General features: G+C 59.2%; 57 protein-coding genes and 3 tRNA genes (1 of these 60 cut by a window edge). 21 read left to right on the top strand and 39 right to left on the bottom strand.

The genetic code is table 11. From position 1 onward, the window contains the following. The 4 genes from AC061P_RS00300 to AC061P_RS00285 form a co-directional block, all read right to left on the bottom strand. Positions 1-336 carry the 5' portion of a GH1 family beta-glucosidase gene (locus AC061P_RS00300; protein WP_480391530.1) on the bottom strand. It extends 1,080 nt beyond the left edge of the window, so the window shows 336 of its 1,416 coding nt (coding positions 1-336); the start codon lies at positions 334-336; its stop codon lies off the left edge, out of view. 38 nt (positions 337-374) lie between these two features. Further along, positions 375-1,220, bottom strand: a complete 846-nt coding sequence (locus AC061P_RS00295; RefSeq protein ID WP_341953371.1) for a carbohydrate ABC transporter permease — start codon at positions 1,218-1,220, stop codon at positions 375-377. Continuing rightward, a complete protein-coding gene (locus AC061P_RS00290) occupies positions 1,217-2,191 on the bottom strand; it encodes a carbohydrate ABC transporter permease (RefSeq protein ID WP_449647920.1) in 975 nt (324 codons plus the stop codon). The genes AC061P_RS00295 and AC061P_RS00290 overlap by 4 nt, the downstream gene beginning before the upstream one ends. A gap of 152 nt (positions 2,192-2,343) precedes the next feature. After that, positions 2,344-3,597, bottom strand: a complete 1,254-nt coding sequence (locus tag AC061P_RS00285; RefSeq protein WP_449648214.1) for an ABC transporter substrate-binding protein — start codon at positions 3,595-3,597, stop codon at positions 2,344-2,346. A gap of 250 nt (positions 3,598-3,847) precedes the next feature. Between AC061P_RS00285 and trhO the strand changes: the two genes are divergently transcribed. The 4 genes from trhO to AC061P_RS00265 are packed head-to-tail and all read left to right on the top strand — an operon-like array spanning position 3,848 to position 7,295. Further along, on the top strand, positions 3,848-4,735 hold the full coding sequence (trhO, locus tag AC061P_RS00280; protein ID WP_480391529.1) for an oxygen-dependent tRNA uridine(34) hydroxylase TrhO: 888 nt from the start codon (positions 3,848-3,850) through the stop codon (positions 4,733-4,735). Between the two features lie 53 nt (positions 4,736-4,788). After that, positions 4,789-5,814 (top strand): 6-phosphofructokinase, encoded by a 1,026-nt coding sequence (locus AC061P_RS00275; protein ID WP_449647917.1) that lies wholly within the window; start codon positions 4,789-4,791, stop codon positions 5,812-5,814. Between the two features lie 44 nt (positions 5,815-5,858). Continuing rightward, positions 5,859-6,848, top strand: coding sequence for an MDR family oxidoreductase (locus tag AC061P_RS00270; protein WP_480391528.1), 990 nt, complete (start codon positions 5,859-5,861; stop codon positions 6,846-6,848). 39 nt (positions 6,849-6,887) lie between these two features. Further along, positions 6,888-7,295 carry a DUF1304 domain-containing protein gene (locus AC061P_RS00265; protein WP_480391527.1) on the top strand — a complete coding sequence of 136 codons (408 nt, stop codon included), beginning with the start codon at positions 6,888-6,890 and terminating at the stop codon, positions 7,293-7,295. Positions 7,296-7,335: 40 nt separating this feature from the next. Here AC061P_RS00265 and AC061P_RS00260 read toward each other — a convergent pair whose 3' ends face one another. From AC061P_RS00260 to hemE, 11 genes are all read right to left on the bottom strand, one after another. Further along, a complete protein-coding gene (locus tag AC061P_RS00260; protein ID WP_480391526.1) occupies positions 7,336-8,088 on the bottom strand; it encodes a uroporphyrinogen-III synthase in 753 nt (250 codons plus the stop codon). 43 nt (positions 8,089-8,131) lie between these two features. Next, positions 8,132-8,359: a DUF3618 domain-containing protein gene (locus AC061P_RS00255; RefSeq protein ID WP_449647913.1), complete on the bottom strand. Its 228-nt coding sequence runs from the start codon at positions 8,357-8,359 to the stop codon at positions 8,132-8,134. Next, entirely contained in the window at positions 8,359-8,787 is a 429-nt protein-coding gene (locus AC061P_RS00250) for a phage holin family protein (protein ID WP_480391525.1), read from the bottom strand. The genes AC061P_RS00255 and AC061P_RS00250 overlap by 1 nt, the downstream gene beginning before the upstream one ends. Positions 8,788-8,794: 7 nt before the next feature. After that, entirely contained in the window at positions 8,795-9,163 is a 369-nt protein-coding gene (locus tag AC061P_RS00245) for a YtxH domain-containing protein (RefSeq protein ID WP_480391524.1), read from the bottom strand. Between the two features lie 206 nt (positions 9,164-9,369). Beyond that, a complete protein-coding gene (gene hemL, locus AC061P_RS00240; protein ID WP_480391523.1) occupies positions 9,370-10,779 on the bottom strand; it encodes a glutamate-1-semialdehyde 2,1-aminomutase in 1,410 nt (469 codons plus the stop codon). Next, entirely contained in the window at positions 10,776-11,771 is a 996-nt protein-coding gene (gene hemB / locus AC061P_RS00235) for a porphobilinogen synthase (RefSeq protein WP_480391522.1), read from the bottom strand. The genes hemL and hemB overlap by 4 nt, the downstream gene beginning before the upstream one ends. After that, positions 11,768-12,682 (bottom strand): hydroxymethylbilane synthase, encoded by a 915-nt coding sequence (hemC, locus tag AC061P_RS00230; RefSeq protein WP_449647908.1) that lies wholly within the window; start codon positions 12,680-12,682, stop codon positions 11,768-11,770. The genes hemB and hemC overlap by 4 nt, the downstream gene beginning before the upstream one ends. Continuing rightward, on the bottom strand, positions 12,679-13,848 hold the full coding sequence (locus tag AC061P_RS00225; protein WP_449647907.1) for a ferrochelatase: 1,170 nt from the start codon (positions 13,846-13,848) through the stop codon (positions 12,679-12,681). Before AC061P_RS00225 ends, hemC begins: the two co-directional genes overlap by 4 nt. Continuing rightward, a complete protein-coding gene (gene hemQ / locus AC061P_RS00220; RefSeq protein WP_449647906.1) occupies positions 13,845-14,525 on the bottom strand; it encodes a hydrogen peroxide-dependent heme synthase in 681 nt (226 codons plus the stop codon). Before hemQ ends, AC061P_RS00225 begins: the two co-directional genes overlap by 4 nt. 57 nt (positions 14,526-14,582) lie before the next feature. Next, a complete protein-coding gene (locus AC061P_RS00215) occupies positions 14,583-15,860 on the bottom strand; it encodes a protoporphyrinogen/coproporphyrinogen oxidase (RefSeq protein ID WP_449647905.1) in 1,278 nt (425 codons plus the stop codon). Positions 15,861-15,864: 4 nt separating this feature from the next. Then, the gene (gene hemE, locus AC061P_RS00210; protein WP_480391521.1) at positions 15,865-16,917 is read right to left on the bottom strand and encodes a uroporphyrinogen decarboxylase; all 1,053 of its coding nucleotides are present in this window, start codon (positions 16,915-16,917) and stop codon (positions 15,865-15,867) included. A gap of 23 nt (positions 16,918-16,940) precedes the next feature. Between hemE and AC061P_RS00205 the strand changes: the two genes are divergently transcribed. Then, a complete protein-coding gene (locus AC061P_RS00205; protein WP_449647903.1) occupies positions 16,941-18,173 on the top strand; it encodes a glutamyl-tRNA reductase in 1,233 nt (410 codons plus the stop codon). 36 nt (positions 18,174-18,209) lie between these two features. Further along, positions 18,210-18,854 carry a GNAT family N-acetyltransferase gene (locus AC061P_RS00200; RefSeq protein WP_480391520.1) on the top strand — a complete coding sequence of 215 codons (645 nt, stop codon included), beginning with the start codon at positions 18,210-18,212 and terminating at the stop codon, positions 18,852-18,854. Here the strand turns inward: AC061P_RS00200 and AC061P_RS00195 are convergent. Then, positions 18,851-19,765 carry a serine hydrolase gene (locus AC061P_RS00195; RefSeq protein WP_449648213.1) on the bottom strand — a complete coding sequence of 305 codons (915 nt, stop codon included), beginning with the start codon at positions 19,763-19,765 and terminating at the stop codon, positions 18,851-18,853. The two genes, AC061P_RS00200 and AC061P_RS00195, sit on opposite strands and share 4 nt — an antisense overlap. Then, positions 19,759-21,726: a M13 family metallopeptidase gene (locus AC061P_RS00190; RefSeq protein WP_480391519.1), complete on the bottom strand. Its 1,968-nt coding sequence runs from the start codon at positions 21,724-21,726 to the stop codon at positions 19,759-19,761. Before AC061P_RS00190 ends, AC061P_RS00195 begins: the two co-directional genes overlap by 7 nt. A 75-nt stretch (positions 21,727-21,801) precedes the next feature. Between AC061P_RS00190 and AC061P_RS00185 the strand changes: the two genes are divergently transcribed. The 3 genes from AC061P_RS00185 to AC061P_RS00175 are packed head-to-tail and all read left to right on the top strand — an operon-like array spanning position 21,802 to position 24,619. After that, entirely contained in the window at positions 21,802-23,220 is a 1,419-nt protein-coding gene (locus tag AC061P_RS00185) for an MFS transporter (protein WP_449647900.1), read from the top strand. Positions 23,221-23,229: 9 nt separating this feature from the next. Further along, a complete protein-coding gene (gene nucS, locus AC061P_RS00180; protein WP_449647899.1) occupies positions 23,230-23,925 on the top strand; it encodes an endonuclease NucS in 696 nt (231 codons plus the stop codon). A gap of 31 nt (positions 23,926-23,956) precedes the next feature. Then, positions 23,957-24,619 (top strand): HAD hydrolase-like protein, encoded by a 663-nt coding sequence (locus AC061P_RS00175; protein ID WP_449647898.1) that lies wholly within the window; start codon positions 23,957-23,959, stop codon positions 24,617-24,619. On the opposite strand, the gene AC061P_RS00170 is transcribed toward AC061P_RS00175, so the two are convergent. The 6 genes from AC061P_RS00170 to AC061P_RS00145 form a co-directional block, all read right to left on the bottom strand. Continuing rightward, on the bottom strand, positions 24,616-25,725 hold the full coding sequence (locus AC061P_RS00170) for an NAD(P)/FAD-dependent oxidoreductase (protein WP_480391518.1): 1,110 nt from the start codon (positions 25,723-25,725) through the stop codon (positions 24,616-24,618). The genes AC061P_RS00175 and AC061P_RS00170 overlap by 4 nt on opposite strands. After that, the gene (locus AC061P_RS00165; protein ID WP_480391517.1) at positions 25,722-26,252 is read right to left on the bottom strand and encodes an isoprenylcysteine carboxyl methyltransferase family protein; all 531 of its coding nucleotides are present in this window, start codon (positions 26,250-26,252) and stop codon (positions 25,722-25,724) included. Before AC061P_RS00165 ends, AC061P_RS00170 begins: the two co-directional genes overlap by 4 nt. Positions 26,253-26,319: 67 nt before the next feature. Further along, complete coding sequence (locus AC061P_RS00160) at positions 26,320-27,378, bottom strand: type III polyketide synthase (protein WP_480391516.1); 1,059 nt, start codon at positions 27,376-27,378, stop codon at positions 26,320-26,322. Positions 27,379-27,407: 29 nt separating this feature from the next. Continuing rightward, the gene (locus AC061P_RS00155) at positions 27,408-28,778 is read right to left on the bottom strand and encodes a type II toxin-antitoxin system HipA family toxin (protein ID WP_480391515.1); all 1,371 of its coding nucleotides are present in this window, start codon (positions 28,776-28,778) and stop codon (positions 27,408-27,410) included. Beyond that, positions 28,778-29,101: a helix-turn-helix domain-containing protein gene (locus tag AC061P_RS00150; RefSeq protein ID WP_480391514.1), complete on the bottom strand. Its 324-nt coding sequence runs from the start codon at positions 29,099-29,101 to the stop codon at positions 28,778-28,780. The genes AC061P_RS00155 and AC061P_RS00150 overlap by 1 nt, the downstream gene beginning before the upstream one ends. A gap of 77 nt (positions 29,102-29,178) precedes the next feature. Next, complete coding sequence (locus tag AC061P_RS00145) at positions 29,179-29,676, bottom strand: DoxX family protein (protein WP_449647892.1); 498 nt, start codon at positions 29,674-29,676, stop codon at positions 29,179-29,181. 96 nt (positions 29,677-29,772) lie between these two features. On the opposite strand from AC061P_RS00145, the gene AC061P_RS00140 reads away from it, so the two are divergent. Next, a complete protein-coding gene (locus tag AC061P_RS00140; protein WP_480391513.1) occupies positions 29,773-30,207 on the top strand; it encodes a DUF2834 domain-containing protein in 435 nt (144 codons plus the stop codon). 59 nt (positions 30,208-30,266) lie between these two features. Further along, positions 30,267-31,118 (top strand): pyridoxal kinase PdxY, encoded by an 852-nt coding sequence (gene pdxY / locus AC061P_RS00135; protein WP_480391512.1) that lies wholly within the window; start codon positions 30,267-30,269, stop codon positions 31,116-31,118. Positions 31,119-31,195: 77 nt separating this feature from the next. Here the strand turns inward: pdxY and AC061P_RS00130 are convergent. Further along, positions 31,196-31,279, bottom strand: a tRNA-Leu gene (locus AC061P_RS00130). Between the two features lie 209 nt (positions 31,280-31,488). Between AC061P_RS00130 and AC061P_RS00125 the strand changes: the two genes are divergently transcribed. From AC061P_RS00125 to pknB, 8 genes are all read left to right on the top strand, one after another. After that, complete coding sequence (locus tag AC061P_RS00125; RefSeq protein WP_480391511.1) at positions 31,489-32,205, top strand: M23 family metallopeptidase; 717 nt, start codon at positions 31,489-31,491, stop codon at positions 32,203-32,205. Between the two features lie 79 nt (positions 32,206-32,284). Beyond that, positions 32,285-33,001, top strand: coding sequence for an FhaA domain-containing protein (locus AC061P_RS00120; protein ID WP_480391510.1), 717 nt, complete (start codon positions 32,285-32,287; stop codon positions 32,999-33,001). Then, positions 32,998-33,528 (top strand): FHA domain-containing protein FhaB/FipA, encoded by a 531-nt coding sequence (locus AC061P_RS00115; RefSeq protein WP_449647886.1) that lies wholly within the window; start codon positions 32,998-33,000, stop codon positions 33,526-33,528. The genes AC061P_RS00120 and AC061P_RS00115 overlap by 4 nt, the downstream gene beginning before the upstream one ends. 4 nt (positions 33,529-33,532) lie before the next feature. Beyond that, a complete protein-coding gene (locus AC061P_RS00110; RefSeq protein ID WP_449647885.1) occupies positions 33,533-34,777 on the top strand; it encodes a Stp1/IreP family PP2C-type Ser/Thr phosphatase in 1,245 nt (414 codons plus the stop codon). Then, on the top strand, positions 34,761-36,206 hold the full coding sequence (locus AC061P_RS00105; RefSeq protein ID WP_449647884.1) for an FtsW/RodA/SpoVE family cell cycle protein: 1,446 nt from the start codon (positions 34,761-34,763) through the stop codon (positions 36,204-36,206). Before AC061P_RS00110 ends, AC061P_RS00105 begins: the two co-directional genes overlap by 17 nt. After that, positions 36,203-37,657: a peptidoglycan D,D-transpeptidase FtsI family protein gene (locus AC061P_RS00100; protein WP_449647883.1), complete on the top strand. Its 1,455-nt coding sequence runs from the start codon at positions 36,203-36,205 to the stop codon at positions 37,655-37,657. The genes AC061P_RS00105 and AC061P_RS00100 overlap by 4 nt, the downstream gene beginning before the upstream one ends. Beyond that, positions 37,654-39,321, top strand: a complete 1,668-nt coding sequence (locus AC061P_RS00095) for a protein kinase domain-containing protein (protein WP_480391509.1) — start codon at positions 37,654-37,656, stop codon at positions 39,319-39,321. The genes AC061P_RS00100 and AC061P_RS00095 overlap by 4 nt, the downstream gene beginning before the upstream one ends. Before the next feature lie 69 nt (positions 39,322-39,390). After that, entirely contained in the window at positions 39,391-41,115 is a 1,725-nt protein-coding gene (gene pknB, locus AC061P_RS00090; protein ID WP_449647881.1) for a Stk1 family PASTA domain-containing Ser/Thr kinase, read from the top strand. Positions 41,116-41,155: 40 nt separating this feature from the next. On the opposite strand, the gene AC061P_RS00085 is transcribed toward pknB, so the two are convergent. The 3 genes from AC061P_RS00085 to AC061P_RS00075 are packed head-to-tail and all read right to left on the bottom strand — an operon-like array spanning position 41,156 to position 42,719. After that, positions 41,156-41,791 carry an anthranilate synthase component II gene (locus tag AC061P_RS00085; protein WP_449647880.1) on the bottom strand — a complete coding sequence of 212 codons (636 nt, stop codon included), beginning with the start codon at positions 41,789-41,791 and terminating at the stop codon, positions 41,156-41,158. Further along, positions 41,788-41,946 (bottom strand): hypothetical protein, encoded by a 159-nt coding sequence (locus tag AC061P_RS00080; protein WP_449647879.1) that lies wholly within the window; start codon positions 41,944-41,946, stop codon positions 41,788-41,790. The genes AC061P_RS00085 and AC061P_RS00080 overlap by 4 nt, the downstream gene beginning before the upstream one ends. Then, positions 41,946-42,719 carry a class E sortase gene (locus AC061P_RS00075; protein WP_449647878.1) on the bottom strand — a complete coding sequence of 258 codons (774 nt, stop codon included), beginning with the start codon at positions 42,717-42,719 and terminating at the stop codon, positions 41,946-41,948. Before AC061P_RS00075 ends, AC061P_RS00080 begins: the two co-directional genes overlap by 1 nt. Positions 42,720-42,800: 81 nt before the next feature. Between AC061P_RS00075 and AC061P_RS00070 the strand changes: the two genes are divergently transcribed. Further along, a complete protein-coding gene (locus tag AC061P_RS00070) occupies positions 42,801-43,031 on the top strand; it encodes a cell division protein CrgA (protein ID WP_449625563.1) in 231 nt (76 codons plus the stop codon). Positions 43,032-43,090: 59 nt separating this feature from the next. Here AC061P_RS00070 and AC061P_RS00065 read toward each other — a convergent pair whose 3' ends face one another. Then, entirely contained in the window at positions 43,091-43,804 is a 714-nt protein-coding gene (locus tag AC061P_RS00065) for a rhomboid family intramembrane serine protease (protein WP_480391508.1), read from the bottom strand. A 125-nt stretch (positions 43,805-43,929) separates the two neighbouring features. Next, positions 43,930-44,469, bottom strand: coding sequence for a peptidylprolyl isomerase (locus AC061P_RS00060; protein ID WP_449647876.1), 540 nt, complete (start codon positions 44,467-44,469; stop codon positions 43,930-43,932). 133 nt (positions 44,470-44,602) lie between these two features. Here AC061P_RS00060 and AC061P_RS00055 point away from each other — a divergent pair, with 133 nt between their 5' ends. Further along, positions 44,603-45,148: a hypothetical protein gene (locus tag AC061P_RS00055; protein ID WP_449647875.1), complete on the top strand. Its 546-nt coding sequence runs from the start codon at positions 44,603-44,605 to the stop codon at positions 45,146-45,148. 246 nt (positions 45,149-45,394) lie between these two features. Here the strand turns inward: AC061P_RS00055 and AC061P_RS00050 are convergent. The 10 genes from AC061P_RS00050 to dnaA form a co-directional block, all read right to left on the bottom strand. After that, positions 45,395-45,467, bottom strand: a tRNA-Ala gene (locus tag AC061P_RS00050). Between the two features lie 29 nt (positions 45,468-45,496). Beyond that, positions 45,497-45,570 (bottom strand) — tRNA-Ile (locus tag AC061P_RS00045). A gap of 48 nt (positions 45,571-45,618) precedes the next feature. Then, a complete protein-coding gene (locus AC061P_RS00040) occupies positions 45,619-46,026 on the bottom strand; it encodes a DUF3566 domain-containing protein (RefSeq protein ID WP_449647874.1) in 408 nt (135 codons plus the stop codon). Further along, on the bottom strand, positions 46,019-48,595 hold the full coding sequence (gene gyrA / locus AC061P_RS00035; RefSeq protein WP_449647873.1) for a DNA gyrase subunit A: 2,577 nt from the start codon (positions 48,593-48,595) through the stop codon (positions 46,019-46,021). Before gyrA ends, AC061P_RS00040 begins: the two co-directional genes overlap by 8 nt. 59 nt (positions 48,596-48,654) lie before the next feature. Then, positions 48,655-50,652, bottom strand: coding sequence for a DNA topoisomerase (ATP-hydrolyzing) subunit B (gyrB, locus tag AC061P_RS00030; RefSeq protein ID WP_449647872.1), 1,998 nt, complete (start codon positions 50,650-50,652; stop codon positions 48,655-48,657). A 165-nt stretch (positions 50,653-50,817) separates the two neighbouring features. After that, positions 50,818-51,318 (bottom strand): DciA family protein, encoded by a 501-nt coding sequence (locus tag AC061P_RS00025; protein ID WP_449647871.1) that lies wholly within the window; start codon positions 51,316-51,318, stop codon positions 50,818-50,820. Beyond that, positions 51,311-52,474, bottom strand: coding sequence for a DNA replication/repair protein RecF (gene recF, locus AC061P_RS00020; protein WP_449647870.1), 1,164 nt, complete (start codon positions 52,472-52,474; stop codon positions 51,311-51,313). The genes AC061P_RS00025 and recF overlap by 8 nt, the downstream gene beginning before the upstream one ends. Positions 52,475-52,486: 12 nt before the next feature. Continuing rightward, entirely contained in the window at positions 52,487-53,383 is an 897-nt protein-coding gene (gnd, locus tag AC061P_RS00015) for a phosphogluconate dehydrogenase (NAD(+)-dependent, decarboxylating) (protein WP_449647869.1), read from the bottom strand. Positions 53,384-53,386: 3 nt separating this feature from the next. Beyond that, positions 53,387-54,532, bottom strand: coding sequence for a DNA polymerase III subunit beta (dnaN, locus tag AC061P_RS00010; RefSeq protein ID WP_449647868.1), 1,146 nt, complete (start codon positions 54,530-54,532; stop codon positions 53,387-53,389). A 326-nt stretch (positions 54,533-54,858) separates the two neighbouring features. Beyond that, entirely contained in the window at positions 54,859-56,274 is a 1,416-nt protein-coding gene (gene dnaA, locus AC061P_RS00005; protein WP_449647867.1) for a chromosomal replication initiator protein DnaA, read from the bottom strand. Positions 56,275-56,491 lie beyond the last annotated feature (217 nt).

Below are 56,491 nucleotides of genomic sequence, written 5' to 3'. Positions count from 1 at the left end.
AGAAAGCAACTCATCGACGAGACGCGAATAGAAATCAATCCCCTTCGGATTGACCGGACCGCCGTCAGGTTGCACTCGCGACCACGACGTTGAGAAGCGATAGGTCTGCAGCCCCAAGTCCTTCATCAGAGCCACATCGTCGCGATAGCGGTGGTAGTGATCGCACGCGATCTCGCCACTTTCCCCATTGATCACGGCCCCGGGAACGCGACTGAAAGTATCCCAGATCGAATCTGTTCGACCATCCTCATGGGTCGCGCCCTCAATTTGGTAGGCAGCAGTCGCCGCACCAAAGAGGAATCCTGCGGGGAAGGCGCGGGGGTCTGAAATAGTCATGTCCTCATTCTTTGTCACTGTTGAAAACTCCTGCACGGTCATCCCTTGACCGCGCCCTGCATGATTCCGGCAACCAGTTGCTTGCCAAGGAAGATGAAGACGAGGACCAGCGGGATGATCGAGAGCACGACGCCGGAAAGTACAAGCGAGTAGTCGACGTAGTAGGCAGCCTGCAGCTGCTGCAGCGCGACCGGCAACGTCGGGTTGCCAGGGTCGAGAACGATGAACGGCCAAAAGAAGTTCGTCCACGTTGCAATGAAGGTGAACAGCGCCAGCATTGCAGCGGCCGGGCGTGCGGCAGGGAGGCCGACGTACCAGAAGCTACCGATCATGGATGCCCCATCCATGCGCACCGCCTCAATGAGCTCGTCGGGCAGCGCATCGCGCAAGTACTGGGTCATCCAGAACACGCCGAATGCCGTAACCATCGCAGGAGCGATGACAGCCCAGAGGCTTCCCGTCCAACCCAGGCGGGACATGACGATGAACAGGGGAACGATGCCCAGTTGCGTCGGCACGGCCATCGTCGCGATGACGAAGATCAGCAGACCCTCTCTCCCGCGAAACTTCAGCTTCGCGAAGGCATAGCCTGCGAGGGTCGAGAACACCACGACACTGAGCGCGACGCTGGAAGAGACAATGATGCTGTTCATGAGCGCTGTCCAGAACGGGACAGTGTCGATCACCTTGGCGGCGTTGGCGAGGAAGTTGCCGCCCGGAATCCAGTTGATGCCGTTCTTGTTGATAGCGGCAGCATCTTGACTGCCGATCAAGAACGACCACCAGATCGGAAAAGCGGAGCCGAAGAGCACAGCAATCAGGATTCCGTAGACCCAGAACCCGGGGCGCCGATCGTGGCCGCCTGCCTGTTGCTTCTTTTTCATCGCTTGCCCTTCGTCCGGATACGTCGTTCAGTGGAGCCGGCAATTCTGCGGGTGATCACGAAGTTCAGAATGGCGATCACAATAATCACGAGAAAGAGCAGCCAGGCTACGGCCGAAGCACGGCCGAAGTTGCGCTGGCCCCACCCGAGCTCATAAATGTAGAGAGTGAGCGTCTGCCACTGTCGGTTGGCTCCACCTTGGCCCGCTTGGTCAAACATCCGAGGCTCGTCGAAGATCTGCAGTCCGCCGATGGTGGAGGTGATGATGACGAAGATGATCACGGGGCGCAGTAGCGGAACAGTGATCGACCAGAAAGTGCGCAGTCGATTGGCACCATCGATGATCGCGGCCTCATAGTAGTCGCGGGGAATCGCCTGCATAGCGGCAAGGAAGATGAGAGTGGTGTAGCCGGTCCAACGAAAGTTGACCATGGTGGCGATCGCAAGGTGGCTCGGGATGACATCGACATGCCACCGGATTGCGTCGATGCCAATGCCACCGAGGAGTTCGTTGATCAGTCCGAATCGATCCCCAAAAAGGTTACTGAAGATGAGGGCGACCGCGACAGGGGCGACGACGTAGGGCAGGAGCACGCCCATGCGCCACAGAGTCTTCGCACGCAAGTTGTAGTCGAGGAAGGCGGCGATGCCCATCGCGATAAGTACCTGCGGAACGCTGGAGAAGAGGAAGATGCTGAAGGTGTTGCGCAGCGAGGTCCAGAAGTACGGCTGGCTGAGTACGGTGACGTAATTGTCAATGCCGACAAAGTCGCCTTGACCGCCGATCAGGTTCCAGTCGTGCACCGAGACCCAAGCCGTGTACAGCAGGGGGAAAAGACCGACCAGCGCAAACAGAATGAAGAAGGGCGAAATGTAGAGGTACGGGGAGAAGCGCACATCCCACCGGCTGAGACGGTGATTGCGGGCAATGCGGCGGAGGCTCCGGGCATCCACGTCGATCGCGGCGGTCATCGGTTGTCCTTACGTTTCGCGGTGGTGGGGCGCAGTAGTGGCCAGGTGCCGACGGCACGGAAGTTGAGCAGTGGTGGTTTGGCACGCTGTTCGAGAAGCGGTGGTCGAGCCATCGAGACTTGCCCGAGGCCCGACCACCGAGTTGTTTCTCGTTAGCCGAGCGACTTTACGTCGGTCTCGAACTGAGCCCACGACTCATCAGCCGACATCAGGCCATCTTCAACCCGAGTGATCGCCTGTTGCATGGCGTCGTTGATGGCGAAGTACTTCGCGCCCTTGAACGGTGTTACAGAGACGGCTGCGGCCCGGTTGGCGAGGATCTCACCAGTCGGCGCGTCGTTGAAGAACTCGTTGGTCGCTCCGAGGAGTTCGTCGCTCGCAAGAGCGTCGATCTGGCTCGGGAAGGTTCCCTTCGAAGCAAACGCACTGAGCTGCTGCTCAGGGGCAGTGAGCCACGCTGCAAGCTTCTGCGCTTCTTCTTGGTTCTTCGACTGAGTCGGAACGGTCAAGTACGAGCCGCCCCAGTTGCCGCCGCCACCGGGGAAGGTGTCTGCGATGTCCCATCCAGCGACGCCGTCGGCGTTTCCGGAGATTACGCCAAGCATCCAACCCGGGCAGAGCATGGTCGCGAAGCCGTCATTCTGGAAGCTTGCGGTCCAGTCGTCGCTCCACTGTGAGAGGTGCGCGGATAGGGTGCCGCTTGCGTTGAGAACATCGTCGTAGGCTTGGCGCACTTCGGGGTTCTCGGTGGCAATGACGGTACCGTCATTTTCTTCGTAGGCGTTTTCGAGCTGGTTGACGACACCCTGCCAGGTTGCTCCGGCCGAGTCGAACCACGGGACGTTCGTACCAGCTGATGCGAACTTCTCGCCGGCAGCGTAGTAGCTGTCCCAGCTTGTGCCGAGCAAGTCGGCAACTTCAGCGCGATCGGTCGGCAGTCCAGCTGCTTCGAAGAGGTCGGAACGGTAGCAGACGGCCTCAGGTCCGATGTCGGTGCCATAGCCGATGAGGCGGCCGTCGGCATCCGTTGCAGCCTTTTCTTTCCAGTCCAGCCAGCGACCGTCGACGTCTGCCGAAGCCAAGTCGATGAACTGGTCCGAGTACTGCAAGAGTTCGGGCAGCCAGTCGACTTCGATGGCTTCGACGTCACTGAGCCCACTACCTGCTGCGAGGCGGGTAGTGAGGTTGTCGCGCGCCTCGTTCGAGGTTGCGGCTTTCTTGTGCTTGATGGTCACGTTCGGGTTGGCTTCTTCGTACTTTGCGAAGAGGTCGTCGTACCCGAATTCGTTGAACGTGGCGACGGTCAGTGTGACGTCACCGCCGGCCGACGAACCTGAGTCGGTGCCTGCCGAACAGCCTGTGGTGATGAGGGCGATGGATGCTGCGCCGGCTACGACTGCAGCCATTTTGGTGCGCGGGAAACGCTTCACGGTCACTCCTTTGTGTGTACGTGCGGGTGGTGCCTAGATGGGATGTGGTGATCCTCGTATCGCTCTGCTGAAATTCTGTGAGAGCGCTCTCACGAGTGTGAGAGTTACCCTAGGCGACTGTCAGTGTTGTTGTCAAGAGAGCGCTCTCACGCACTTTCAATCCGCGCCGGTTCAAGCGCAGTGCGCTACGCGAGCCACACCCAGCGAACAGCCGTAAACTTGCCCCGTGGCTGTTCCTAAGATCCTTCTCTTCTACGTGTTCACGCCGCTGGCCGATCCGGAGGCTGTGCGGCTGTGGCAGCGCGACCTCTGTGAGTCCCTCGGGCTCGGCGGTCGCATCATCCTCTCCAAAGACGGCATGAATGGCACCGTCGGCGGCGAGCTGAAAGATGTGAAGCGCTACATTCGCAAAACGCGTGACTACCCCGCGTTCAAGAACATTGACTTCAAATGGAGCGAAGGCATCGGTGGCGACTTTCCGAAGCTCAGCGTGAAGGTGCGCGACGAGATCGTCAGCTTTGGTGCTCCCGGTGAGCTGCAGGTCGACGAAAACGGCGTTGTCGGCGGCGGCACGAAGCTCAGTCCAGAAGAACTCCACGAACTTGTTGCCCGCAAAGAGGTCACCTTCTTTGACGGTCGCAACCCCATCGAGGCCGCGATTGGCAAATTCACCAATGCGATAGTTCCGGATGTCGACACCACCCGTGACTTCGTAGCCGAACTCGACAGCGGCAAATACGACCACCTCAAAGACACACCAATCGTCACCTACTGCACTGGCGGCATCCGCTGTGAGGTTCTCTCCTCCCTCATGCGCAGTCGCGGATTCGGCGAGGTCTACCAACTCGATGGCGGCATCGTTCGCTACGGCGAAAAATTCGGCGACTCCGGCCTGTGGAACGGTTCGCTCTACGTTTTCGACAAGCGCATGGCCATCGACTTCACGGCAGACACGAAAGCAATCGGCGCCTGCTACCAGTGCGGTGCCGCCACCAAGCGCATCGAGAACTGCCACAACCCGGCCTGCCGCGAACAGTTCGTCGTGTGCGATGAGCACGCCGACAGCGTGGCGTGTGCCGCGCATCCGTTCACCGTCTCAGAGACTGTCGCCTAACCACCGAGCACCCCGTGGCTCGCATTGCGGTCAAGATGCGCCATGATAGTTCCATGAAGATTGGGATCCTGACCAGCGGTGGCGACTGCCCCGGACTGAACGCGGTCATTCGCGGTGTAGTGCTCAAAGGCACTCAGGTCTACAACAAGGAGTTCGTCGGCTTTCGCGATGGTTGGCGGGGAGTCGTCGAAGGCGACGCGATGCCCCTGGCCCGCAAAGACATCCAAGGCATCTCCAAACAGGGCGGAACCATTCTTGGCACCTCCCGCACCAACCCCTTCGAAGGCACCGACGGCGCAGAAACTGTGCGCGAAAACATGGAACGCCTCGGAGTTGACTCGCTCATCGCCATCGGCGGAGAAGGCACCCTCGCTGCCGCCAAGAGGTTGACGGATGCCGGCATCAAGATCGTCGGAGTCCCCAAGACGGTAGACAACGACCTCTCCGCCACCGACTACACGTTCGGCTTTGACACTGCCACGCAGATCGCCACCGACGCCATGGACCGCCTCCGCACCACCGGTGACTCACACGGTCGCTGCATGGTCGCCGAAGTCATGGGCCGCCACGTTGGCTGGATCGCCCTGCACTCGGGGATGGCTGCCGGCGCTCACGCCATCCTCATCCCCGAACAGAAAACCAGCATGGAACAGATCGTGGAATGGGTTTCCTCCGCCCGCGACCGAGGGCGTGCACCGCTCGTCGTCGTTGCCGAAGGGTTCACCCTCGACACCATGGATGACGCCCACTCCGAACGTGGCCTCGATGCGTTCGGGCGCCCCCGCCTTGGCGGAATCGGCGACATGCTTGCGCCAGAGATTGAAGCCCTTACTGGACTCGAAACTCGCTCGACGACTCTCGGTCACATTCAGCGTGGTGGAACCCCAAGCGCCTACGACCGCGTGCTCGCCACTCGCTACGGCATGGCGGCAGTCGACGCCGTCATTCACGGCCGCTGGGGTCGCATGGTGTCGCTGCGGGGAACCGAGATCACCAACGTTGCCTTCGAGGATGCCCTCGGCAAACTCAACACCGTTCCGCAGTCACGCTACGACGAAGCATCGATCCTCTTCGGCTAGAAAGCACCGAGGCACAATACAGCCGGCCGTTCTAGGCTGGCGTTATGTGGCGTGGAATTGAAGTAACCAAAAACGAGTCCGACCCCAAAGCTCCAGCACACGTTGAGCTTTCTGAGCAACTGGATGACAGCATCCTGATGCCCGGCGACGTCACGATCGATGTCGAGTTCTCAAGCTTGAACTACAAAGACGGCATCGCACTCACGGGCAGGCCAGGCATCGTTCGCGAGCCACACCTGATCGCCGGGATCGACCTCGTCGGCGTCGTTTCGGCATCAGATGATTCACGTTTTTATGCTGGTCAGCGGGTCCTTGTCAACGGCTGCGGCTTGAGTGAAACCCACCATGGTGGTTTCGCCGAACGCGCTCGTGTTCCCGGCGACTGGGTCATCCCCGTCCCTGAAGGAATCAGCAACAAACAAGCAGCGGCAATCGGCACTGCTGGGTTCACTGCAATGCTCTCCGTGCTCGCCATCGAACGCGGCGGCGTCACGGGAGACGTTCTCGTCACCGGGGCCGCTGGTGGTGTTGGTTCGATCGCGATCGCGCTGCTCAGCCGACTCGGATTCACCGTAACGGCATCCACCGGTCGGGAGAGCGAACACAAATACCTGCGCCGCCTAGGGGCGACAACGATCATCGATCGAGCCGAGCTCAGCGCCGAACCTCGAGCGCTCATGAAGCAGCGCTGGAACGGCGCCATTGATGCCGTCGGCGGCACCACCCTCGCCTCCGCAATCGCCGCCACCCAGTACGGCGGAACGGTGACCGCATGCGGCAATGCCCAATCGAGCGACCTGCACACGAGCGTGATGCCCTTCATCCTTCGCGGCGTGAGCCTCGTCGGCATCAACTCTGTTTTCACCCCGCGCGAGCTGCGACTCGAAGCGTGGAGTCGACTCGAACGTGATCTCGACCTCGGCATTCTTGAGGGAACAACATCCGTGATCGGACTGAGTGAAACCATCGCCGCTGGAGAAGACATCATCGCCGGGCGCACTCGTGGCCGCACCGTGGTTGACGTGCACGCTTAGAACCTGCACGCCCACCCGCCCTGTGCCAGACTTCCGGGTATGAACAGTGCCTTCGCCATCCTCGGCTCCACGTTTGTTTTTCTCGCCGCCCTCATCCACATCATGATCTTCTTCATGGAGAGCGTGCTGTGGCACAAAACGCGCGTGCAGAAAACCTTCGGTGTGCGCACCGTCGAGGAGGCCGCGATCATCAAGCCGTGGGCCTACAACCAAGGCTTCTACAACGCGTTTCTTGCTCTCGGAGCCGGAACTGGACTCGTCATGATCGGGTCACTCAACCTGTGGCCGGCGGGTATTGCTCTCGCAATGTTCGCGACGCTCAGCATGCTGCTCGCCGCAGTAGTGCTCATCACGTCTCAACCGAAGCTGGCACGCGCGGCAGCGATTCAGGGAGTTCCGCCTCTGCTGGGCATCATCTTCCTCGTTCTCGCCCTCACAGTGGCTTAGCGAAACACCAAGTGAAACACCAAGCGAGTCGCGTAGCAAACTAGCGGTTCAGATACTCCGCAAGAGCGTCAACGAGCGATTCACTCGATCGGGTTTCGGCGATCACGTGAACGGTGAGGCCCGCGGCACGAGCGTCAAAAGCTGTGCGGGGCCCGATGCACGCCACGATAGTGGTTTCGGGCAACGGGGCCAATTGCTCGGCCACCTGGCGGGCTACTGAGCCAGAACTGACCAGCACGGCAGAGATGCGACCGGATGCAACATCCTCGCGCACATGGTCGGCGACGGGAACACCGACCGTGCTGTAAGCGGAGACGCTGACAACTTCGATGCCGAGCGCACCCAGGCCGTCGGGCAGCGTGGTGTCGGCAAGATTGGATTGCGGAGTCAAAACGCGAAGACCCGGAGTGCGATCCGGCCACTCTTTGACGAGACCGCGACCCGAGTTATCGAGTTCCGGAACGAAATCTACGCGATGGCCCGCAAGGCTCAAGGCCCCGGCAGTGGTCTCCCCCACGGCAGCAATTTTGGTGCGCTCGGGGATCTTCACACCGCTGACACTCAGTACATCGACGGTCGTTGCGCTGGTGACCGCGATCCAATCAAACTGTCCATCGTTGAGTTCGTGGAACGCGTTTGCGAGCGCCGGCACGTTCTCAGAGGGTGCGAAATTGATGAGCGGAGCGATCACCGGAATTGCTGAGTGATCCCTCAGTAATGCTGCGACGCTGTCGCCCCAATTGCCTCCGCGTGGAACGAGCACGCGCAAACCATCGAGTGCTTTGCTTGCCATGCTCTCTATACTCCACCTGTTGGGGAGTCAGACGCTAATCGAGTCAGTCGTCGTCGCTCAAAATAGCCCACGCAACGACGGCAACAACCGACACTGCTGCGGCCGCTGCACCAACAATCCAGGGGATGGGGTTGCTCTCGTAGGAGCTGCGCACACGGGTTGCTACTTCGTCGACACGCTTGCCGACGTTGAACTTATCTTCAATGGCGTCGAGGGTGCGCTCAAGTTCAGCGCGGGCCTGCTCAATGTTGTCGCTTGCTTTGTCAGACATTATGACCTCCGCTTTCGGGTGCCTTTGATGGCACGAACATCGCTCTTAATGCTTTCGATCGTTTCGGTGGGTGCCGGTGGGGTGCCCTTTTTGACGAGAGAAACACCAATCAGCACGAGAATTGCCACGATGACCAGCAGGATGCCGGCGACAACCAAGGCGGCCGCCCACGCAGGCATGACCTCAGCAAAGCCGAGGACGGCTGCCGCGATGAGCACCATGAGCGCGAAGAGTGCAAAGAATGCGGCTCCCGCGAACAGGCCAATGCCAATTCCGGCGTTCTTGAGCTTGCCAACTATTTCGTTCTTGAGCGACTCGATCTCTCCGCGAACGAGCTCGCCAAGGAGGCGAGGTACATCGGCGATGAGGGCCGCTAGCGAACGTTTCGGTTCGCGCTGCTGGTCTGTTTTCGGTGATTCACCGTACATGGCAGCCCTACTTCGAGTTTGTGGACTTCGTCGAAGATGCCGTTGACGAAGATTTCTTGGCGGCAGGCTTCTTTGCGGCAGGCTTCTTTGCAGCGCTGCTGGTGGTTGTCGACTTGGCTGACGAAGTCTTGCTGTTGCTCTTGCTGCTCGCGACCTGCTTGACGACCTTCTTGGCACCGTCCGCGAGGAACTCCGCAACATCCGGAGCCTTGTCTTTCACAAAGTCCTCAGCGTTGTGGCGCTGCTCCGCAATGCGGGGATCGTTCCACAGCTTGTTCGCCGTGGCCTTGATCTTTTCGTACTTTTCGCGGCCAGCGCGGGTGCCCAGCACGTAGCCGATGCCGAGTCCTACTACTAGGAGGATCTTGCCCTTCATGGTGAACTCCATTTCGTTGCCCGTTAGTTCTTCCAACATACTCGCGATAGCTGCAGGCCGTAATCAGGATTTGCTGCTAACGCAAGTAGCCATTCTGCGGCATATTCTCAGATTGGCATAGGGATGCACCCAGAACTCACACAGACTTTCCAGTTGAGCTGCGGCAAGTTTCGCGAGCAGTCGGCGTCTGTCGGTGCGGAGTCGGACTACTGCGGGGCGGATGCCGCGGCAGCAGCCTTCGCGGCGGCGGGTAGTGCATCGACGATCTTCGAGACCACGCCATCGTCGTGGGCTGCCGAAACGAACCACGCCTCAAACACACTCGGAGGCAGCGAAACCCCGGAGTCGAGCATCGAGTGGAAGAAGGGTGCGTAGCGGTAGCCCTGCTGTGCTTTGACGTCGGCAAAGTTCATGGGCTCGGTGGCGCTGAACGCGAACGAGAACAGGTTGCCCGCGTGCTGCACGACGTGCTCAACACCCTCGGCGGAGAGCGCGGCAGAGGTCTCAGTGGAGAGAGTTTCGGCAACCTGGTTGAGCCGCGAATACACGGCGTCATCTGCGAGCCTAAGCGTAGCGAGGCCAGCGGCGACGGCGACGGGGTTTCCGCTCAGGGTGCCCGCTTGGTAGACGGGGCCGAGCGGAGCCAGCAACTCCATGATGCGAGCCGAACCACCCAGGGCGGCCAACGGCATCCCTCCACCGATGACTTTGCCAAAGGTGAAGAGGTCGGGAACCCAGCGGGCATCAGGGGCTTCGGGGGTAGCGGCGCCGGCGGCGCGAGCATCCAAGCCCCAGTAGCCGGCGGGGTCAACGCGGAAGCCCGTGAGAACTTCGTCGCTGATGGCGAGAGCGCCGTATTCGTGGGCGATGCGCACGATGGTTTCGTTGAAGCCGGGCTGCGGGGCAAGAACGCCCATATTCGCGGCGGCGGCCTCAAAGATGATGCCAGCGATGTCGTGACCGTGTTCGGCGAATACCTGCTCGAGGGCGGCAACGTTGTTGTATTCGATCACGAGCGTTTGGGCTGCGGTCTCGGCGGTGACTCCGGCGGAGCCGGGCATCGAGAGCGTCGCAAGGCCAGAACCGGCTTCAGCCAGAAGTCCGTCGGAGTGACCGTGGTAGTGGCCGGCGAACTTCACGAGCAAGCGGCGCCCGGTGGCACCACGAGCCAAACGGATGGCCGTCATGGTCGCTTCGGTGCCGGTGGAAACGAGGCGCAAGCGTTCGATCGGGCTCACTCCACCGACGCTGATGCGCGAGCGCACGAGTTCGGCGAGCTCGGTCTCGGCGGGAGTGGATGCTCCAAAGCCGAGCCCGCGCGACGCCGCCTGCTGAACGGCGTCGATCACTTCGGGATGAGCGTGGCCCAGGATGGCAGGGCCCCAGGAGTTGACGAGGTCGATGTACGACCGGCCCTCAACATCCGTCACGTACGAGCCGGACGCCCTCACATAGAAGCGAGGTGTTCCACCGACCGAGCCGAAAGCGCGCACGGGAGAGTTGACTCCGCCGGGCAGCACGCCGCGAGCGCGGTCGAATGACTCTTGGTTGGTGGTCGGAGCGCCAGGCGCGGGGGATGTGGTCGGATTGCCAGTCGTGGACGTGCTCGTGCTCATCGGCGTAGCCATTCTGCAAGTTCGGTTGCGTAGTAGGTGAGCACCGCTTCGGCGCCGGCCCTCTGGATGCTGAGTACTGATTCTTCGATCGCGCGGCGGCGGTCGATCCAGCCGTGGGCTGCGGCCGCCTCGATCATCGAGTATTCGCCGGAGACTTGGTACGCCCACACGGGCACGCTGCTGACAGCGCTAGCGTCGGCGAGCACGTCAAGGAAGCTCATCGCTGGCTTCACCATGACGATGTCGGCACCCTCGTCGATGTCGAGTTCGACTTCGCGGATGCCTTCACGGCGGTTGGCTGGATTCTGTTGATAGGCACGACGGTCGCCCTCGAGCGAGGACTGCACGGCTTCACGGAATGGCCCGTAGAACGCTGAGGCGTACTTGGCGGCGTAACCGAGCAAGGGGGTGTCGGTGTGGCCGGCGTCGTCGAGTGCGTCGCGCACGGCAGCAACCTGCCCATCCATCATTCCGCTGAGTCCCAGCAGTTGCGAACCGGCTTCGGCCTGAGCAACCCCCATCTCGCGGTAGCGCTCAAGTGAGGCATCATTGTCGACGATGAGTTCGGTCACGCCCGTCGCGAGGTTGGTGCGCTTGCGCAGCACTCCGCAGTGACCGTGGTCGGTGAATTCGTCCAAGCAGAGATCGGTTTGCACCACGAGGGCGTCACCGGCCTCAGCGACAGCCGCGCGCGTAGCAACGTTGAGGATTCCGTGCGGGTCGATTGCTCCTGACCCCTCGGCATCCTTCTTCTCGGGAACACCGAAAAGCATGACACCACCGATCCCCAGTTCGGCGGCTTCGGCAATGGCGCGGCGCATCGAGTCGAGCGAGTGCTGCTGCACTCCGGGCATCGAGCTAATCGGCACCGGCTCGCTCAACCCTTCGCGCACAAACATCGGCAGAATGAGTTGGCTGGGGTGGGTGCGATTTTCGGCGACAAGTCGACGCATCGCCGGGGTTGACCGCAAACGGCGGGGGCGGATGATCACGCTCGTGCTCCCGTGAGATCCCCAGCGCCCTGTGCCAGCAGTTCGTCGGCGACTCGCTGTGCAACCTCGCGCGCTGGGTCTTCGACATCGTTGACGTACAGCGCGTGCGAGCTGGTGAGGTAGCGGGAGCCATCGAGGGCGTAGACCCGCGCATCCAGAAACAGGAGGCCATCGTCGATGACGGCGTGGGCTCCGAGGGGAGCCGAGCATCCGGCGTCGAGGAAAGCGAGAACGTAGCGTTCGGCGTTGGTCTTGGTGCGGCTCGGTTTGTGGTCGAGCACGGCGGCAAGTTTCTCTTCGCCGGTGCGGGTTTCGATGGCTAGGGCGCCCTGCCCTGGTGCGGTTGGCCAGCCTGCGATGCCTAGGTATTCGGTGATGGCGGCGGCGCGGCCAGCACGATCAAGTCCAGCGGCGGCAAGGATCACGGCATCGAGGTGCCCGTCGGTGACTTTGGCTAGGCGGGAATCGATGTTGCCTCGCAGGTCGACAACGTCAAGGTCAGGGAACCGCGAACGCAGCTGTGCTTGGCGGCGCGGCGAACCGGTTCCGACCCGAGCGCCAGCAGGAAGCGTCTCCAGGGTCAGCTCGTCGCGGGCACACAGCACGTCACGTTCGTCGGCGCGTTTCGGCACCGCGGCGATCGTGAGGCCGGGAACGTCAGTCGTCGGCAAGTCTTTCAACGAGTGGACAACGACGTCACACTCGCCAGCGAGGAGTGCGTCACGAAGAGCGTTCGCGAATACCCCTTGACCGCCAATCGTCGAGAGTGACTCCGTCGAGCGGTCACCCTGAGTCGAGATCGGGATGATTTCCGTCTCGACGCCGGTCTTGCTTTCGAGCGCGCGTGCCACCGTGGTGGTTTGAGCCATCGCGAGGGTGCTCCCCCGCGTTCCAATGCGAATAACGGTCACGGTGCTACCCCCGCGGCTGCCGGTTTGAAGCCGAGCCGCACATTCTCACAGCACCCGGGACGACAGACGTCATACCAAGGGCCGAGTGTGGTCAGTGCGGGGCGATCTGCCGCCGGCACTCCATCGCGACGTTCCAACACGAGGTCAACAAGACCCGTGACGAACGCCGGATGCACGCCAGGCGTCGGAACGCGGACGGCAAACATATTGTGGCCTCCCGCAGTTTCTAGCGCCTCCGTATCGAGATCCCACTTCACTTCCATGTGGTCGGAAATGAAGCCGACCGGCACAATAACGACCGCTTCACTACCACCGGCGGCGAGCGCATCAATCGCATCGTTGATGTCTGGCTCCAGCCACGGCATCGAGGGCGGGCCACTGCGCGACTGGTACACGAGACTGTGCGCTGGCTGCGGTGTGTCTGGCGAATCGGCCGCCTGCGCCGCCATGACAACTTCGGAGACAGCGAGGTGCTGCGCGGCATACGCGCCACCCTCGCCGAAGCCACGTGACTCTGGACCGCTCTTGGCGGCATCCGTCGACGGAATCGAGTGCGTGGCAAAGAGTACGTGCGTTTTGTCGGGCGCAATGCCCTGAGCGGCGACCTTCGCGAGACCATCACGAACACCATCAATGAATGGCTGCACAAAGCCGGGGTGGTCGAAGAACTGGCGAACCTTGTCAATTTGGATCGTGCCGAGCAGGCCGGTCTGTTCGAGGGCGATTGCGTAGTCTTCGCGGTACTGACGGCAGCTCGAATACGAGCTGTAGGCGCTCGTGCCGACGGCGATGAGCTTCTTATACCCGCGCTCATTGGCTTCAGTGAGGGCATCACTGAGATAGGGATTCCAGTTGCGGTTTCCCCACAGCACCGGCAGGTCAATTCCGCGGCGAGCGAGCTCAGCCTCAAGGGCCGCCTTCAGCTCACGGTTCTGGTCGTTGATAGGGCTCACTCCGCCAAACGCGCGGTAGTGGTGAGCAACCTCTTCGAGCCGTTCCTCGGGAATACCTCGTCCGCGCGTCACATTCCGCAGGAACGGGATGACATCGTCTTGACCCTCAGGCCCGCCAAAGCTCGCGAGGAGAATAGCGTCGTAGGCAACCGCTTCTTCGACGTGTTCAGGGCCGGATGCTGCGGCATCCGTTGCAGCAAGGATGCGGGTCATGCCAACACCTCCGCAATTTGCTCAAGCGCGATGCGGCGGCCCGTGTAGAACGGCACCTCTTCACGCACGTGCATGCGGGCATCCGTTTGACGCAAGTGACGCATGAGGTCAACCAGGTCAACGAGTTCTGGAGCTTCGAGCGCGAGCATCCACTCGTAGTCGCCGAGTGCAAAGCTCGCGACGGTGTTGGCGAGAACCTGAGGCATCTCGGAACCCTTGATGCCGTGGTCGCGCAACATCTTGCTGCGTTCGGCTTCGGGCAACAGGTACCACTCGTAACTGCGCACGAACGGGTACACGGTGAGCCACGCCTCTGGCTCCTTGCCCCGCATAAATGCCGGCATGTGACTCTTCGAGAACTCAGCGTCGCGGTGCACGCCCATCGCGTTCCACGTGGGAAGCAGGGTCGAGAGCTGCTCGCTGCGGCGCAACTCACGCAGAGCCCACTGAATGTTCTCCGGGTTGTTACCGTGCAGCCAAATCATGATGTCGGCGTCAGCCCGCATGCCAGACACATCATAGAAACCGCGAACGGTGACACCGCGCGCTTCAACAGCGGCAACGGCAGCAGCAAGGCCCCCGGTAGGAGCAGCACGGTGTGGGTCGCGACGGAACACCGCCCACAGGGTGTAGCCCAAAACTTCGGTGGCATTGTCGACGTCAGTCATGTCTTCCATTCTCTCCCGTGCCTTCTGGGCAAACTGGGAAAATACCTGTGTATTAGGCGAACCTAACTAGCTTATCTCTTCGGTTGCATCGTCAATCGCGGCATCCGCATCCGCGGCCAGTAGTCGGTCAACCGTGGCGTTGGCGTGCGACACAATGCCAGCCAACCCGGTTCCGCCGACGGTCTCGCCGACGACGACCACGCCATCCGTTCGCTCAGCTGCCGCGAGCGCGGTCGGCCGAATCCACTGTTGGCGAGCGAAATCAAGTACCGACTCTGGCGGCAACGAGACGCCCAGAAGAACTTCGGCATCCCGGCGCGCAGTTTCGGCCAGATCGTTTGGTTCCTCGTTGTACGAAAGCCGCACAATGTGACGAGCCTCGGCGTATTCCTTCAGCCACTCCCACTTTGAGGTTGAGTGCGTGAGGGCGCGGGCCGAAACGCTGGTGCAGCCGGGGGCGACGAGCACTCCAGAGCCTCGCGGTTCGGCATCCAACTCTGGCGCGTCGAGCACGAGAGTGGCGAGAGTCACGGTGCGACCACGAACGGGAGCGAGGATGCCCGGAGCAGCAACAATGACGATGCCATCGAGGCCGGCGAGTTCATCAATATTCTCGATCCGACGCTCGAACTCGACGATCACGCCATAGGTGGTGAGGTCGGCGGCAAGTTCGGTGACGAGACGATTGATGCCACCACGGATGCCCTGAACCGCTGTTCCGGCTGGCATTGCGTCACGCATCGAACGCACCGCTGCCGCGAGCGAACCGTGCAGGGCGAGGCGTTCCTTGAGGGTTGCAACTCGCTCGAGCGGAAGGTCGTCGGGGTGTAGAGAGTAGACACCGTGCACGACGGGGGCGACCAGTTTTTCGACGACGGCGTTGCCCATACGGCGACGCACAAGCGCCCCAAGAGATATGGCTGTGCGTTTGCCAAACCACGGAATCAGCGAATCAAGTTGAGCTCGCAGCGCGCCACCGAGCCCGAGCACAGCAATGGTTTGTGCGTCGAGCGGAGTCGCCGGGATTCCCAAGATGCCTGTGCTCGGCAATGGCAGGGCGTTGCCAGCCACCGGCTGCAGCCACGCGCCCTCGTCGCTGGGTGAAACTATCTCGTCGCCGAGCCCGAGTTCGCGGGCGAGATCGGCAACAGTGTTGCCGCGGGTCGCGAAGCTCTCGGCGCCAGCATCCAGGTTGATGCCACCAACGCGGTGGGATGCCACGGTGCCGCCCAGATGATCGCTTGCCTCAATGAGGCGCACGGTTCGGCCAGCCATCGCGAGCCGTCGCGCCGTGACAAGCCCAGCGATGCCGCCGCCGACGACGGTAAATTCTGTCGTGCTCACGGCACTAGCCTTCCTGGTGAACGAGCTCCACAATTCTGGTGAGCACATCCGGGTCGGTGTCGGGGCCGACGCCGTGGCCGAGGTTCACGACGTGGGCTGGAGCAACGCGGCCACGGTTCATGACGTCGCGCACGTGCGCTTCGAGCACATGCCATGGTGCACCGAGCAGTGCTGGGTCGATGTTGCCCTGAAGAGGAACGCCACCACCGAGGCGACGATCAGCCTCGTCGAGTGGGATGCGCCAGTCGACACCCATGACGTCGGCACCAATGCCGTGCATGGCCTGCAGCACTTCGCCGCTGCCGACACCGAAGTGAACCTTGGGAACCTCGTAGCCGCGCAAGTGCGAGAAAACACGCTTGGAGTGGGGAGCGACCCGGCGCACATACTGCTGCTCTGAGAGCGAACCAACCCAGGAGTCGAAGAGCTGAACGGCAGATGCCCCGGCTTCAACCTGGGCGATCAAGAACTCGCCAGCGACATCCGCACACCAGTTGAGCAGATTTGCCCACGTTTGCGGGTCGGAATACATGAGAGAGCGGGCACGCTGCTGGTCTTTGCTCGGGCCACCCTCAACCATGTACGAGGCGAGAGTGAATGGTGCTCCAGCGAAACCAATGAGCGGAGTGTTTCCCAGCTGGGCAACGGTTTGTGCGACAGCTTCGCGGATCGGCGCAAACGCTGCCGGGTCGATGGGGTTCAGCTTGGCGACATCCGCCGCCGTGCGAATCGGGTTAGCGAAAACGGGGCCACGGCCGGGAACGATCTCGACCTCAACACCGGCAAGCTTGGCCGGGATAACAATGTCGCTGAAGAAAATGGCGGCGTCGACATTGTGGCGACGCACCGGCTGCATGGTGATCTCGCTGGCGAGATCAGGTGTCAGGCACGCCTCGAGCATTTCATTGCCTTCGCGCAGTTTGCGGTACTCCGGCAGTGAACGACCGGCCTGGCGCATAAACCACACGGGGGTCGTTTCGGGGCGATCACCCCGATAGGCCCGGATGATAGGCGAGTTAGCTGTACGGCCGTCGAGAAGTGGGTGGTCAGAATTCATGGTCACAGGGTTAACATTAGGTTGTGCTCCTGTGTCTTAGCTCGAATCATCGCAACGCGAGCTTAGACGTACTCGAAAGTCTGTCTGAGGTTGCCCCGGCGGCCACCACCGACCTCGTTTCGCACAACGATTTCGTTGCCGGAGCCGTCGTCGTTGCCACCTGCAACCGCTTCGAGGCGTACCTCGATGTCGAAGAACCTCTCACCGCTGGTTCGGCAATCACGGTCTGCTCCCTGCTCGACTCGCTGAGCGAACGCACCGGCCTGAGCGTCGATACCTTGCGAGCATCCATCGCCGTTCATGAGGGTGCGGATGCCGCAGCTCACCTCTTTGCTGTGACCTCAGGTCTTGAGTCTGTCGTGATCGGTGAAGCCGAGATTTCGGGGCAGGTTAGCCGCGCTCTCGATCAGGCTCGAGCGGACGGCACAACAACTCGCGACCTCGAGCGCCTCTTTCAGCGCGCCACCCACACGAGCCGCGGCATTAAGAACAACACTGCCATTGGTGGTTCGGGGAAGTCTCTCGTGCGTCTCGCCCTTGAGTTGGCCTCGAGCCGCGTGGCCGACTGGTCGACTACGCGGGTGCTCGTGGTTGGCACTGGCCGTTACGCCGTCACGACCGTGAATGCTCTGCGAGACAAGGGTGCCCTCGACCTCCGCGTTTTCTCGCCGTCTGGCCGCGATGCCGCGTTCGCCCTCAAGCACGGTCTCACTCAGAGCGAAGACTTCGACGTTGATGTCATTGTCACGTGCACCGTGAGCGCTGTGCTCGGCACCAATCGGTTCTCGGCGGCCAGCAAGTGTCTCGTGCTTGACCTCGGGCTCCCCCGCAACGTTGACCCCGCCGTTGGCCAGCTCGACGGTGTTGATCTGCTCGATCTCGAAACCATTAGCCTCCATGCACCGCTCGAAGAACTTAATGCTCACGCGGATGCCCGTGATCTGGTTCGCACGGCCGCCCACGAATTCGCTGCCGAAAGCCAGGCGGAGCCAGCGATCGTTGCTCTCCGTAAGCATCACTTCGCTCTCCTTGAGGCCGAAATTGCTCGCGCTAAAGCGCGTGGCGCCGGCGAAGAGACCATTTCGGCACTGCGTCACCTCGGTGGCGTGCTGCTGCATGGCCCTTCCGTTCGCGCCCGTGAGTTTGCGGCCGACGGACGCATCGCCGAATTCGACGCGGCGCTCACTGCTCTCTACAACGTGCCAGTCGAGCGCTCTCCTAGTGCGGCTGACATCGCCCGACCGAATACCGCCTAAGCAGCTAGCTCCTCCCACACAAGCAGAGGGTCGCCAATGAAACCGTTTGAGTTCAGCACCCCGATTCGCACTGAGCGACTCGTCCTTCGCTCGCTCACGCTCAGCGATAACGATGTGGATGACATCCACGCCCAGCAATCGAACGCCGAGCTGACGACATACATGCTTTACGAGCCTCGCGACCGTGCGGCCGTCATCGAGAAGATCACCGAGTGGACCGCGAGTGAGAATCTTGCCGAGAGCGGCGACTACCTGCAGTTAGCGATCGAGCTGGCGGATGCCGTACCTCCTACTGCGACTGCGACAACTTCCGAGCCTGGCGCCGCTGCGAGCGCGTCCGACACTCGACGGTCGGTCATCATCGGCACCCTCTATTTCAAAATCGAGAGCGCTGAGGATTCGAATGCCGAGATTGGGTGGGCACTGCACCCGAACTTTCAGGGGAAGGGTTATGCCCGTGAAGCGGCATCCGTTCTGCTTGATCTCGCGTTCGATGAACTCAGGCTTCATCGGGTGTTTGCCAACCTCGACCCCCGCAATGATGATTCGGTGCGGTTGTGCCTCACGCTCGGGATGCGGCACGAAGCTCATCATGTTGAGGACATGTGGTTCAAGGGAGCGTGGGCCGATACCGGAATCTACGCAATTCTCGATCGCGAGTGGGCTGGCCGCCAGCGTTAGTGCACGTACTCCAGCAGGTCGTAACCAAAGATGCGCATGGCTTCAATTGCACGCAGGCGGGCTTGCAGGCTGCTGTCGTTGAATTGGATGGATGCCGCATAGGCGACGGCACGCTTGTTGCCTCTGAGGGCGCCGGCTTCCGCTCGCACTCCACGATCGATGCCGGTTTTGTTGACCAGCAGGGTGCTGTGATCGGCTCCCCGGTGAGCGAGGGGGTCGAGCCCGAAGGCGCTGGCGACGAGTGATAGGTCGGTGTTGAGCGAGAGCCACCCAAGCACACGTTGGCTGGCAATGGAGTTGATGATTTCGCCGCGGGCGAGTGCGCCAAAGAGCCAGCTGAGTTCGAGGGTGGAGCCGACGGAAACTTGGGGTGCATCGTCGGGTCCGCGATTGTCACGTACGAGGTCGAGGAGGGCCGTTTTAGTGAGGCCGAGGGATTCTGTGCGCGCACGCACGGCATCCAGGCCAATGAGGCGCAACAGGATGTTGGTGGCGAGGTTGTCGCTGGTTGCGCCAACAAGAGCGGCAAGGTCAGCGACGGGAAGCGAGGGTGCTTGGAGGTGTTGCCAGAGGCCGGCGGCTCCTACCGACGATCCGGGAACTTTGTCGAGGATGCCGTATGGCGCGAATTCACGCTGGTCGAATCGTGCCGAGACTTCGATAAGCAGCAGGATTTTGCCGATACTCGCGGTGGGCAGTTCAACTCTGTCGTCAATGCTGAGAACAGTCTTGCCGGTGTTGATGTCGACGGCGCTGGCCGACACTCGCACTCCGGAGTCTCCGAGCTTGAGTTTTCCGAGCGCGGCAAAGGTACTCGTGAAGTTGGGTTCTTCACGAGTTCCGGCATGCTTCGGCACGCGGGGTGCGCGAATGCGTTGACGGCGTTCTCGGGTTTGCTCAATCTCTACCAAATAGTGACGCGATCTTTCGGGGATAGCCACAGCGAATCGGATTCAGTAACACCAAATGTCTCATAGAACGCATCGATGTTACGAACAATTTGATTGCAGCGGAATTCGTTGGGCGAGTGGGGATCAATCGCGAGCAGGCGAATTACTTCCTCATCGCGGCCCTTTTGCTGCCACGCTTGCGCCCACGACATGAAGAATCGCTGCGCGCCGGTGAGGCCGTCAATGACGGGAGCATCGGCTCCGTCGAGAGAGATCTGGTAGGCCTTCCACGCAATCGCGAGCCCTCCAAGGTCACCAATGTTTTCGCCGATCGTGAGTGAACCGTTGACGTGATGTTCGGGAACTTGCGCGGGGGCAAGCGCGTTGTACTGGTCAATGAGCGACTTGGTGCGCTCTTCGAAGGCGGCCTTGTCTTCTGGGGTCCACCAGTCGATGAGGCGCCCGTCGCCGTCGTACTTCGCACCCTGGTCGTCGAAGCCGTGACCAATTTCGTGCCCGATGACGGCACCGATCGCAGCATAGTTAGCGGCGTCATCCCGGCCCTCGTCAAAGAAGGGGTACTGCAGGATGGCGGCGGGGAACACGATCTCGTTGAAGCCGGGGTTGTAATAGGCGTTGATGGTTTGCGGTGTCATGAACCACTCGTCGCGGTCGAGCGGCTTGCCGATCTTGCCGAGTTCACGCTGGAACTCGAACTCATTAGCTGCACGCATGTTTCCCGCAAGGTCGTCGACACTGATTTCGAGAGTCGAGTAATCGCGCCACTTCTCGGGGAAACCGATCTTGGGGGTGAACTTGTCGAGCTTGTTGAGGGCACGCTCACGGGTGGCGACGCTCATCCATTCAAGTTCGGTGATCGACTGACGGTAGGCCTCAACGAGGTTGGCGACGAGCACATCCATTGCCGACTTTGCGGTGGGAGGAAAGTGACGCTCAACATAAATCTTGCCGACAGCCTCGCCGAGCACGCCCTCGACGAGGGAAACTCCCCGCTTCCAGCGCGCACGAAGCTGGGGCGTACCCGAAAGGGTGCGGCCATAGAAGTCGAAGTTCGCTTCCACAAAGTCGCCAGACAGGTAAGCGGAATTGGTACGGATGACTTGCCAAGCCAACCAGTCACGCCAAGCCTGCAGGTGGTCGTCGTTCAATACCGACTCGAGTCCTTCGACGAAGCTCGGCTGGCGCACAACAACCTCATCGAGGGCGTGTTCGGGAACATCGATGGCGTCGAGCCAGACGTTGAGGTCAACGGCGCCGGTGAGGTCGTTGGCTGCCTGCCACGTCATCGGGTTGTAGGTTTTCTCGCTGTCGCGGTTGGCGACGTTATCCCAGTGCTTCGACGCGATCTCGGTTTCGAGGGCGACGATACGGGCGGCACGCTCGGCAGGCGCGTCGAGGCCGGCGAGCGTGAGCATCCGCTCAATGAAGGTCTCGTACTTGGTGAGAATTTCGGCAAACTTCTCTTCGCGATAGTACGACTCGTCTGGCAGGCCAAGACCGCCCTGTTCGATGAAGACGAGGTAACGCTCGGGGTTGCCAGGATCGTTGTCGACGAAGAGCTGGAAGAACCCGCTCGTGCCGCCACGTTCTAGGCGACCTAGCGTGCTGAGGAGAGTGGGGATGGAGTCAACGGCTGCCGCTTCAGCAAGCTGCGGGGCAATGGGGGTTGCTCCCAATTCGTCGGCGCGGGCCTCATCAAGAAAACTCGCGTAGAGGTCGCCAACCTTGCGCGCTTCAGTGCCGGGTTCAGCCGACTGCGACTCGATAATGATGTCGCGAACGGCCTCTTCTGCTTCTTCAGCAAGCACCATAAAGGAGCCATAGCGCGCCTTGTCTGAGGGAATTTCGGTGCGGTCAATCCACGCACCGTTCACGTGCCGATAGAGGTCGTCTTGAGGACGCACCTTGTCATCGAGATCGTTGACGGCAATTCCGGAAGGTAACGACGATTCGGCACTCATGCACCCCAGCCTAAGGCTTTCTTCTCATGGATTCGCTGCGAATCTGAGACCAGTGGAGAGCCCTACTATTAAGTGATGACCGCCCCTGACGCAGCCGCGGCAACACCCCAGCACCCCCACGGCCTGACGCACCGCCAAGTGCTCTCGTGGCGCAACGCGATCGCGACTCTGTTCACGCTTGCCGGGTTCTCGTTTGCTAGCTGGGTTGGGCGCATTCCCACCGTTCGCGACCTTTTCGATGCCAGCCATTCGGAGATTGGTGTTCTGCTTTTCGGGCTCGCCATCGGATCCATTGTGGGGTTGCTGGTTGCCGGGCGACTTGTCGAACGCTTTGGGGCTGTCGCCGTTGTGCGGGTGTGCATACTCGTCTTCGTCACTGCCCTCGCGGCCACCGCCATAATGATCGGCGTTCTCGGAAGCTTCTTGGGTGCAGTAATCACTCTCGCCATCATGGGCACCTCCTTCAGCGCCTACGACGTCGCCATCAACCTCTCGGGTGCCGCAAACGAACGACTGCTTGGCCGCTCAACCATGCCGACCCTTCACGGCTTCTACAGTCTGGGCACGATGGCGGGCGCCGGAATCGGGGCAGGGGCCGAAGCGCTCCATATCCCGCTCGCGCTGCACCTCTCTGTTGTCGCCATAATTGCTATCACTGCCGCGCTCACCGCCCTGCGCTTCATCCTGCCCGAATCGTTGGCGGATGCCCCACCCAATACTCAAGAGATCAAGATCGCGTCAGGAGAGCTGGCCGCCCCCAAATTGCGCAGTGTGTGGCTCGAACCCCGCACCGTCATCATCGGCATCATCGTCTTGGGAATGGCCTTTGCGGAGGGAACAGCAATCGACTGGCTCGCCCTCGCCATGGTCGACGGCTACGAACTCGACAATGCGTTTGGCACCCTCATCTTCGGTGTCTTTGTGACCGCAATGACAGCAACGCGCTTCTTGGGGGTTCGTGCCCTCGACCGCTTCGGGCGCGTGCCGGTGCTGCGAGCATCCGCCGGGTTCGCTGCTTTCGGCCTGTTGCTCGTCATTTTCTCGCCCGTAGTCTGGCTGGCCGTCATCGGAACCGTGTTCTGGGGTGCTGGCGCGGCCCTCGGCTTCCCCGTCGGAATTTCCGCCGCCGCCGACGATCCCAAACGCGCAACCGCCCGCGTCACCGCCGTTGCCACGATCGCCTATTCGGCCGCGCTCGTAGGGCCACCAATGATCGGCTTCATCAGCGACCAGGTCGGCATCCTCAATGCCCTGCTCGTGATTGTCGTACTCAGCGCACTTTCGGGCATCCTCTCCCCCGCCGCCCGCGAATTAGCAGGCCGCCACGCTCGTTCTGTCATCGACTTTGCGTCGCCGGGTACGACATCCGCAGCAGTCAGTCTTGCCACGACAGAGTTGCAGATCGTTTCGGCCACTGACATCGCTGAAGCACAAAGCGATGAACGCCGTGGCGACCGCGATAACGACGCACCGCCGCCTGCCGCACACCGTTAGGCTCGACAGGTGCGACTTGTCATAGCCAAATGCTCCGTTGATTACGCGGGACGTCTCAGTGCCCACCTTCCCCTCGCCACCCGGCTGTTGTTGTTGAAGTCGGATGGCTCAGTGCTCGTGCACTCCGATGCGCTCTCCTACAAGCCTCTCAACTGGATGAGCCCACCCTGCGTGCTCTCCACAATCGAGCCCGAAACTGAGCAGTCGGATGCCGGAGTCACCGAAATCTGGAAAGTCGCCCACACCAAGTCGGCCGACATGCTCATCGTTTCGATTCACGAAATCCTGCACGACTCCAGCCACGAACTGGGCGTCGACCCCGGACTGCAAAAGGATGGTGTCGAGGCTCACCTGCAGAAGCTGTTGGCTGAGCACATCGACATTTTGGGTGACGGCTACCGTCTTGTGCGCCGCGAATACATGACCGCCATTGGGCCGGTCGACATTCTCGCGACCGATGAGAACGGCGCGAGCGTTGCCGTGGAGCTTAAGCGCCGCGGCGACATTGATGGCGTCGAGCAGTTGACGCGCTACCTCGAGCTGATGAACCGCGACCCGCTACTGGCTCCGGTTGCTGGCGTGTTTGCGGCCCAGGAAATCAAACCACAGGCGCGCACTCTGGCTAAAGATCGCGGCATCCGCTGTGTGCTGTTGGACTATGACGAGATGCGCGGACTCGACGACCCCAACATGCGATTGTTCTAGTATTCAGGCTTGCCGCTTAGGCTTGATACAAATGGCTAATAACTGGACCTGCATCCTCGTCGACCTCGATGGCACGATCGCCGACTCGGCGCCCGGAATCACGACCTCCCTCGCATTCATGTTTGAGGAGATGGGCTACCCCGTTCCTTCGCAAGAAGAGCTTCGGGCGTATGTTGGCCCGCCGATTCTCGATTCGTTCCGCGACCGCGCCGACTTCACCCCCACCGAATCGGCTCAGGCGCTGGCCGTGTACCGCCGCCATTACATGGAGGGCAACAACGCCCACGGCAGTGACATCTTTCCCGGCATGGCCAAGGTTCTGAAGAAGCTGCACAAGAGCGGGATCCCGCTGTCCCTGGCCACCTCGAAGCCCGAGTTTCCCGCATCCGTCATTTTGGACCACGCAAACCTCACGCAGTACTTCCGGGTGATGTCGGGCGCATCGATCGATGAGATTCGAAGCGCGAAGAAGGATGTCATCGCCGAAGCCCTCACCCGTCTAAAGATGATCGGCGCTGATGTAAGCAACCCGGTCATGATCGGTGATCGCGACTACGACATCGAGGGTGCCCACGAGCATGGCATCCCCACCATCTATGTCGAGTGGGGTTACGGCAACGCCGGCGAATCCGAAGGGTCGCTCGCTGTCGTCTCGAAGGCAGAAGAGCTGCTTCCGCTGTTGCTGCCTAGCTAGCGAGCGAGGCGCTCCACAACACGACCGTAAAGCCGCGGCAATCGCGCGGCGAGCGGCACGATGGCTCGGCGCAATGGTGACTTGGCTGCGGCAACAAGCCCGGTCGTGAGCATCCGGAAGTCGCGGGTCACTCGGCGCCACTCGAGTTCGTACCGTTCGGGTTCACCGGCAACGATGCACTCAATAGCTGCGCGTGCCTCGGCCAAGCCCAACCGGATGCCCTCCCCCGTGATCGCATCGACATAGCCAGCGGCGTCGCCAACGAGCAACACTCGGCCCGCACGCTGCCCGGTGGTGTTTTGCAAGAGCGGGCCAGCACCCCGCACTGACGATGCGGGGGGCGCCCCGCGCAGTCGTTCGGCGAGCGCCGGCACACTCGCCAACGCGTCCTCGAATGACGTTCCGCGCGCGCCCAGCACCGCAACACCCACCTCGTTGTCACCAACCGGCGTGACATAAACCTCGGCCTTCGGCGCCCAGTGAACCTCAACGAGATCAGTCCACGGAGCAACCTCAAAGTGCTGCCGGATGCCGAACCGCCGAGAATCACGTCGCCTCACGCGGCGAGGGCGCGCGGCCAGGCCAACCAGCTCGCGCACCGTGGAGTGCAGGCCATCACAGCCGAGCATCCACCGCCCCTCGATGGTGCGGCCGTCAGCGAGGTACGCGGATACCGCGTTCACTTTGGCACCAGCCTGCTGACCGTCGCCAGACTGCTCGATAGCCTCAACCTTGCCGTGCACAAACTCCACACCGACCTCGACTGCGCGTTCGACGAGTGCCCGGTGCAGTTCGGTGCGCCGAACGCCGAGCGCAGCATCTGAGGTGAAGCGGTGTTCGGCGGTGTGGGTGCCGTCGTGGTAACTGATGCCCGCGATTCTGCGCCCGTGCGGGTGCACCCCGAGGGCGTCGAGTTCGATGACCGCACCGGGCATGACTCCTTCGCCGCACGCTTTGTCGATGGTTCCGGTGCGGGGTTCGATGACGAGGGCGGTGAGGCCGTGCATCCGCGCGTTGATGGCAGCGGCAAGACCAACAGGCCCGCCACCAACGACGATCACGTCGACGATCACGTCAACGATGCCACTCTTGCTGAGCCCGGTCATGGCGTCAGTTCGCGCAGCGCCCGATTTTCGGTCGGGATGCGGAACGCCAGCAGCAGCACCGCATTCAGCACGGTGAAGACAATCGCGGTGACCCAGGCGGTGTGCACGAGCGGCAACGCGATGCCCTCGATCGCCACGACGAGGTAGTTCGGATGCGGCAGCCACGTCAGGCGGTAAGGGCCACGGTTCTGCACCCGGCCAGCTCCGGGAACAACGATCACGCGGGTGTTCCACTGAGCGCCGAGCGAGCTGATGATCCAGTAGCGCGCGGCCTGGCTTAGGAGCGTGATGACGAGCATCGGGATTCCGAGCCACAACAGGAACGGGCGATCGGCCACGATCACTTCGACGACGCACGCAATCAGTAGCCCGGTGTGCAGGGCGACCATCCACGGAAAGTGCTTCTGGCCGTACTCGCGACCACCACGCTCGAAGGCCGCGGCGGCATTGCGCTTCGAGATGCGCAGCTCATAGAGGCGTTCCATGCCCGTGCCGAGAACTAGGGCGATGTAGGCGATGACGGTCATGCGCGCGGCTCTTTCATATCGACCGCTCCCCCGTTGCGCCAACCCCGGCGTGCGGCGGCGGCGCGCATCACGACCACTCCAGGAGAACGAATTCGGCGCTCACGCCTGGGCCGAGAGCGAAAGCAAGAGCGTGACTACCGGGGGCTGGCGCTGGGTCGGCGTGCAGAGCATCCGCCAGCACATGCAGCACGGCAGCCGATGACAGGTTGCCGACGCGTGAAAGACAATCCCAACTGCTTTGCAGGTCGCTGCGCTTAAGCCCGAGCGAACTCTCGAACGCTTCAAGAACGCGAGGGCCGCCCGGATGCGCAAGCCAGGTACCGATATCTGCAATCGTCAGACCGTTGCGGCCTAGAAAATCGCTGACCTCGGCGGGGAAGCTGTTCTGAATGACGTCGGCGACTCCGGCGGTGAGCACGATCTCGAAGCCGGTTCCGCCAACATTCCACCCGATCACGTCGTGGCTGTCAGCGATGAACGTGCTGCGAGTATCGACGATGCGCGGGCCGGGCTCGCTGCGGTTCTCCCCCACCATGACGACGGCTGCGGCTCCATCGCCGAAAAGTCCGGTGGCCACAAAGTTGCCCATGGTTTGGTCGTCGCGCTGCAGGGTGAGCGAGCACAGTTCGACGCTCAACAAAACGCCGACCTCATCCGGATGCCCGACCAAATAGTCATGCACGCGGGCCAAGCCCGCGGCTCCCGCCACACAGCCCAACCCAAACGAGGGAACCCGTTTCACGTCGGGCCGCAGCCCCAGACGTGGAACCAGCAGCGCGTCGACCGAGGGTGCCGAAACTCCCGTGACGGAGGTGAAGAAAACGAAGTCCACATCGCGCGGGGTGAGCCCGGCATCCGCGAGCGCTGTCGTGAGTGCTCGGTCAAGAAGGTCGGTGGCGACGCGAATGAACTCGTTGTTGCTTTCACGAAAGCTTCCGAGGTCGCGGTAGCGCTCGAGCGGGAGTGCTGTGTGCCGACGCTGGATTCCGCTGGCCCCGTGCATCCGCTCAATGACGGCCTGATGCGAGGGAGTGGCCGACAGGAGCGGCCCAAGCTCGGCAGTGATTTCGGCCTGCGTGTAACTGTATTCGGGCACGACCGGGGCGACTGCCGCAACTCTGCTCATGCTGCGACTCCGCTCATGAAGTGAAGCTATCACGCGTCGAGATCATTGGCGTCGGTGCCATTTTTCGTTCGAGTCCACTGGCCTGAATTGCCGGGGATGCCAAGCTCTCCTCGCCGCTTTTGTGCAGAAACCTTCGCTTTCGAAGGCTTTGTTGGGGCAGGCGGGTTCGCGGTCATTTCTAAAGCCCGGTCACGGTTGGGCCCGTCTATCGCACGTCGCGAGGCCTCTGCAGCTTCGAATGAGATTCCGTAGCCCAGGGCTATCTGTATCCAGTCGCTAGTGCGCTCCGCAACATCCCGCACAATCGCTGACGCCTCGTCGCGACTGAGCCGAAATGCATCGTGGGCGTCACGCAATTCGCGGATATCTCGGCCATACCGTTCGCCGCCCTCAACGATGGGCGTTGCTTCGACCTGCTCTGGGCGGCGGTTGGGTTCGAGGTCGAATACTGGCGACAACTTCCAGCCGTCGTAGTTGCGGAGAAACCCATGATTGCGAAAATGATCGTCAACGTTGCCGATGAGCAGACTGAGCGCAATCCGACGGAATAGCGCCGCTTGGTCGTCCCGTGGCGCGGGACTGTATTGGGCAAGCGTGTCAGAAATGTCACTGTAGGACAGCGTCTGATTGTCACCTTTAGTAGTCAACGAATGTGCACTGATGTAACCAATTCGTCGACCGTTGTCGCGATCAAACCGGCGACTGAGCAGTATCGACTGTGACTCCGAGAGCCGCACAAGATCGAACTCTGGGGTGTCGATACCGGCAGCTTTGGCCAAAGCAAGTGCCGTAGCTTCCCACGCCATCGGATCGTAAAACTCGGTTTCGCGAGCGAACTTCGCCATCCACAATTCGCCGCCATTCCTGACGGTTGCTTTGGGGCGCGCGCCCCCGGCGCTGGTGCCGGCTTCGACAAGGATCTGAAGTTCGGCATCCGTTTCTTCGCCTTCTTCAAAGGCACGGGCGGCAGCAACAATCCTTTCTAGGTCGTGCACTTCGGCAACAGGATGATTGCGAGCTCCCAGGTACGCACCGCGCGCATCCCGCAATCGGAGTGCCCCCTGCCGGGTAGCGTCGTTAACGTGCGTGAGAAAGTCGAAGGTCGTGCGGGCCGACGTTCCCGCACGGATGATTCGTTTGCCCCAATCGTCTGGCATGGAATCACCAAGTGCGCCGAGAGTTTCACGGCCAGTCCACGTTCGAATAGGTCCCCCCGTGCGCGGCATGTCTGGGGAGAGATCGTACCCACGCGGATCGGTAAGGTAGCCGTCGGCGTACCGAAAAACGAGCGAGGTAGCAGCAGAGCCAATTGCTCCTTCGCTGGCGACAGTGCCCGCGAGAACTTCGTCGCCGTCGGGGAGAACAACGTACACCTCAGGAGCGGTGAGCTGGTCAGTCATTACTCCTCCTCGGTTCGCTTGGATGAGCGGGGAATCCGCACGCGTTCTACGCTTGCGCGCGCAAGGTTGCGGGAGCCGAAGTCGCTGGCAATCGGATCAGAGGCGTCGACCACCGCAGCAAGGATGCCGACAGCCCGCATGACTGCGAGCAAATTCTCGGAAGATGTAGAGCGGCCTGTTTCGATCGCGCGGAGAGTGTCACGGGATACACCAGCACGATCCGCTGTGATGTGCGCCGTGAGACCCGAAATTTTGCGCCACGACCTAATATTGCGGCCGAGACGTTCCATCTCCCTCACAAGAGTCGCGCTCTGTGACGCCATATCATCTCCCAATTAGTGCCGTAATATTCAGTCACTATAGCATTTTGTGACTATATTTTCCGGCACTATGGTTTTATTCACGGGCGCCCGAACGCATCCCCGGTGCGGCGGTGGGCACGCCAGGCACGCCACGCTCCTGTCGACCAGAGGGCCCAGAGAACAAGCACGGGCTGGAACGGCATCCGGATCCACCGTTTGAGATCAGTGTCGAGGCCGAGCGAGTCGACCTGGTTCACCAGCTGGGAGATGTTGCCGGGATAAATCGCGATGAAGAATGCAGCCGCAACCCAGCCCACGTGCGGCCGGTACTTCTTGGCGAAGATGAGCGCGCTACCGAGGGCGATTTCGACGACACCGGATGCGACGACCACGAAGTCTTGGTCGAACGGCTGCCAGTCCGGCACTTGAGCCTGAAAGTCTTGGCGCGCAAAAGTGAGGTGACTGATGCCGGCGAAGACGAGAGATGCACCGAGCGCGATGCGGCCGACCCTGCGGCCGATGCGGCTCGCGCGGGACGGCTCTTCGATCGCATTCGTGGATGTCGCGGGGTCAGTGCGCTCTGGTGTCTGCTCCATCTCCTCATTCTGGTGGTGTGTGCTGCGCATCTGCCGAGTGCGGCCTGATCGGCACGCCGCGAGTGCAGCGCGGATGCTCGGGGCCACACTGGTCGCATGACTGAAGACTCTGCGTCATCCTCTGCCTCCGAACACGCCGCGCCTTCGCCTGATCTTGGCGTGACGTCGCCGTCAACAGCCCGCGAGCGCCCGACACTTCTCCGCCACTGGAACGCGAAGGCGATCACCTTCGCCGTGCTCTCCATCGTCGGCTTAGTCGGCACGTGGATCTTCAACGCCTTGGCGATCGTGCAAATGCGCGATTACCTCGGCGATTGGTTCGGTAGCGGCCCTGCCGTGAACTCGCTCGGCGTCGACCTTCTTGTTGTGGCCGTCGCGGGCAGCATCCTCATCATCATCGAAGCCCGCAGACTCGGGATGAAGCGGGCTTGGCTCTACATCGTGCTCTCAGGCATCACTGCCTTTGCGTTCACCTTCCCCCTGTTCCTCGCAATGCGCGAGCGCAAGCTAGTGGAGCTCGGCCGCCGCTGACGACCTAAGCGGCAGCACACTTGCCAAAGCGACCTACAAGAAGGTGGCAGGATCGGGGGATGAAGATTCTCTCCATCCAGTCAGCAGTTGCATACGGCCACGTGGGCAATTCTGCCGCAGTATTTCCGCTGCAGCGTATCGGCGTTGAGGTGTTGCCCGTCTACACAGTCAACTTCTCTAACCACACCGGCTACGGCGCCTGGCGCGGACCGATGATCGCCCCGAGCGATGTGTCTGAGGTCATCGCGGGCATCGAGGATCGCGGCGTCTTCCCCCAGATCGACGTCATCCTTTCCGGCTACCAGGGCGGCGAGGGCATCGGCGATGTCATCATCGACACCGTTGCGCGAGTCAAGGCAGCCAACCCGAACGCGATTTACGCGTGCGACCCCGTGATGGGCAACGCGAAATCCGGATGCTTCGTTGCCCCGGCAATCCCGATCCTGTTGCGTGAGCGCGTGGTTCCTGTGGCCGACATCATCACGCCCAACCAGTTCGAGCTTGGCTTCCTCACCGACACTGAGCCAGACACCATCGAGTCGACTCTCGCGTCTGCAGACCTCGCCCGCGCCCTAGGCCCGAGCACGATTTTGGTCACCAGCGTGGAACGGCCCGACGCAGAGACCGACACCATCGAGATGATGGTCGTGACGGATGCCGGAGCCTGGATCGTGCAAACCCCACGACTGCCGATGAAGGCCAACGGTTCCGGAGATGTGACCGCCGCCCTCTTCACCGCCCACTTCACGCGCACCGGCGATGCGGCGGATGCACTGGCTCGCACGGCATCCAGCGTCTTCGACCTTCTCACCAAGACGCTCGAGTCTGGCGAACGCGAACTGCAACTCGTGGAATCGCAAGAGTTCTACGCGAACCCGCAGATGCAGTTCACTGCGCGCCAAGTTCGCTAGTGATCGGCACCGACCAACAAGAAAAGGCCCACCAACCGGTGGGCCTTTTCTTGTACTTCTTGTGTGCGATTGCACTGTGCGCGAGGGGGGACTTGAACCCCCACGTCCTTTCGAACACACGGACCTGAACCGTGCGCGTCTACCAATTCCGCCACTCACGCGTGGATTGAGTTAACACTCAACTGAGTGAGATTATCACAGGGCCTGCCCCCTCAACGACTCGGACGAACACACCAATTCACTAACGATTCACAGTTTCGTCATATAGGCTCGATAGCTGCCCGTGTGTCCGAAACGCCGGGTTCAACCAGACATGATCCAAAACTGCCGAAATTGGCAGTGCACAGACCACACCCCTGGGGGTTACCGCGTGAAACGATTGCTGACACTCAGCGCAATCATGGCTGTCGTCGTGAGCGTGACTGTTCCAGCCGCAGCACACATGGAACCGGCTTCTCGCGACATTGTTTCCACTGCTTCCGCAGCATCGGCATCCGCAGTTCTGCAACAGGCTTCAACCGTCGCATCAGCTGAGGCCACCACCTCAATCCCCAGCCAGTCCTTCGCATCATCGGCAGATGCCGAGATCAGCCCAGCAACCCGCGACGCCATCAAGGTAAAGAAGCTCGTTGTTGAGCCCGTCGCTCCCGTTTACACCCCCTCAGGCCCCTCGGGTTCCTTCGCAGGCTCCTACGGCGGCGCTTTCGCCGGCTTCCTCGCCGTCTGGCCTGCAAACGCCCCCGTCAATGACGGCTTCGGCTACCGCGGTGCCGGAGAATTCCACGGCGGAATCGACATCATGACCGGCAGCGGCATGACCATCGTTTCCGCATCTCCCGGCGTCGTGACTCAGGTCACCTACGGCGGAGGCTGGGGCCAGTACATCAAAATCGATCACGGCAGTGGAGTCTCCACCCTTTATTCGCACATGATTCAGGGCTCGCAAATGGTTTCCCCCGGCCAAACAGTTGCCGCAGGAACCCCCATTGGTTTGAGCGGAAGCACCGGTTATGTCACCGTCGCCCACCTCCACTTTGAGACCTACGTCAACGGCACGCGCGTTGATCCGATGGGCCTCCTGCCCTAATTGCTCGGCGTCGGTAACGGGTTAGCCTCCCTTAACAGCTAACATCGACGTACTACAACGAGCTATCACGAGGAGAGCTTTGGGTCTTCTGGACAACTTTGAGCGAGGTCTCGAGCGTGCCGTTAACGGCGCATTCGCTAAGACCTTCAAAAGTGGTCTGCAACCCGTCGAAATAACAAGCGCATTGCGCCGTGAACTCGACACGCAGGCCGCTGTAGTGTCGCGCGACCGTATCCTCGTGCCCAACAACTTCACGGTGCGCCTCAGCCAAACGGACTACCAACGGATGTCCGGACTCGGGTCAACACTCATCTCAGAGCTCACCGAACTAGTGCAGCGCCACGCCACAGCCCAGCACTACTCCTTCTCTGGCGGAATCGGCATCACCCTCGTTCCCGACGACGCCCTCAGCCAAGGAATGATCGAAGTCGATTCGGTCAGCGTCAAAGGCACCGTCGCGTGGACTCCGGTACTCGAAATCAACGGCACCCGGCATCCCCTCGTTCATTCACGCACCATCATTGGTCGAGGCAGTGAAGCTGACATCACCGTCGACGACAACGGCATCTCTCGCAAACATGTCGAAATCTTGTGGGACGGTTCCAAGGCCGAAGTCAACGACCTCAACTCCACAAACGGCTCCAAATTGAACGGATCTCCCGTCTCTCGCGCACCACTCGCGCCAGAATCCGTGATTGATATCGGTCGAACCCGTATCGTGTTCCGTGTGCTTGCCCAATCTGCAGATGTCGACCAGCCCGCTGACCGCCGCAACGACCGGGGGTTCACCCGATGAGTGAACTCACCCTCCTGCTGCTGCGCGTCGCCTTCCTCGCCATCATGTGGGGCTTCATTTTTGCCATCGTCTACGCGCTGCGCTCCGATCTCTTCGGAGAAAAAGTCCGACGGATGCCCGTGCAGAACACCGCCACGCCGTCCGCACCCGCAGCACCAACCACTCCCGCCGCTTCGCCCGTTGCAGCACAACCCACGCGCCCAGTAGCGCCTGCTCCCGCTTCCGGAAACTCCCTTGATGCCACACGACTCGTCATCGTGTCTGGCTCAAAAGAGGGACTCGAGATTTCTTTGCCAGATGAACAGCTCACGATCGGTCGTTCGAGCGAATCTGGTTTGGTCATCCGTGACGATTACACGTCAACTCACCACGCTCGATTGTTGCGCTGGGCTGACAGCTGGGTTGTTCAAGACCTCGATTCCACAAACGGCACCTTCTTGGCCGGCCAGCGCGTGAGCGTTCCGACGCCGATCCCGTTGAATACGCCGATCAAGATCGGTACAACCAGCTTCGAACTGCGACGGTAACTGGATGGCCAATTCGGGCAACAGTGCTGCCGCATCCCATGTGGGTAGGGTCCGCGCAAATAACCAGGACTCGGCCTACGCCGGCAGCCACCTGTTTATTGTCGCGGACGGCATGGGCGGTCACGCTGGTGGCGATGTAGCGTCAGCGATCACCATCAAACACCTCGTTGAAGCCGACCGCGTTTTCGAGACCGCAGAAGAAGCAGCAGAAATTCTGCACGAGACTCTGCTTGCTGCCAACAACATCCTGTCTGAGACCGTAATTGAGCACAACGAGCTCACCGGAATGGGCACCACCGTCAGCGGCATGGTTCGCGTTGGCAACAAAATGGCCATGGCCCACATTGGTGACTCACGCATTTACTTGCTGCGTGACGGCACGATGACTCAAATCACCCACGATCACACCTTCGTTCAACGTTTGGTCGAGAGCGGGCGCATCACTCAAGAAGAGGCGGCCGTGCATCCACGTCGCTCAGTGTTGATGCGGGTATTGGGTGACGTTGATGCGTCTCCCGAAATTGATACTGATGTTCTTGAGACGAAGCCTGGCGACCGGTGGTTGCTGTGCTCCGATGGGCTGAGCAGTTTTGTCACAGAAGACAAGATCGCCGCAACGCTACGCCGAGTCACCGATGCGGATGCCGCAACCGAACGCCTCGTACAGGCCAGCCTCGACCAAGGGGCTCCAGACAACGTGACCGTGGTGCTCGTCGATATTGGTGATGACAATTCATCTGCCCACACCCCACCGATTACGGTCGGCTCGGCTGCGTCTCCGCTGTCGTTCGAGCCCTCAAGCTCTAAGAAGCCAGTTCGCCTCCCCAATTTGCTTCTGCACCCCCTCAAAGCAACGCAGCCTGACGATAGCCACTTCGAGCCTGAATCTGATGAGTACTACCAGGCGATCATCCGTGAAGATCGTCGTCGAGTTCGCCGTCGTCGTATCTCCTGGATCGCGTTCATCACGATCACTATTGCGGTGATCACTGGTGGGCTCGTTGGTGGTTACCAGTACACCCAATTGCAGTTTTACGTGGGTGCTGACGATGGCCAGGTTGCGATCTATCAGGGCGTGCAGCAAGACATCGGCCCCATTTCGATGTCGCACGTCTACCAAATCACTGACATTCGAGTGGTCGACCTTCCCCTGTACCGCCGCGCCAGCGTTGAAAACACAATCAACGCCCACGACCTTGAAGATGCCCGCCGCATAGTGAGATTGTTGTCTGATGCCCGCATCCCCTAGCCAAGACGTTCGCGCCTCGGCATCGGCCGGCCCGCGAGCGATCACCGAAAACATCCGCCTCAGGCTGCGGGTGCCCGCTCGGCTGCGCAATCTTGAACTGCTGCTCGTAATCATTGCGGTGGCAATCAATCTTGGGTCGATCGCTCTTGTTCAGTTGGGGGCAATCGGCCATCTCGGTTTCACCGTGCTTGGGCTCTCGGGTCTGCTTGGCGTGCTGGTGTTCGCGATGCACATCACTTTGCGGGTCACTGCACGGGATGCCGATCCTCTGATTCTGCCGATCATTACTGTGCTCAATGGGCTCGGTATCGCCATGATCTACCGCCTCGATTTGGCGGATGAGCTCACGGGCTGGAGCAGCGGCGGCGTTCGCCAGATTGTCTGGACGGGCATCGCGATCATCATTGCGATGGCGGTTCTGCTCATCATCAAGAACCACCGGGTGCTGCAGCGTTACCGGTACATTGCCATGTTCAGCGGTATCGCTCTGCTGCTCTTGCCGCTCGCTCCTGTCATTGGCGACACTCGTTTCGGTGCCCGCCTCTGGGTTCAGATTGGTGCGTTCTCGTTCCAACCGGGTGAGCTCGCCAAAATTGCTTTGGCGATTTTCTTCGCCGGTTACCTGGTCTCGGCTCGTGACTCGCTTTCGATGGTCGGTCGCAAAGTGTTGGGTATGACGTTCCCGCGTGCCCGCGACCTTGGGCCCATCATCGTCGTCTTCGTGGCGTCGATGCTCGTCTTGATCTTCCAGCGCGACATGGGTACTGCCCTGCTGTATTTCGGCCTCTTCTTGGTAATGATCTATGTCGCGACCGGCCGTTCTAGCTGGATTCTGCTCGGAATGGCCATGTTCTTGGGCGGCGCGTTCGTTGCTAGCCGCTTCCTCACCTACATTTCGGGTCGCATCGATGCGTGGCTCGATCCTTTCAACCCGGATGTCTACGACGCGACCGGTGGCAGTTACCAGCTAGTGCAGGGCTTGTTTGGCCTCGCAGACGGCGGGCTCATTGGCACCGGACTTGGACGCGGCAGCCCCCAGATCACTCCCCTCGCCGAGAGTGACTACATCATCTCGGCGCTCGGCGAAGAGTTGGGCCTTATCGGCATCTTCGCAATCTTGGCGCTGTACCTTCTGTTTGTGTCTCGTGGATTCCGGATCGGCTTTGCCGGTCAAGACGATTTCGGCCGCCTCCTCGGGGTCGGTCTCGCTTTCGTGATCGCGCTGCAAGTCTTTGTTGTCATTGGCGGGGTCACGCGCGTGATTCCTTTGACAGGACTTACGACACCCTTCCTCGCTGCTGGTGGTTCATCTCTGGTTGCCAACTGGATCATTGCCGCTCTCTTGCTGCGACTTTCTGACACGGTGCGCCACCAACCACAACTGGTTATTGAGCCATCCATCGAAAACCGATTGGTGGTGGGGCAGTGAACCGCGAACTCAAGCGTGTGAGCACTGTTGTGTTGCTCATGTTCGTGAGCTTGTTTATTTCAAGTTCCGTGATTCAGGTTGTCACTGCCGACAGCCTGCAGGCGGATGGTCGCAATGTGCGCACTCTGTATGCGAGCTACTCGGCCGAACGTGGTCCGATTCTCGTTGATGGTGAGCCGATCGCACTGTCCCAACCTGTCGACGACGAGTTCAAGTTCCTGCGGGTCTATCCGAAGGGCGAGCTCTACGCTCCCATCACCGGCTACCTCACGCTCAATCAGGGAAACACCGGACTTGAGAGTTCGCTCAATGACTACTTGAGTGGGTCATCCAACGATCAGTTCTTTGATCAGGTGAATGCAATTCTGACGGGTCAGAATCCGACGGGTGCTGCCGTCGAACTCACCATCGACCCTGTTGTTCAGCAGGCCGCTTGGGATGCTCTCGGCGACTACAAGGGCGCTGTTATCGCGATCAAACCCAAAACGGGGGAGATCTTGGCGATGGTGTCGAAGCCGACCTTCGACCCTAACGAGCTTGCCGTCCACAACACCTCAGCGGTGATTGAGGCCTATGAGAGACTCCTCAACGACCCGGACGCCCCCTTCTTCAATCGCACTCTCGCTGGTCCGTTGGATCCGCCCGGCTCCACCTTCAAACTTGTTGTCGCAGCGGCAGCCCTAGAGAGTGGCGACTATACGGGCGATAGCGACTTCCCGAATCCGGCAGAACTGCAACTGCCCGAGAGCACATTCAAGATCAGCAACGCAAACAGCGGAACTTGCGGCGCTGGCGCGTCAGCAACGATCGCTACCGCGATCCGACTCTCCTGCAATATTCCCTTCGCTCAGCTGGGTGATGCCCTCGGCGCCACTGCCATTCGCGACCAAGCAAACAAGTTCGGGTTCAACGAGAGCGTTTCTGTTCCTCTGGATTCGACCGAAAGTGTTTACCCGCGAGCCCTCGACCGTCCGCAGACAATGCTTTCGGCATTCGGACAGTCAAGTGTTCGCGCATCCCCGCTGCAGATGGCTATGGTTTCGATGGCCATAGCCAACAGTGGAACGCTGATGCAACCCAATCTTGTTGAGAGCATCATGGCATCTGATCTCACAACTATTCAGTCCTTCGAGCCGACCCTTTTTGGTCAAGCGATCAGCCCGCAAACCGCTGCGGCCCTCACCCAGATGATGGTTGATGGAGTCAACAGCGGTGCCGCGAGCAGTGCCAGAATAGACGGGGTCGACGTCGCAGGTAAGACCGGTACAGCAGAAAACGGAGTCGGTGAGCCATACACGCTATGGTTCACAGGGTTCGCGCCGGCAAATGATCCAGAGGTTGTAGTGGCGGTAGTAGTTCAGGATGGTGGTGGACTGGGACAGTCCGGCACCTCAAGCGGTATTTCCGCACCAATTGGGCGTCAAGTACTAGAGGCGGTGCTAAACAGATGAGACCGACCAGTGGGCTCACTTTCGGGGGCAGATACCAGCTTTCCAGTCGCGTAGCGATCGGTGGCATGGGCGAGGTATGGCAAGCAACAGACCTCGTGATTGGCCGAACCGTAGCCATCAAGATTCTTAAAGACGAATACCTGGGTGACCCCGGGTTCTTGGAACGGTTCCGCGCTGAGGCGCGCCACGCTGCCCTCGTCAACCATGAGGGCATCGCCAACGTCTTCGACTATGGCGAGGAAGAAGGCAGCGCCTACCTCGTGATGGAACTCGTTCCCGGTGAAGCACTCAGTGCCATCATCGAACGTGAGCGCGTACTCGACCCTGACCGCGTGCTCGATATGGTCGCCCAGACGGCAGCCGCACTTCAGGCCGCCCACGCTGCTGGCCTCGTTCACCGCGACATTAAGCCGGGAAACCTTCTCATCACGCCAGAAGGCCGTGTGAAGATCACCGACTTCGGTATCGCCAGAATTGCTGACCAAGTGCCACTTACGGCAACGGGTCAAGTCATGGGAACAGTGCAATATCTGTCTCCTGAGCAGGCAAGTGGCCACCCCGCTTCGCCAACCACCGACATTTACTCCCTCGGCGTCGTCGCCTACGAAGCCCTCGCAGGACGTCGCCCCTTTACGGGTGAATCCCAAGTCGCAATCGCCATGGCTCAGATCAATGAGACTCCGCCTGAGTTGCCGATGTCGGTTTCCGAACCCGTGCGCAACCTTGTGTACGCCTGCTTGGCTAAATCGCCCGGCGATCGTCCGGCATCCGCATCGCATCTTTCTCGTGCAGCACAGTCATTGCGCCGCGGAGATATTGCAGCAGCGGCAGCAGCAGTGCCCGGAATTCTGGGAGACAACTCTCACGCGGCCACCGTTGGACTGAACTACGGCAACGCCACGCAAGCAACCCGCGTACTCAATACGGCGGGAGCTACCGGAGTCACCACCACCGCGGTCGTTGACGAGCCCAAGAAACGCAACCCGTGGACCTGGCCCATCGTCGCGCTCATCTCTTTACTAGCCGTTGTGCTGATCGGCGCAATCATTGCCCTGCTGGCAAACCCTGAGGAACAAGCCCCGATCGAGACTTCCGGAACACCAACCTCGAGTTCGCCGACACCGTCGGCGACACCGACGGCAGAGAAGGTCGAGCTCACCGAAGCCGAACTTCTTGACCGCAAACAGGATGCCGTCGAGTCGATTCTCGCCGATAAGGGCCTCGTGCTCGCTGCCGAGACAGGAAGCGCGGCGCCGTCTGCTGAGAAGGTCGGCTTCTCCTACCGTGCCGCACCAACCGGAAACGTCAACAAGGGCGAAACCATCACGGTGTACTTCTACGACAAGGTCGCGGTCACGCCGACGCCGACCCAACCGTCGGCGAACACCCTCGACCCTCTCGGTCCCTATGCAGGGTCAGCAGAAGTGACCGTCAAATGGGCTGACTATCAAGGATGCCCAGCCGGGCATCCGCGTTCAGGGTTCAGTTTCCTCGTGCAGGGCGCCACCATCAACGATGGCAACGCGAGCCGCGGCCCGAACGAGACCCAATTCACGATCACCCTTCCCCCCAATTCGGGAGACACGGCCACTATCTCGTACACCGCTTTGTGCACAGATCTTGAGTCGCCATCATCCGAGCCGGTCACCGTAACCATTCCGTGAGCCGCCGTCACGACAGGCAGCACATAGACTAGAGCGGTACTTTCTGCAGAGTGAAAAAGGAGTGAACTAGTGAGCGAAGGCGTTGCACAGGGCGTACGCCAGCTCGCTGGGCGATACCAAATTGGCGAGCTTCTCGGCCATGGTGGAATGGCCGATGTTCACCTCGGTATGGATTCACGCCTCGGGCGCCGAGTAGCGATCAAGCTACTTAAGCCTTCACTAGCTAACGATCCTGCCTTCCGCACTCGCTTTCGTCGCGAAGCTCACGATGCAGCAAAAATGGCTCACCCCACGATCGTGCGCATTTTTGATGCCGGCGAAGAGTCGGTCATCGACTCGACCGGACACGAGACGCTCATTCCGTTCATCATCATGGAATACGTCGACGGTCGACTGCTGAAAGACATCGTTGCCGAGGGTCCGCTTGCTCCCGCTGAAGCAACGCGAATTGTGGCGCAGGTGCTTACCGCTCTGGAATACTCCCACCGCGCTGGGGTCGTCCATCGCGACATCAAGCCAGGCAACATTATGGTCACCACGGGCGGCCAGGTGAAGGTCATGGACTTCGGCATCGCGCGTGCCGTCTCTGACTCGGCCGCCACGATTGCCGAGTCCAGTGCCATCGTTGGCACAGCTCAGTATTTCTCTCCCGAGCAAGCACGTGGCGAGAGTGTGGATGCCCGCTCCGACCTTTACTCCACCGGCGTCGTTCTGTTCGAACTTCTCACCGGGCAGCCACCATTTACCGGAGAAAATCCGGTCGCGGTCGCGTACCAGCACGTCAACTCCGAGGCGACGCCGCCAAGCACCTCAACCGCCGCAGTTTCTCCGGCCCTCGACGCAGTTGTGCTCCGTTCGCTCTCGAAGGATCGTTTCGATCGCTATCAGAGCGCTGCCGAGTTCCGCACCGATGTTGAGACTGCGGCTGCCGGTGCTGTTCCTGAGCGCAAGCAGCTGGCTTCCACAGACTTCAATGCCACGCTGTTTGGGGTAAACCCGAACGCCACTGCTGGCAGCGATGCCACTTTCCGCCAGCTCGCTGTTGATCAGAACGATCGCGCACCGCGCACTCAGAACCGCCCACCAGTGGCGTGGATCTGGGGCGGTATCGCGCTCATGACTGTTGTCATCATCGCGGTTGTTGTGTGGGCGTTTAGCTTAGACCCGGCACAACTCGGCGGCACGACCGCAGTGGATATGCCCGATGTTGCCGGCATGACCTACGAGGAGGGCGAGGCTCTTCTCACCGAGCTTGAGCTTGAGCCTAAGCGCGTCAATCAGACCAGTGAAACCATCGACGAGGGTGTCATCATCCGTACCGATCCGGGTCCTGGGCAAACTGTACCCATCGGGCTGCAAGTTGAAGTTGTTGTTTCACAGGGTCGCACTACCGTGACTGTTCCTGACGTCAGCAATATGCAGGAGGCTGCAGCAATTAAGCTGCTTGAGGCTGCAGGTCTCGTCTACGGCACGAGCTCTCAGACTTACTCGCCCAACCTCAAAAAGGGCACCGTCATTAGTTCCGATCCTCGCGGGGATGCCGAACGCACTTCCGATGGATCGATCATCCGCGAGGGTGAGACTGTAAACCTCGTTGTCTCAAATGGTTTGGTGCAGATTCCTTCGGTCACAGGGAAAGATATCGGCGAAGCGAACACGACGCTCACGGCGCTTCAGTTGAGCGTAAAGCTCACCGCAGACTTCAGCTGTTCAGGTAACACGGTCAGCTACCAGTCGATCATCGGCGACCAGCCGCAGAAATCAGAGATCACGCTCCAGTACTGCGCTGGCTAACTCAGCGATTCACGCTGGCACGCTCGTTGCCAGAGGCTTGCTAGTTGTGAACGAGAGGCGTCAACGTCTTGGCCAGTGCGGGAGCATCGGCCATGCCAACCTTCGATAGCCAGTTTCCGAGCATCAGGTATCCACCCTCGGTGAGAACTGACTCAGGGTGGAACTGCACACCATAGACCGGCTGCGATTCGTGCTGCACGCCCATGATCACTCCGCCGGGAGTGCGCGCGGTGATCTGGAGTTCATCAGGCAGCGTGCCATCAACAATCGCCAACGAGTGATAGCGGGTAGCCGTGAATGGTTGCGGCATATCCCGGAAGATCAGGCTGTCGTCATGCTCGATCAGCGAAGTCTTGCCGTGCATCAACTCATCAGCATGAGTAACGGTCGCCCCCAGTGCTTCAGCGATTGCCTGGTGGCCCAAGCACACTCCAAAGAGCGGCTGACCTGAAGCCAGAGCAGCATGAACGATCGGGATGCTCACCCCGGCATCAGCCGGAGTGCCGGGACCCGGCGAAAGCAGCACGGCGTCGTAGTCAGCTATCGCTGCCGCCGCGTCATCCGCGCTAAAAGCATCGTTGCGCAACACTTCGGTAGTGGCGCCCAACTCAAGGAGATAACCGTTGAGCGTGTAAACAAAACTGTCGTAGTTGTCGATGACAAGAATGCGGGTCACTGTTGCACCGTCGCATCCAGTGAAGTCACGAACGGTAGTGCCCACGGGAATACCCAGGCAAAGAGCACGGCTACAATCACGGCGATCAGCACAAGCAGAATGAGAACGCGGACGAGGGCGGGTCCCGGGAGAACACGCCAGAGGGAAGCGTACATTAGCCAGCTCCTTCACGGTTTTGGGCGATTGCTGCGATCTCGCTTGGTGCGCCTTCCGAGCGCGGATACCACGTGTCATAAACGGCATAGGCGATGATGCGTTCATCAGCGGTGTGAATGGGATTGCAGCTGGTCATTGTCATGAGGCGATCGCTGGCGACAGCGCCATCGAACTGCGGAACAGGGTTGAGAACCCCAACGCCGGATGCCGGAACATACTCGAGCGAGCGGAAAACATAGCGATACCAGCCGGCTTCAGTCTCAACGTAGACGCTGTCACCGAGCTGAAGCTTGTTGATGTCAAAGAAGGGGTCACCAAAACCGGTGCGATGGGCGGCGACCGCGAAATTGCCGATCTCGCCAGGCATCTGGGTTCCTACATAGTGCCCGACACCTTGAGTGTTGAGCACTTGCCTCAGGTTGACGCTCTCGGCGATGGGTCGCGCGTAGTCGGCACCGAATCGGGGAACGATGAGAGTTCCGAAGGCCACAGCCTGTGCTGGTGCCTCCGCAACGACGGGTACACCGGGGTCGGCTCTTTCGTCGGGAGCGAGCTTGACCGCTTCACCCTTGTTCCACTCTTGACTGAGCTCGAGGGCATCGTCACGTTGGGCGTTACTCACAACGATGTTGTTTACCCAGGTTTGCCAGACGAGAAAAAGCAGCACGATCACGCCGGCGGTAATGAAGAGTTCGCCAAGGATTCCGATCACGGAGACAGACCGAGATGGCTTCGCGCCGCGGCGCACTCGCCGTCCGTCTTCGAGAACCATACCCACAATTCTACGTGTTGTGACCGCCTGCTTTCCTCGCGGTTGTTCGGCACCCAGGGCGTTCGCGCTAGAATTTCCCTCATGGCCCGTAACTCTGCAGAAAACTCTCCATCACGTCCCGCTGAGGACGCCCCCAACGCGGTCTGGTTCAAGCCCGTCATGTTTGGCTTTATGCTGATCGGCCTCGCGTGGATCATTGTGTTCTACGTCAGCAACCAGCAATTGCCGATTGCGTCGCTCGGCAGTTGGAACATCTTGGTTGGCTTCGGCATCCTTTTCGTTGGATTCCTGATGACCACTCGGTGGCGCTAGAAATTACACGCGTGTAGTTATACCCAGTGTTAATAAACCTGTGGATAACTTTTAGTCACTTATAGAACGAAGATCCGCACGAGGGTCAGGGCCACTAATCCGGCGCCGACGAGTGCTACGAGAGCGATCTCGGGAATCGATGATGTCTTGTTGCGCTGGCGCAAAAAGACAAGGGCGAGAATCGCTCCCGTCACGAGACCACCGACGTGGGCTTCCCACGAAATATTGAGTCCGGGGATGAAGCCGGCGACGAGGTTGATCGCGAGCACGATCAGCAATACGCGGTTGTTCACACCCATCCGACGCTGAATGACGAAGAACGCAGCAACGATTCCGAAAATTGCTCCGGAGGCTCCGAGCACGACTGACCCCGGTGCGATCAGTAGCACTGCCACCGATCCTCCCAGGGCGCTGATCAGGTAGAGAGCGAGGAATCGCGCGCGCCCAAGGGGGATCTCTAACGCCCTACCGAAGATGAATAGCGTGAACATGTTGAATCCAACATGGAAGATCGAGCTCGGCGAGTGAAGGAATGCCGACGTGATCATTCGCCACGGTTCTGAGGCGGTTAGCGGTGGGTAGTAGACCAGAGCCTGAGTCACGCCGCTGCCAGGGATGAGCTGAAGCAGGAAGATCGCTACGGTGAGTGCTATCAGCGTGTAGGTAACTACCGGCTTGCCCGTAGACGCACGAGCTGCTCTGACGAGAACGGGCTTGCGTTTTGGTCCGTTGGCACGGGCCTCTGCGATGCATTCGGGGCAATGTACGCCCACAGCCGCCTGTGTTTGGCAGCTGGGGCATACCGTGCGCCCGCATCGCTGGCATAGCGTATAGCTCTGCCGATCTGGATGCCGATAGCAATAGTTGCCGCTGGCATCCGGCGATGAGGTCACGAAGTTTAGACCTCGTCGATCGTGACACTCTCGATGACAACGTCGGTGAGTGGCTTATCGCCACCGTCGGTGTCGACGGCTTCAATCGCGTCGACGACCTTGCGTGAATCGTCATCGGCCACGGCGCCGAAGATGGTGTGCTTGCCCTGCAACCACGGGGTAGCAACGGTAGTGATGAAGAACTGCGAACCGTTGGTTCCCTTTCCTCCACGCGTGCCGGCGTTTGCCATAGCAAGAATGTAGGGGGCTGAGAAGTTGAGCTCGGGGTGGATCTCGTCGTCGAAGTTGTAGCCGGGGCCGCCGATGCCCTTTCCCAGTGGGTCGCCGCCCTGGAGCATGAACTGCTTGATGATGCGGTGGAAGATCACGCCATCGTAGAGAGGCGCTGTAGTCTTCTGACCGGTGGCGGGATGCGTCCATTCGATGTCGCCCTTGGCGAGACCAACGAAGTTTGCAACGGTCTTCGGCGCGTGGTTGCCGAAAAGGTTGAGACGGATTTCTCCGAGATTTGTCTTGATAGTGGCAACTGCGGTGTGTTGAGACATAAGGTCAATTCTTACATAGCCAACCTGTGCCTATGATCCGGGTTACTCAGGGTGCTCACAGCCAAAGCAGTGCGCACACAGAACCCGGCGTGGCAGTATGGAATAACTGTTCGACCATCTTTGGAGGTTTCCCGTGGCACTAACTCGCAAACGCCGCAAAGAACTCAAGCGCTTAAAGGGTCAAGCTGAAGACCTGTGGAGTGACCAGCGAGAATTGCTGGAGCATGCTTCCGCTGTCGTACGTGAGGCGAGCCATCAGGCCGCCAACTACGCTCGCGAAGAGGTCAGCCCCAAAATTCACGACACTCTCGACTCACGGGTGAAGCCTGCGGTGTCGTCGTCGATCGCTGGTGCCCGCTCAGCGGCCGAAAGCACCAAGAGCAAGATCAAGGGCGATGTTCTGCCTGCTGTGACGTCAGCGCTCGGCACAGCGCTTGCCGCACTTGAAGTAGCCAAGAACCAGCAGGTTCGGGATGCTTTTGCTCGCGTATCGGGCTTGGCAGTAACCGCTGGTGAAAAGACTGGCATCGTCAAGCCTCAACCCAAGTCAGCAGGCTTCGGTCGCTACATCCTGATCGGCATCGGAGTTGTCGCAGCGGTTGGCGTCGCCTACGCCGCTTGGCAAACTTTGCGCGCCGATGACGACCTATGGATCGACGACGAAGCAGAGGCTATCTAGCCTCCACTCCACCCGGCGAAGATTGCCGCTGGCTCACCCACGGTTGAGCCCAAACCTCTTAACGAGTTCAGGCCCGGTTCATTTCGAACCGGGCCTGAACTCGTTTCGGGCGAAAACCTAGGCGAGGCCGTCGTGAGCGAAGGAAACTCCGCGTTCATGACTTGTCCGTTCACCCACCGCGCGAGCCTTTGCAGAAACGCAAAAACCCCGGCCAGATGACTGGCCGGGGTTTTCGTTGTCGTGCTGTGGAGCCTAGGGGAATCGAACCCCTGACCTCCTGCTTGCAAAGCAGGCGCTCTACCAATTGAGCTAAGGCCCCAATTAAGGAATCTCTTGTGAAGATTCCAGTGGGGGTACGTGGACTTGAACCACGGACCTCTTCGTTATCAGCGAAGCGCTCTAACCGCCTGAGCTATACCCCCGTTGGGCAGATACGAGAGTATCGCATTCTGGCCGTTTGACGTAATCGACTAGTTGTTAGTGAAACCCACGAGGATTCCACCGGTCAGTCGCACGCTGAAGTTATAAAGCATACTCGCAATCGCACCCAACGCTGTACCAACCAAAACGTTCAGAATTGCGACGACGAAGGAGAATCCAGCAACCTGGGCGAGCGAGAAACTGGTCGCGACGCTAAAGCTCTCATCACTGAGGATGTCGCGGAAGATCTCGTCTACTTTTCCGAAAATTCCTGTGGAGTTCAGAACGATCCACACCAACATCGATGCGACAACAAGAACAATTCCGAGTGATACTGCCACCAAGAACGAGAACTTTACAGCCGACCAGAAGTCGACGTAAACCAGCTTGAGTCGTACTTGTTTAACCGATGTTTGACGTTGCGACTTGCGCTGCAACTTCTCTGCGACACTACTCATCTACCGACTCGTCCTTCCCAGCAGGGGCATCTTCGCTCAGAACGCTACCGTCTTGAGCTTCAAGTTCTTTATTTTCTAGATTTCGTTCGCTGTTTCGTGCGATCGCAATGATCTTGTCTTCGGCTGCGAATCGAGCGAAGACAACGCCCATAGTGTCACGGCCCTTGGCCGGAACCTCAGCGACAGAAGAGCGTACCACCTTGCCACTGGCAAGAACCACAAGAACTTCGTCGTGGTCTCCGACCATCAAAGCACCAGCCAAATCGCCTCGTGCGCCGTCGAGTTTGGCGACCTTGATACCCAAGCCACCACGACCCTGAACGCGGTATTGATCCGCTGAAGTGCGCTTCGCAAAGCCGCCCTCAGTAACGACAAAGACGTAGCCACTCTCGGGAACAACACTCGCACTCAGCAAGCGGTCATCCTCACGGAAGCTCATACCCATCACACCGGACGTCGATCGACCCATTGGTCGAAGTGCCTCATCGGATGCCGTGAAGCGAATCGACATTCCCTTGCGAGAAACCAGCAGAACATCGTCGCTGCTCTCAACGAGCATGGCCGAGACGAGTTCATCTCCCTCACGCAGGTTCACGGCGATGATTCCACCACTGCGGTTGGTGTCGTACTCGGCAAGAGCAGTCTTTTTGACGAGACCGTTGTGAGTAGCCAATACGAGATAGGTGGCTGTCTGGTAGTCGCGGATGTCGAGGATCTGTGCAATTTCTTCACCAGGCTGCAGTGCCAAGAAGTTGGCAACGTGCTGGCCCTTGGCATCCCGACCGCCCTCCTGCAGTTCGTACGCCTTTGCCCGATAGACGCGACCGGTGTTGGTGAAGAACAGCAACCAGTGGTGCGTCGTGGTGACGAACAGGTGGTCGACGATGTCATCCGCCCGAAGCTGGGCACCCTTGACTCCCTTGCCACCCCGGTGCTGGCTGCGGTAGTTGTCGCTGCGGGTGCGCTTGACGTACCCGCCGCGAGTAACGGTGACCACCATCTCCTCTTCGGGGATGAGATCTTCCATGCTCATGTCGCCGTCGAAGCCCATCATGATCTCGGTGCGGCGATCGTCACCATACTTCGCGAGCAGGTCAGTAAGTTCTTCACTAACGATGTCGCGCTGGCGTTGTTCGCTCGCAATGATCGCTTTGAACTCGACAATTTCGAGCTCAAGAGCATCATGCTCGTCGGTGATCTTTTGACGCTCAAGCGCGGCGAGTCGACGCAGTTGCATGTCGAGAATCGCGCGGGCCTGAATTTCATCAATCTCAAGAAGCTTGATGAGTCCCTCGCGGGCATCCTCTACTGTCGCCGAGCGACGAATCAACGCGATGACCTCGTCGAGGGCATCGAGAGCCTTGAGATAGCCGCGCAGAATGTGAGCTCGCTCTTCGGCCTTTCGCAGGCGGAAGGCTGTGCGGCGAACAATGACTTCGATTTGGTGAGTAGCCCACGCGGTAATAAAGCCATCGATCGATAGCGTGCGCGGAATGCCATCCACGATCGCGAGCATGTTCGCGCCAAAGTTTTCCTGCAGCTGCGTGTGCTTGTAGAGGTTATTGAGAACAACCTTCGCTACAGCATCTCGCTTCAGCACGATGACGAGTCGCTGGCCGGTGCGACCTGAGGTCTCATCCCGGATGTCGGCAATGCCGGCGAGCTTGCCGTCCTTGACGAGGTCGGCAATTTTCAGTGCCAGATTGTCAGGGTTTACCTGGTACGGAAGCTCGGTGACGACGAGGCAAGTGCGACCCTGGAGCTCTTCAACATTGACAACGGCACGCATCGTGACCGAACCACGGCCAGTGCGGTACGCATCCTGAATACCTTTGATGCCCAAGATCTGCGCACCGGTCGGAAAGTCTGGCCCCTTGATGCGCTGAATGAGCGCTTCAATGAGTTCCTCTTGTGAAGCCTCGGGGTGAGCCAAGTGCCAGAGAGCACCTTCGCCGACCTCACGAAGGTTGTGTGGCGGAATGTTTGTGGCCATACCGACCGCGATTCCCACTGAACCGTTGACGAGCAGGTTCGGGAAACGGCTCGGAAGAACCGTCGGCTCCTGAGTGCGGCCGTCATAGTTGTCTTGGAAGTCGACGGTGTCTTCTTCAATGTCCCGCACCATTTCCATAGCAAGCGGGGCCATCTTGGTTTCGGTATAACGGTGGGCAGCAGCGCCGTCGTTTCCGGGTGATCCAAAGTTTCCCTGGCCAAGGGCCAGTGGGTAGCGAAGACTCCACGGCTGCACCAAACGAACGAGGGCGTCGTAGACCGACGAGTCACCGTGCGGGTGGAACTGGCCCATGACATCACCGATAACACGGGTGCACTTGGAGAAGCCCTTATCTGGGCGGTAGCCACCGTCATACATCGCGTAAATAACGCGACGGTGCACAGGCTTCAATCCATCGCGCACTTCAGGAAGCGCACGGCCCACGATGACGCTCATTGCGTAGTCGAGGTAGGAGCGTTGCATCTCCAACTGGAGATCAACCTGATTGATCTTGTCGTGACGCGTGTCTACGGGTGCGTCTTCGAAGGTCTTCTTCGGAGTTTCTTCGTCAGCCATTAAGTTTCAGTTCCAGTCTGTGTCAGTCGCGAATGCGGGCGCCGTGTGCTCTGCTCGAGCTAGATGTCGAGGAAGCGGACGTCTTTGGCGTTGCGCTGGATGAAGTTTCGGCGAGACTCAACGTCTTCGCCCATGAGAGTCGAGAAGATTTCGTCAGCTGCTGCTGCGTCATCCAAGGTGACCTGAAGCAATGTGCGAGTAGCGGGATCCATCGTGGTTTCCCACAGTTCCTTGTAGTCCATCTCACCAAGACCCTTGTACCGCTGGATGCCGTTGTCTTTGGGCATGCGCTTTCCTGCCGAAAGGCCCATCTCGGTGAGAGCATCGCGCTCAGCATCGCTGTAGACGTATTCGTGCTGGGCGTTGCTCCACTTGAGTCGGTACAACGGCGGCTGTGCGAGATAGACGTAACCCAAATCGATGAGCGGGCGCATGTAGCGGAAGAGGAGAGTCAGCAGCAACGTGGTGATGTGTTGTCCATCAACATCAGCATCGGCCATCAAAACAATTTTGTGGTAGCGAGCCTTCTCGGGATCGAAGTCTTCACCAACACCGGCACCGAATGCCGTGATCATGGCTTGGACCTCGGCATTGCCGAGCGCGCGATCGAGACGAGCCTTTTCTACGTTGAGGATTTTGCCTCGCAGCGGGAGGATCGCCTGGAATTCTGGGTTGCGACCCTGAACGGCTGAACCACCTGCCGAGTCACCCTCGACCATGAAGATTTCAGAGAGTGACGGGTCTTTGCTCGAGCAGTCGCGCAGCTTTCCGGGCATTCCGCTCGATTCAAGCAGTCCCTTACGACGAGTCTGTTCGCGCGCCTTGCGGGCGGCAAGTCGTGCTTGGGATGCCTGAATGGCCTTGCGAATAACATCGCGGGCCTGCGTGGGGTTGCGATCAAACCAGTCCCCGAGCTGCTGGCCGGCGATGCGCTGAACGAACGCCTTCGCTTCGGTGTTGCCGAGCTTAGTTTTGGTCTGGCCTTCGAACTGCGGTTCGCCGAGTTTGATGGAGATAACTGCGGTCAGACCTTCACGAACATCGTCACCGGAGAGATTTTCATCCTTTTCCTTGATGATGTTCTTTTCGCGGGCGTAACGGTTAACCAGTGTGGTTAGTGCGGCGCGGAAGCCTTCTTCGTGGGTTCCGCCTTCGTGGGTGTTGATCGTGTTTGCGTAGGTGTGAACGCTTTCGGTGTAGCCGGCAGTCCACTGCATGGCCACCTCTAGCGAGATGCGCTTCTCGGTATCTTCCGATTCAAAGGCGATGACATCCGGATGAATGAGCTCGTTCTTCTTGGCTTTATTCAGGTATTCGACGTAGTCGACCAGACCGCGCTCGTACATGTAGCTCTCGACGACTTCTTCATCGTCGGGACGCTCGTCGGTGATCGTGATGCGCAGACCCTTGTTGAGGAAGGCCATCTGCTGAAAACGTGCACGTAGAGTTTCGAAATCAAACTCGACGGTCTCGAAAGTCTCTTTGCTCGGCCAGAACGTTTGCTGCGTTCCGGTTTCTTCAGTGCTCTCGCCCTGGGTTAGCGGTCCAACGGGAACACCATTGGCGAAACTCATTCGCCAGACATGTCCTTGACGGCGAACTTCAGTGTCAATCTCAGCCGACAATGCGTTCACAACAGAAATACCCACGCCGTGGAGTCCACCGGAAACTGCATAGCCGCCTCCACCGAATTTTCCGCCGGCGTGCAGCATTGTCATGACAACTTCGACCGTGGACTTCTGTTCCTGCTGGTTCAGATCAACAGGAATTCCTCGACCGTTGTCTCGCACTCGAATGGAGCCGTCTTTTCGGATCCACACGTTGATCGTGTCGCAGTAACCGGCCAGAGCCTCATCGACAGAGTTGTCGACAACTTCATAGACGAGGTGGTGTAATCCACGCGGGCCAGTGGAACCGATATACATTCCGGGGCGTTTGCGAACCGCTTCAAGACCCTCAAGGATCTGGATTTGATCGGCACCATAGCTATCAGCGGCAACATGACCGTTGGCAATGATCTGGCTCTCGGGCACGTCGTTTTCGGGCGTCGATGTCATCTGAAGTTAGGCTCCTGCCGCTAGTTCACACTCGCCATTCAGAGCTGGTACTCCAGAAGGAGGTGCGTCTGACGGCTTCAGATATTCTAACAAATTCCGAGAGCCTACGACGGTCAAATTGCGTTCTACGGGAGTTTCTTTAGTGACGTGACCTATTTTGCCTTGTTAGCCGTAAGTATCGCGCGGGCCCCGGCCTGGAATTGATCTGGGGCCTCTTTTCCAAGAAGGGGCGTTGGGGCCCTCAAAGCGCACGGTGTCTACACCTGCTTCTGGATACTGCTGCGCGATCGTCGTAGAGATCCGTGAACGCATCAACCTCAGCTGTGTTGCCCACGCAGTCGAATCACAGCGCACAGTCAGTACACCCTCTTCAATACCAACCGGTTCAGAATGCTCCGCTGTTTCTTCACCGACGATTTGTGGCCAACCTAACAACAATTCCGAACGGGCAAGCGGAGAACTCCACCCCATACTGTTCGTCAGGCTATCCATAACATCCCCAAGTCCGTGGGGATCACGTCCTGGTGCAAACGGAACACTTGTTCCCGGCTCTTTCTTGTCACGCTTGCGTGCCATGTACGAGCGTTTCGATGGGTCACCGAAAACCTCGCGAAATCTCAAATAGACCGCAACGTGTTCGTCAACGGCGGGATCGCGATCATTCATCTGTGACAACCTCACCAGCGCGGATCCGCACAACGTTCGCGGCAAGTTGCTCGGGAACATCACCAAAAACTGCTGCCGTGATGAGTACCTGCTCAAAATTTGAGATTGAGGCCGCAAGTCGTTCCCGACGCGATTGATCAAGCTCAGCAAAGACATCATCCAAAATCAGGACCGGATCGCCGGCAGATGATTCGCGGCGCAATAGTTCGGCTGAAGCAAGTTTCAGAGCAAGGGCAAAAGACCATGACTCACCGTGACTTGCGTAACCGCGTGCCGGCAGCCCGTTTAGCCCAAAGATCAGGTCATCACGATGTGGGCCGACGAGAGTAATCGCACGGTCTCTCTCTGCTTTTCTCACCGACTCCAGGGCTGCGGTGAATGCCGTCGTCGCGTCAGCGACCGAAATTATTTCTCCAACCTCATTAGTTGCCACGGCACTGTCTTGATCATCTTGACGCGAAATGATGCTGAGAGAATTCGCCAACGAGGCACCATGATCCGCACCAACAATTCGTTCGTAGGACTGCGAAACCTCAGGACTGAGATCAGCAACAAGCGCACTTCTGGCGCTGATAATTTCTGATCCAAATTCGATAAGGCGTTCATCCCACACATCAAGCGTGCTCAGCTGTGCGTCACGGATTCCTGACGCGCGAGCAGATTTCAACAGCATGTTTCGCTGCTTCACCACTCGCTCATAGTCCGACATCACTCCACTGAACCGTGGCGAACGCAAAACAAGTAGGTCATCAATAAACCTGCGACGGCCGGAAGGTTCCCCACGCACGAGAGCGAGATCTTCAGGCGCGAAGAGAACGCTGGAAAAATATCGAGGAAGCTCTCGCGTTCGAATGGCGGAGCGATTAATCTGTGCGCGATTGGCACCACTGCGATTGATCTGCACTTCAGCCAAGAATTTTCGTTCATTGTGTTCAAGGCGAACTCGAATGATCGCGGCATCCGTATTTTGACGAACCATGGCGTGGTCGGTTGAGACCCGATGGGAACCGAGAGTGCTGAGAAATCCCAGTGCCTCAACCAAATTGGTCTTTCCTTGACCATTCGAGCCGACAATGAGGGTTGGGCCAGAGGTGAGTTCTAGGCCAAGAGACTCGTAATTACGAAAGTCTTTGAGTTCAACGTGGGTAACAAGCATCGCCGTCGAAGCTTAACTCTTGCGGACGCTATGCCCACCGAACTGATTACGGAGAGCGGCAACAGCCTTCATCGACGGTGAATCCTCTTGACGTGAAACGAATCGAGCAAAAATTGCGGCGCTAATAGTCGGCACAGCAACAGCCTGATTGAGCGCTTCGTGCACGGTCCAGCGACCCTCCCCAGAGTCTTCGACATATCCGGCTATGTCGGCGAAATCAGGATCTTCTTCGAGTGCTTTCACGAGAAGTTCAAGCAACCACGAGCGAACGACGGTTCCGCGCTGCCACGCCTTGAACGAACCTGGCACGTCTTTCACGAGATCTTTGCGGCTATCGAGAAGTTCGAAACCTTCAGCCCAGGCCTGCATTAGGGCATATTCGATACCGTTGTGAACCATCTTGACGTAGTGTCCAGCTCCGACAGGACCGGCGTGAACAAATCCTTCATCACGGGGGCCTTCAGGGCGAAGGGCATCAAATATTGGCATTGCTCGTTCGATATCGGATGCTTCACCACCGGCCATGAGCCCGTATCCGTTTTCGAGGCCCCAAATTCCGCCTGACACCCCAACATCCACAAATGCGATGTTGCGGGTTGCAAGCTGCTCGCGATGAATTTCATCATCAGTAAATCGAGTGTTTCCACCATCGATCACTAGGTCTCCGGAATCGAGAAGACTTTCCACATCTGTAATTACAGAATCTGTGACCGGGCCAGAGGGAACCATTACCCAGATGATCCGCGGCGCTGGCAGCGCGTCCACCAGATCGGAAAGTGTCGCGACGTCGCTGACTTCAGGGTTGGGATCATATCCAGTGACGGTGAGCCCTTTGGCTCGCATACGCTCACGCATATTGCCGCCCATTTTTCCCAGGCCAATAATTCCAATGTGCGTGGTGTTGCTCATGTGTTACCTCAACAACAGGTTTGGCTGCAGCAAATACTTGTAGTTGTCACTCCCCGGTTGGTCTTTCGACGACTGGCTAGTGATGAGAACGGGGCCCGGCTTATTGGGGTTTTCCGTCTTCGTGAAGGAAATGCGCACAAATTCGGAGTGAACAGAACTGAGACCATCGATCAGGAATTGAGGCTTGAGTGAAACAACGGTGTCATCGCCGGTCAAGAATGCATCAATCGTTTCGGAGGCTTGAGCCTGCTCAGATCCGATGGCCTCAAGAGTGACACCTTCAGTCGTGAAAGTGAATCGGAGAGCTGCTTCACGCTCAAGTACCAGTGATACTCGGCGCACTGCTTCGATGAGTTCCGCGGTATTCATGACCGCAAAGTTGTCCACAGTTTCAGGGAACAAGCGACGCACCGGTGGGAAGTTCCCTTTGATGAGCAACGACGTCACAGTTTTCTTATCCGCCTGGAAAGCGATGAGCTCTCGCTCATCTGTGCTCGTGATGGCTACGGAAATTTCACCGCTGTTCGCGAAAGTCTTTCCGATCTCGACCAGCGTCTTCGCAGGAACAAGAGCCGTAGCAGATTCGACTCCGGATTCCCCGGCGTTCCACTCGATGTCCCGCACCGCAACGCGATAGCGGTCGGTGGCTACGAGCGAGATGTTGTTTTCAGATACTTCAAGTTGCACTCCGGTAATCACCGGGGTGACATCATCTCGTGACGCTGCAACTGCAACTTGAGCGATCGCTGCCGAAAAGAGATCTGCCTTGAGAGTTCCCACACGGTCAGATATTTGAGGAAGAGTCGGGTACTCCTCGACCGGCATGCTCGAGAGCGTGAAATGTCCTGTGCCGCAGGCAACGGTAATTTTGTTGTCTTCGGTGCTAAAACGCACTGGTGCATTGGGTAGTCGGCTGGCAATTTCTGCGAGAAGCTTGCCAGAAACCAGCACTCGACCTGGTTCATCAACATCAGCGGTGATCTGGGTTCGAGCAGAAACTTCGTAGTCGAAGGATGACAAAGTCAGACCCTCATCGGTCGCTTCAATCAGTACACCGCTCAAAATGGGCAGCGTCGTGCGCTGCGGCAGCAGTTTGACTGCAAACGAAACCGCCTCGCTGAAGACATCACGATTGACCTGAAACTTCATGAACCACCCCTAACCGGATCAAGCTCTGGCCGTTAATACTGGCACAGCCGATCCACTTGCGAACCACAGGTTATTTGGGATTCAAATTTCATTCTTTAAAGGTCACACTCTTAACCACTGTGGATTGTGTGAATAACTCATCAGATTTCTTGTAACTACTGGAAACTACATCCGTGTGACTTGTTGAGGAGACGGGGATAAATGTTCAGTTGGCAGGGGAAACTCGAATGACAAGAATTCGCAATTCCACAGAACGAGTCTGTAGTTCAACAATCTTTCCGGCGAGTTGAAAGAGTTATCCCCAAGTTATCCCCAAGTGGAATTAGCTAACTTTTTCCAAATCGATGGTTCTGTTTGATGCGACTGGTGAGTTCAGTGACCTGGTTGTAGATCGAGCGGCGTTCTTTCATGAGCTCAGTAATCTTCTTATTCGCGTACATCACGGTTGTGTGGTCGCGATTACCGAAGAGTTGCCCAATTTTCGGCAACGAGAGGTTAGTCATCTCCCGACACAGGTACATCGCGATCTGGCGAGCTGTTGCTACTGCTTGTGAGCGGGAGGAGCCATACAGGTCATCTACTGTGAGCTTGAAGTAGTCAGCGGTGTGATTGATTATGTCGACGGGTGCAATCACATTGTCGTCGTCGAGGGTGATGAGATCTTTCAACACGGTCTGAACGAGGGCCATATCAACCTCGGTGCGGTTGAGGCTAGCGAATGCGGTGACTCTAATCAGAGTTCCTTCGAGCTCGCGAATGTTTGACGAGACCTTCGATGCCATGAATTCGAGGATGTCGTTTCCGACCTGCATCTTCTCGCTCTGAGCTTTCTTGCGAAGAATGGCGATCCGAGTCTCAAGGTCTGGCGCTTGAACATCAGTGATCAGACCCCATTCAAAGCGTGACCGCATCCGGTCTTCGAATCCGGTGAGGTGTTTAGGAGGCAGGTCGCTCGTGATGACCACTTGCTTGTTGTGATCGTGCAACGTGTTAAAAGTGTGAAAGAACGCTTCTTGAGTGGAGTCTTTCCCTTGCAAAAACTGGATGTCGTCGATCAACAAAATGTCAATCTCTCGGTAGCGAGACTGAAATACCGACGCCCGGTTATTGGCAATCGAGTTGATGAAGTCGTTGGTGAATTCCTCTGAGCTCACATAACGTACGCGGATGCCCGGGTACAGGCTCTGGGCATAATGGCCGATTGCGTGGAGAAGGTGGGTCTTACCTAACCCCGATCCTCCGTAAATGAAGAGGGGGTTATACGCCTTAGCCGGCGCTTCGGCCACAGCGACCGCTGCAGCATGAGCGAATCGGTTTGATCCACCAATTACGAAGTTGTCGAAACTGTATTTCGGGTTTAGGCGAGAGTCACTTCGTCTCGGGGCCGACTGCTCGATCGGCTTTTGTGGTGTTGGCTCGATATAGGGCTGCTCGGTGTGAGGTATTTGTTGAGAAAGAGCATCCTGTTGGATATCTGGATTAACCACGGTGGCGAAGTTGTTGATGGCGTGTTCGTCACTGAGCAAACCGATAGCGTCGAGAAGAGGCTGGCGCAGTCGTTGTTCAAGCATCCCGCGGGTGAGTTCATTGGGAACTTCGAGATACAGAGTTCCTGCCATGACACCCTTGGGCTCAACCAGGCTGACGAATCCCTGAAGTTGTGGCGTAATTCGCTCATCTCCATCGAGATGTCCGAGAACCTCGTGCCACAGCTCGTTAGTCGGGTCGGGTGTTTCCGACATTTCTTCCCCATCCCTTGGTGCTATTTACTCACAGGCTTATCCACTGCTGAGTACAGCTATTCTCGCTGATTTACTGGACTTTATACGCCGTTGTGCACTGACTCTCACCTTAGTTGTCCACAGCATGTCGTTACCAATAACGATGTATTCTGTGTGGATAATGCGCCGTTGTACAAAGTGTGGTTTGACCGCATGGGTTTAACGCCGTAGTTTTAAT

The sequence above is a fragment of the Rhodoglobus sp. G.S.4 genome (assembly GCF_056619605.1).
Note: the sequence above shows the minus strand (reverse complement) of the source record. Positions and strands in the feature narration are given on the sequence as shown.

What these genes read in the sequence shown, in the direction of transcription:
- gyrB (WP_449647872.1), bottom strand. Translation starts at nt 50,652, where the DNA reads ATGACATCGACGCCCGAAAACGACGTGCCCGAGAGCCAGATCATTGCC.
- AC061P_RS00185 (WP_449647900.1), top strand. Translation starts at nt 21,802, where the DNA reads ATGACCGCCCCTGACGCAGCCGCGGCAACACCCCAGCACCCCCACGGC.
- AC061P_RS00295 (WP_341953371.1), bottom strand. Translation starts at nt 1,220, where the DNA reads ATGAAAAAGAAGCAACAGGCAGGCGGCCACGATCGGCGCCCCGGGTTC.
- AC061P_RS00095 (WP_480391509.1), top strand. Translation starts at nt 37,654, where the DNA reads ATGAGACCGACCAGTGGGCTCACTTTCGGGGGCAGATACCAGCTTTCC.
- AC061P_RS00075 (WP_449647878.1), bottom strand. Translation starts at nt 42,719, where the DNA reads ATGGTTCTCGAAGACGGACGGCGAGTGCGCCGCGGCGCGAAGCCATCT.
- AC061P_RS00275 (WP_449647917.1), top strand. Translation starts at nt 4,789, where the DNA reads ATGAAGATTGGGATCCTGACCAGCGGTGGCGACTGCCCCGGACTGAAC.
- gyrA (WP_449647873.1), bottom strand. Translation starts at nt 48,595, where the DNA reads ATGGCTGACGAAGAAACTCCGAAGAAGACCTTCGAAGACGCACCCGTA.
- AC061P_RS00270 (WP_480391528.1), top strand. Translation starts at nt 5,859, where the DNA reads ATGTGGCGTGGAATTGAAGTAACCAAAAACGAGTCCGACCCCAAAGCT.
- AC061P_RS00225 (WP_449647907.1), bottom strand. Translation starts at nt 13,848, where the DNA reads ATGACCCGCATCCTTGCTGCAACGGATGCCGCAGCATCCGGCCCTGAA.
- AC061P_RS00290 (WP_449647920.1), bottom strand. Translation starts at nt 2,191, where the DNA reads ATGACCGCCGCGATCGACGTGGATGCCCGGAGCCTCCGCCGCATTGCC.
- AC061P_RS00115 (WP_449647886.1), top strand. Translation starts at nt 32,998, where the DNA reads ATGAGTGAACTCACCCTCCTGCTGCTGCGCGTCGCCTTCCTCGCCATC.
- AC061P_RS00165 (WP_480391517.1), bottom strand. Translation starts at nt 26,252, where the DNA reads ATGACCGTCATCGCCTACATCGCCCTAGTTCTCGGCACGGGCATGGAA.
- dnaA (WP_449647867.1), bottom strand. Translation starts at nt 56,274, where the DNA reads ATGTCGGAAACACCCGACCCGACTAACGAGCTGTGGCACGAGGTTCTC.
- hemQ (WP_449647906.1), bottom strand. Translation starts at nt 14,525, where the DNA reads ATGGAAGACATGACTGACGTCGACAATGCCACCGAAGTTTTGGGCTAC.
- AC061P_RS00155 (WP_480391515.1), bottom strand. Translation starts at nt 28,778, where the DNA reads ATGACTGACCAGCTCACCGCTCCTGAGGTGTACGTTGTTCTCCCCGAC.
- gnd (WP_449647869.1), bottom strand. Translation starts at nt 53,383, where the DNA reads ATGAGCAACACCACGCACATTGGAATTATTGGCCTGGGAAAAATGGGC.
- AC061P_RS00200 (WP_480391520.1), top strand. Translation starts at nt 18,210, where the DNA reads ATGAAACCGTTTGAGTTCAGCACCCCGATTCGCACTGAGCGACTCGTC.
- AC061P_RS00250 (WP_480391525.1), bottom strand. Translation starts at nt 8,787, where the DNA reads ATGTACGGTGAATCACCGAAAACAGACCAGCAGCGCGAACCGAAACGT.
- pdxY (WP_480391512.1), top strand. Translation starts at nt 30,267, where the DNA reads ATGAAGATTCTCTCCATCCAGTCAGCAGTTGCATACGGCCACGTGGGC.
- AC061P_RS00170 (WP_480391518.1), bottom strand. Translation starts at nt 25,725, where the DNA reads ATGACCGGGCTCAGCAAGAGTGGCATCGTTGACGTGATCGTCGACGTG.
- AC061P_RS00245 (WP_480391524.1), bottom strand. Translation starts at nt 9,163, where the DNA reads ATGAAGGGCAAGATCCTCCTAGTAGTAGGACTCGGCATCGGCTACGTG.
- AC061P_RS00080 (WP_449647879.1), bottom strand. Translation starts at nt 41,946, where the DNA reads ATGTACGCTTCCCTCTGGCGTGTTCTCCCGGGACCCGCCCTCGTCCGC.
- AC061P_RS00040 (WP_449647874.1), bottom strand. Translation starts at nt 46,026, where the DNA reads ATGAGTAGTGTCGCAGAGAAGTTGCAGCGCAAGTCGCAACGTCAAACA.
- AC061P_RS00260 (WP_480391526.1), bottom strand. Translation starts at nt 8,088, where the DNA reads ATGGCAAGCAAAGCACTCGATGGTTTGCGCGTGCTCGTTCCACGCGGA.
- AC061P_RS00105 (WP_449647884.1), top strand. Translation starts at nt 34,761, where the DNA reads ATGCCCGCATCCCCTAGCCAAGACGTTCGCGCCTCGGCATCGGCCGGC.
- recF (WP_449647870.1), bottom strand. Translation starts at nt 52,474, where the DNA reads ATGCTTGTTACCCACGTTGAACTCAAAGACTTTCGTAATTACGAGTCT.
- AC061P_RS00285 (WP_449648214.1), bottom strand. Translation starts at nt 3,597, where the DNA reads ATGGCTGCAGTCGTAGCCGGCGCAGCATCCATCGCCCTCATCACCACA.
- hemL (WP_480391523.1), bottom strand. Translation starts at nt 10,779, where the DNA reads ATGAGCACGAGCACGTCCACGACTGGCAATCCGACCACATCCCCCGCG.
- AC061P_RS00150 (WP_480391514.1), bottom strand. Translation starts at nt 29,101, where the DNA reads ATGGCGTCACAGAGCGCGACTCTTGTGAGGGAGATGGAACGTCTCGGC.
- AC061P_RS00145 (WP_449647892.1), bottom strand. Translation starts at nt 29,676, where the DNA reads ATGGAGCAGACACCAGAGCGCACTGACCCCGCGACATCCACGAATGCG.
- dnaN (WP_449647868.1), bottom strand. Translation starts at nt 54,532, where the DNA reads ATGAAGTTTCAGGTCAATCGTGATGTCTTCAGCGAGGCGGTTTCGTTT.
- AC061P_RS00175 (WP_449647898.1), top strand. Translation starts at nt 23,957, where the DNA reads ATGGCTAATAACTGGACCTGCATCCTCGTCGACCTCGATGGCACGATC.
- AC061P_RS00255 (WP_449647913.1), bottom strand. Translation starts at nt 8,359, where the DNA reads ATGTCTGACAAAGCAAGCGACAACATTGAGCAGGCCCGCGCTGAACTT.
- AC061P_RS00110 (WP_449647885.1), top strand. Translation starts at nt 33,533, where the DNA reads ATGGCCAATTCGGGCAACAGTGCTGCCGCATCCCATGTGGGTAGGGTC.
- AC061P_RS00060 (WP_449647876.1), bottom strand. Translation starts at nt 44,469, where the DNA reads ATGTCTCAACACACCGCAGTTGCCACTATCAAGACAAATCTCGGAGAA.
- AC061P_RS00265 (WP_480391527.1), top strand. Translation starts at nt 6,888, where the DNA reads ATGAACAGTGCCTTCGCCATCCTCGGCTCCACGTTTGTTTTTCTCGCC.
- hemE (WP_480391521.1), bottom strand. Translation starts at nt 16,917, where the DNA reads ATGAATTCTGACCACCCACTTCTCGACGGCCGTACAGCTAACTCGCCT.
- AC061P_RS00160 (WP_480391516.1), bottom strand. Translation starts at nt 27,378, where the DNA reads ATGAGCAGAGTTGCGGCAGTCGCCCCGGTCGTGCCCGAATACAGTTAC.
- AC061P_RS00190 (WP_480391519.1), bottom strand. Translation starts at nt 21,726, where the DNA reads ATGAGTGCCGAATCGTCGTTACCTTCCGGAATTGCCGTCAACGATCTC.
- AC061P_RS00025 (WP_449647871.1), bottom strand. Translation starts at nt 51,318, where the DNA reads ATGAATGATCGCGATCCCGCCGTTGACGAACACGTTGCGGTCTATTTG.
- AC061P_RS00140 (WP_480391513.1), top strand. Translation starts at nt 29,773, where the DNA reads ATGACTGAAGACTCTGCGTCATCCTCTGCCTCCGAACACGCCGCGCCT.
- AC061P_RS00070 (WP_449625563.1), top strand. Translation starts at nt 42,801, where the DNA reads ATGGCCCGTAACTCTGCAGAAAACTCTCCATCACGTCCCGCTGAGGAC.